This is a genomic window from Streptomyces anthophorae, assembly GCF_049310305.1.
Taxonomy (GTDB): domain Bacteria; phylum Actinomycetota; class Actinomycetes; order Streptomycetales; family Streptomycetaceae; genus Streptomyces.
In genome coordinates this window covers 9,117,456-9,172,361 of record NZ_JBLWQQ010000001.1, presented here as the reverse complement: position 1 = coordinate 9,172,361, position 54,906 = coordinate 9,117,456, and the positions used below count along the sequence as shown (strand labels likewise).

The following is a 54,906-nucleotide window of genomic DNA, read 5'->3' as shown; positions in this document are numbered from 1 at the left end:
CTCGAGGGCTATGCCCGTACGTTCCTGGCGGCCGGCTTCCGGGTCGCGGGCGCGCAGGGCAAGGACCCGCACGGCTGGCTCGACCGGTACGCGGACGGCCTCGCCGCGGGCACCCGCACGCCGGGGCGCGACGACGCCGAGTCCTGGCCGCTGATCCTCGACCATCACGTACAGGGCCAGCCGATGGTGGAGTCCGCCTCGGTGGCGCTCGGCCTGTCGCTGACCCGGCCGTGGCTGTGGGACCGGCTCGACGGCGACGTGCAGGACCGGGCGGAGCAGTGGCTGCGCGGCGCGATCACGCACACACCGGCGCCCAACAACTGGTACCTGTTCCCCTTCATGGTGGCCTCGTTCCTGGAGTTCGTCGGCCGCTCCGACGCGGCGACAACGCGCGCCGTTCAGCGGGCCCTTGAGCTGATGGAGACGTGGTACGAGGGCGACGGCTGGTACCGCGACGGCGACGGGCGGGCCTTTGACCACTACAACGGGTGGGCGCTGCACCTGTACCCGATGCTGCACGCCCATCTTCAGGGCGACTCCGCGCTGTCCGATCGGATGGGGCCGCGCCTTCGCGAGCACCTGGAGGGCTTCTCGCTGCTCTTCGGCGGCGACGGGGCGCCGATCCACTTCGGGCGTTCACTCACCTACCGGTTCGCGGCCTCGGCGGCCGTCGGCATCGGCGCGGTCACCGGGCACACGCCGCTGTCCCCGGGCACGTCACGCCGTCTGATCAGCGGAAACCTGCGCTACTTCCTGGACCGTGGCGGGGTCACGGACGAGGGTCTGCTCAGCCTCGGCTGGCACGGCCCGCACGACGCGACGCTCCAGAACTACTCGGGCCCGGCGTCCCCGTACTGGGCGTCGAAGGGCTTCGTCGCGCTCCTTGCGGGCGAGGACGATCCGCTGTGGACGGCGCCCGAGGAGGCGGCCCCGAGCGAGGGCCCCGACCGGGTGCTCGCGCTGCCCGCGCCCGGTCTGCTGGTGCAGTCGACGCGGGCGGACGGGATCGTGCGGCTGCACAACCACGGCAGCGACCACGTCCGCCCGTTCGAGGGCGAGGACGCGGCCGCCGTCGACGTGCTCTACAGCCGCCAGGCCTACTCCACCCGCACCGGACCCACGTCCCCGGCCAACGCGGCGGACAACCAGCTGTCGGTGGAGTGCGACGGCATAGGGAGTGTGCGGCGCCGCATCCACCCGTTGGGGGCGGGCCAGGGCGAGGGCTGGGGCTGGGCGGCTTCCTGGCACCGGCCGGTGTTCACGTCGGGTCCCCCCATGGTGCCGGGGCTGCGTGTGGAGAGCGTGACCGTGGCGCGTGGCGCGTACGAGCTGCGGGTGCACCGGGTGATCGGCGCCCCGCACGGGGCGCGCGTGACGCTCACCGGCTGGGCCACGGACGCGTTGCACTCGGAGCTGGTCGGCCTGCGCGGCTGGGAGGGGCGGGACGAGGTGCGCGCGCCCCAGGGCACGGCGTACGAGCCGTGGGTACGGGTGCCGCGCCTGGCGGCGGACGTGGAGGGGACGGCGGTGTTCGTGGCGCTGGCCTCGCTCGGCGCGCGGCAGCCGGGAGCGCCGCTCGCGGACGCGGTGTCCGACGTCGACGCCCTGGACGGGGAGTTGCGGGTCCGCTGGGCCGACGGGGCGCGCACCACCGTCGCGTTCGAACCGCTGCGCGTTCAGCAGGACTGACCGGTCGGCGCCAGTTGCGCCTCCACGGCGGGGGCGTAGCGGTCGACGAGCGTCTCGATGTCCGCGGCCCGCACGTGCGGGCCGCGGGCGATGCCGTACATGACGCCGAGGCCGAGGAGCAGGGACACGGCGAGTTCGGCGCGCAGCGGCGCGTCGTCGCCGGGCAGGCGCTCCGCGAGCCGTTCGCAGACCTGTGTGCGGAAGTTGGCGCGCAGGATGTCGCCCTGCTCGCCGTGGAGCGGGGCGAAGACGATGCGCAGGATCGGGTCGCTGCCCCGCTCGGCCTGGCCGGTCAGGACGTGGCGGACCATGTGGCGGCCCAGGTCCGCCGGCGCGGCGTCCAGGAAGGACTCCACGTCGGCCTCGAAGTTCATGACGCGCGAGAACAGGGCGTCCTTGCTGCCGAAGTACTTGAGGACGAGCGGCGGGCTGACCCCGGCCCGGTCGGCGACGGCCTTGAGGGTGATGTCGCCGTGTGCGTGCCGGGCGAGCAGATGCCGGGCCGCCCTGGCGATGGCGGCCTTGGTCTCCTCCGCGTCGCGCCGTCCGGTGCCGGGCCGCCGCTCGTCGGCGTGGGCCGCGGTCATGTCCTCACGCTCCCTTCGTGGTGGGCACCGGGGCCGGTGCGCCCGTGACGGCCCGGCCGGTCGCGCCGTCGGAGGGGACGGCCAGGGCGACCGCGGCGGCCACGAGGGCGACCGTACCCGCCATGGCGAAGGCCAGCTGATAGCCGTGCAGGGACGGGACGTGGGCGCCTGCGACCGGGGTCGTGTGGTGGACGAGCACGGCGGCGACGGCGGCGCTGGAGACGGCCTGGCCGATGGTGCGCATCAGGACGTTGACGCCGTTCGCGGAGGCCGTCGCCCCGGCCGGGACGGCGCGCAGGATCAGGGTGGGCAGCGCCGAGTAGGCGAGGGTGGTGCCGGTCGAGACGACGGCGGCGCCGACGAGGATCACCCACAGGTCGGTGCTGTCGACGATGCGGACCGCGTAGCCGAGGGCGAGGACGACACCGCCGATGGCGAGCGTGACGCGGGGGCCGCGCGCGGCGGAGATCCGGGCCGAGACCGGCGAGAACAGCAGCATGATGACGCCGCTGGGCAGCATGCACAGGCCGGTGGCGACGATGGACAGGCCGAGCCCGTAGCCGGTGGCGACGGGGGCCTGCACGAGTTGCGCGGTGACGAGGGAGTTGGCGTAGAAGGCGAAGCCGGTGAGCAGCGCCGCGAGGTGGGGCAGACCGACGCGGCGGCCGACGGCGAGGCGCAGGTCGACCAGGGGCCGCTCGGTGCGCAGTTGCTGCCGTGCCCACAGGCCGAGGATCACGACGGCGCCCGCGAACAGACCGAGCACGACGGGGCTCCCCCAGCCCCACTGGCCGCCCTGTGAGACGCCGAGCAGCAGGCAGACGAGGCCCGCGGCGAGGCCCAGGGTGCCGAGCGCGTCGAAGCGGCCCGGCGAGCGGACCGGTGACTCGCGCACGGCCCACCAGGCGAGGCCGAGACCGAGCGCGCCGAGGGCGCTGGTCGCCCAGAACATGACGTGCCAGTTGGCGTACTGGACGATGAGCGCGGCCAGTGGCAGGCCGAGGCCCGCGCCGATGCCGACCGTCGAGCTCATCAGGGCGACGGCGGATCCGGTGCGGTGCGGCGGAAGTTCGTCGCGCAGGATGCTGATGGACAGCGGCACGACGGCGGCCGCGGCGCCCTGAAGCGCGCGGGCGGCGATCAGGAGGCGGATGTCGGACGTCAGCGCGCACAGCACCGATCCCGCCGTCATCAGGGCGAGCGCGCCCAGCAGTACGCGCCGCTTGCCGTACATGTCGCCCGCCCGGCCGAGGACCGGGGTGAGGACGGCGCCCGCGAGCAGGGTCGCGGTGACCATCCAGGACACGGCTGCGGGCGAGGCGCCGGTCAGCCGCGGCAGGTCCGGCAGGAGTGGGACGACGACGGTCTGCATGACCGCCATGAGGATGCCGCCGAAGGCGAGCACGGGCACGGCGAGCCGCTCGCGCGGGCGCGTCGCCGGTATCGGGGCAGGTTTCATGGTTCTCCGGTCGCGGCGGGACGGTGGCGTCGGACTTCGGGCTTGCGGCTTGGGGCTTGGGGGCTTCGGGGCTTCGGGGCTTCGGGGCTTCGGGGCTTCGGGGCTTCGGGGCTTCGGGGCTTCGGGGTGAATAGGGGTTCACCAGTTCGGTGAATCAGTATTCACCGAACCGCACGTCCTGTCTGCACCGCTCGGCGGAGCCCTCTGTGCATGAGGCGCCCGACCGACAGATACTGCCGGTCATGACCTCTTCCACTCCGCCCACCGCCCCCGGCCCCGCACGTTTCGGCCTCGTCGGCACCGGCTCCTGGGCCCAGCGGACGTACGCCCCCACGCTCGAGGCCCACAAGTCCGTCGACCTCGTCGGGATCTGGGGGCGCAGGCCGCAGGCGGCGGCCGAACTCGCGGACGCGCACGGCACGACGGCGTACGCCGATGTGGACGCCCTGTTCACGGCGAGCGACGTCGTAGCGTTCGCGGTGCCGCCGGACGTGCAGGCCCCGCTCGCCGCGCGGGCCGCCGCGGCGGGCTGTCATCTGCTCCTCGACAAGCCGCTGGCGACCCGTCCCGACGCGGCCCGTGCGGTCGTCGAGGCAGCCGACGCGGCGGGGGTCGCGTCCACCGTCTTCTGTACGCTGCGGCACGCGCCGCTCACCGCGGCCTGGATCGCCGAACAGGCCGGGACGGACGGCTGGTTCACGGGCCGCGGCGACTGGTTCGGCGCGCTCTACACCCCCGGCGACGACGCACAGGTGCGGGCCACGACGCCTTGGCGGGCCGAGAAGGGTGCCCTGTGGGACGTGGGTCCGCACGCCCTTTCCGTGCTGCTGCCGATCCTGGGCGCGGTACGGACGGTGGCGGCGCACGGCGGCCCCGGCGACACGGTGCATCTCGTGCTCCGGCACGCGGGCGGCGCCTCCAGCACGGCGACGCTCAGCCTGACCACGCCCCCGGCGGCGGGCGGCGTCGCGGTCGAACTCCGCGGCACGGAAGGGGTGTCGGCGATGCCGACGGGCACGGGAGTGGCCCAGGAAGCGCTGGCCGCCGCCATCGACGCACTGCTGGAGGCGGTGCGCGGCGGGCCCGCGCACCCCTGCGACGCCCGCTTCGGCCTGCGGCTCACGCAGACCCTCGCGGCGGCCGAACGCTCCCTGGCCTCGGGCCGCGCCGAACCGGTCCCCGAACACTAGGCCGAGGCGGCGTCGGGCCCCCTCTACCCTGGTCGTCATGCCGCTCGAGATCAGCGCCACCAACCCCGAGCACCCGGTGCTCCTGCTCGCCCTGCCCTGGCACATCCCGCTGGAGGAGTGGCCCGAGGAGTACCTGGTGCCGCTTCCGCGCGGCATCTCGCGGCACGTGGTGCGCTACGCGCGCGCCGGGGACGAGGTCGTCGCCGTGAAGGAGCTGGCGCAGCGCCCGGCGCTGCGCGAGTACGAACTGCTGCGCACGCTCGACCGGTTGGGAATCCCGGCGGTAGACCCGCTCGCGGTGGTCACGGGCCGGGAGGACCCCGCGGGCAACCCGCTCGAACCGGTGCTGATCACCCGGCACCTGGGCGGTTCGCAGCCGTACCGTTCGATGTTCGAGACGACACTGCGGCCGACGACCGTGCACCGGCTGATGGACGCGCTCGCCGTGCTCCTGGTGCGGCTGCATCTCGCCGGCTTCGCGTGGGGCGACTGCTCGCTGTCCAACACCCTCTTCCGTCGGGACGCGGGCGCGTACGCCGCGTATCTGGTGGACGCCGAGACCGGCGAGCTGCATCCGCGGTTGAGCGACGGGCAGCGGGAGTACGACATCGATCTGGCGCGGGTGAACATCGCGGGCGAGATGCTCGACCTGGAGGCGTCGGGCGCGCTGCATCCGTCGATCGATCCGATCGAGTTCGGCACGGAGATCGTGCAGCGGTACACGAACCTGTGGACCGAGCTGACCCGTACGTCGGTGTATCCGGCCGGAAAGCACCACTACATGGACCGCCGCATCCGCCGCCTCAACGATCTGGGTTTCGACGTGGCCGAGATGCAGATCTCGCGCTCCCCGCTCGGCGACACGGTGACGTTCGTGCCGAAGGTCGTCGACGCGGGCCACCATCAGCGGCAGTTGCTGCGCCTGACCGGTATGGACGCCGAGGAGAACCAGGCGCGGCGGCTCCTCGCCGACCTGGAGAGCTGGATGGCGACGCAGGAGGACGCGGCCGACGCCCGCCCCGAGGTCCTCGCCCACCGCTGGGTCCGTGACGTGTTCCGTCCCACGGTCCGCGCGGTCCGTGACCGGGTCTCGACGCCGATGGACCCGGCGGAGCTGTATCACCAACTCCTCGAGCACCGTTGGTACCTGTCCGAGCGCGCCCAGCACGACATCGGTCTCGACGCGGCGGCCGACGACTACGTGCGGAATATGCACAAGACCGGACAGTGACACGGCCCGGGACCGGGCGCGGCCGGTGCCGTGGCCGCTACATGATGGCGAGTGACGGCACCGACCGCAGCCAGTGACCTCCACCGGCCGCCCGGACGAGCGTGGGCGTTTGCGTCTCACAACGCATTTTCCGGCCACATCGAACGCAATTGGTGGCCCGGCCCCACTCGCACCTGCATGAACGGTCGCAGAGGCTTGTGGGTTACCCGCAGCGGGAAATTTCAGCCATTTTCGAGTGACCCGGCACGAGTGCCGCAACGCCGCGCCCACATGTGCACGAACGAGGAAACCCGCAGGTGGGCAACCCAACTCCACCCATCATGACGCACCGTCTGATCGTTTTCTTCGGGCAATGTTTATTACCAAAGACCTTGGGACTATTTAGACTGCTCACGCTCAACTCGGCGTGAACAACGAGGGATTACCCACCATGAACAAGACGGCGCTTCGAGCCCTGCTCCGTGAACGGCGCGCCCTCATAGCCCCCGAATCCCACGGCTTCACCAGACCGACGGGACAAGGGCGCCGCGCCCCCGGGCTCTCCCAGCACCAGGTCGACCAGCTCCTGCACCGCACGCTCGGCACGTACCACCGTCTGGAGTCGGGCACGTACCCGAACGCCCCCGCGGAACTGCTGCGCGATGTGGCGCGGCTGTTCGGGCTGAACGAGCAGGAGTGGGTGCTGCTGTGCCGCTACGCGCTGCTTCAGGACCCGCCGGGGCCGCTGTATCCGACGTCGGGCAAGGAGATCCCCGGCGTGTGGCAGGAGGCGGTCGACGGCATCGATCACATCGCGTACGTCTCGGACTCGTCCTGGGACCTGCTGGCGTGCAACCGGGCGTTCACGGAGCTGTTCCCCGACCACCGGCCCCCCTCGAACACCATGCGCTGGATGCTGCTCGACCCGCACGCCCGGAACATGCTGGTGGACTGGCAGAGCGCGTGGGCTCCGCTGCTGCTCCCCCAACTGCGCGCCGCTCTCGCCGCGCGCCCCGACGACGACACGCTCGCCCAGATCGAGAAGGAAGTACTGGCCGACCCCGAGGCCGCCCCGATCTACCGGTCGGGCGGCTCGGCCATGCACCCGGACGGCGACGAACGTCCGCTGCTGCACGCGCGCCTGGGCCCCGGCTGGGCGACGATGTGCGCCGCGCAGCCGCTCACCACGCCGGGCGCGCGCCTGATGATCCTGGTCTTCCACCCGGGCGTGCAGCGTGCGCACCCCAGGAAGCCGGCCCTGCGCGCAGGCTGATTTGCGCCCCTCTCGTCACACCTCCCGTGGCAGACACGTCGCGGCAACGTAGGTTGAGCGGGCCCCCCACAGCCACCTCAGCCCCGTGGGAGACACTCATGCCCGCCTACGTCTCGATGCCGCACACCGTTCTCGGCGCCCACAAGGTGTCCACCGACGAGATCGCGGACGACATACGCGCACGCCACCCGGGACACCCCCGGATCGCCGCCGCGGTACGCGCCGTGCAGGGGTGCGGCGTGCACACCCGCTACTTCGCCCGGCCGCTCGACTCCCCCACCGTCGCGGGTGAGGCGGGCATCGCCGAGCGGGCCAGGACCGCCTTCGCGGACGCGCTCGAACTCGCCGAGCGGGCGGCCGCGTCGACCATCGCGGCGGCCGGCCTGAGAGCGAAGGACCTGGACGGCATCGTCACCACGCACTCCACCGGCTGGGCCGCGCCCAACCTGGACGTGCACCTCATGACACGGCTCGGCCTGCGCCCCACCGCCCGCTCCCTCGCCCATACGACGCTGGCCTGCACGGGCGGCACCAAGTCGCTGATCCGGGCGGCGGACATGGTGGCGGCCCGCCCCGGCGGCAAGGTGCTCGTGGTCGCCGCCGAGGTGATCTCCGCCGTCTACCACCACAGCGACACCGGCATCGACGCGATGATCTACAAGGCGCTGTTCGGCGACTCGGCCGGAGCGGCCGTGGTCAGCGACGAACCGCTCGGCCCCGGATTCGCGTACGAGGACGGCTTCGAGCACGTGCTGCCGGGCACCGCGGGACAACTGGGCGGCCGGATCACCGCCGACGGCCTGCACTTCGACGCCACGAAGCAGGGCCGCGCGGCCTTCACCGAGACCCTGCCGAGCGTCACCGGCTGGCTCGGCGCACGCCGCACCGACTTCGCCGTGATCCATCCGGGCAGCCCCCGGATCATCGCGGACACGGCCACGGCCCTGGGCCTGTCCGAGCACGACACCCGCCACTCCACGGCCACACTCACCGAGGAGGGGAACCTGGGCGGCGTGAGCGTCCTTCGCGTCCTCGAACGCACCCACCAGGACCCGCCCCCCGCCGGCAGCCGCGGAACGATGGTCGCGTACGGACCCGGTTTCACGACCGCGGCGCTGCACGGGCACTGGCACGCCTGACGGCCCAGGCCGGGACGTCGCTCGAAAATGTCTCATCGGGACATGTGTCCCAATGGGACATTCGGGTGTACCGTCGAAGACATGAAGGCGAACGAGGCCACCAGCCCCCGACCCGCCGGCGACCGCCGGCAGGCCAAGGCCCTCCGGACGCGCGAGGCGCTCACGGAGGCCGCCGTCGAGCTGGTGCTCGAGCGCGGGCTCGGGGACGTGACCGTGGAGGCCATCGCCGACCGCGCGGACGTCACCCGCCGCACCTTCAGCCGGCACTTCGCCGGCAAGGAGGACGCGGCCCTGGACTTCACGCGCGCCGACGGCGCGGGGATCAACGCGGCGCTGCGCGCCCGCCCCGCCGCCGAGCCCCCGCTGCTCGCCTACCGGCGCACGGTCGCGGACTACCTCGCCGACCGGGAGACCCCGGGCTGGCACCACCGACCGCGACTGCGCGAGCTGTACGCGGTCGTGGACGCGGAGCCCGCCCTGTTCGCCGCGTACGAACGGATCCGGGTGGACGCCCAGGACGAGTCCGTACGCATCATCGCCGACCGGCTCGGCACCGACCCGGCCCGGGACCCCCGTCCCGAGGTCGTCGTCGGCGCCGCCGCCGGAGTGCTGACCGCCGCGCTGCGCACCTGGGCGCGCGGCGCGGGCACGGACGCCGAAGACCTCGCCGAACTGGTGGCGCGGGCCTACGACGCCCTCATCGAGGAGGCCGCCCGCGCGGCGGCCCCCGACGTCGCTACCAGAAAGTGAATCGCACCATGAGCACCACCCCCACCACCGGCACCGTGACCGACTACGCCGCCGAGTTCGCCGGGAAGACCGCCCTCGTCACCGGCTCCGCCTCCGGCATCGGCCTGGCCACCGCCCGCCGCCTCGGCCGCGGCGGCGCGAACGTCGTCATCGCGGACTACAACGAGAAGGGCGCCCAGGAGGCCGCCGAGACGCTGAAGGCGGAGGGCCTGAAGGCCGCCGCGGTCGCCGTCGACGTGACCGACCCGGCCTCGGTCGAGGCGGCCGTCCGCTTCTCCGTCGACACCTTCGGCGGTCTCGACCTGGCCGTGAACAATGCCGGCATCGGCGGCGCGAGCGCGCCCACCGGCGAGTACGACATCGATGTCTACAACCGCGTGGTGCGCACGAATCTCGACGGCGTCTTCTACTCGATGCGCTACGAGATCCCCGCCATCGAGGCCGCGGGCAACGGCGGCGCCATCGTGAACGTCGCCTCGATCCTCGGCTCGGTCGGCTTCGCCGGCTCCCCCGCGTACGTCGCGGCGAAGCACGGCGTGGTCGGTCTGACGAAGACGGCCGCCGCCGAGTACGCCGCGAAGGGCATCCGCGTCAACGCGGTCGGCCCGGGCTTCATCGAGACCCCGCTCCTCAAGGAGATGGACAAGGCCGCCCACGACGGTCTCGTCGCGCTGCACCCCGCGGGCCGCCTGGGAACCTCCGAGGAGGTCGCCGAGCTGATCGTCTTCCTGCTCTCGGAGCGCGCCTCGTTCATCGCGGGCAGCTACCACCTCGTGGATGGCGCGTACACGGCGGTCTGACCCGCCACGCCGCATACGCCACTTGTGTCACACCTCCACTCATGGAACGGTCTGCGACGGGTACCGGGCAGGAGACCCGGACCGTCCCGACGTGGAGGGCGCGGCGAACGCAATGGCAGGGCAGGCACGCGAGTCGTACTTCGACAACGTCAAATTCCTGACGATCGTCCTCGTGGCCTGCGGGCACGCGTGGGAGCCGCTGACCTACGGCTCCCGCGCGGTGACGGCGGTGTATCTCACCGTCTACGCCTTCCACATGCCGGCGTTCGCCCTGGTGTCGGGGTACTTCTCGCGCAGCTTCGACATGGCGCCGCACCGTCTGCGGCGCCTGGTGACCGGCGTCGCCGTGCCCTACCTCGTCTTCGAGGTGGCGTACACGCTGTTCTACCGGTGGGCGCAGGACGACCCGGGGTATCCGATCAGCCTGCTGGACCCCTGGTATCTGATGTGGTTCCTGGTGGCCCTGTTCATCTGGCGGCTCTCGACGCCGCTGTGGTTGCAGTTGCGTCACCCGGTGCCGGTGTCGCTGGCCGTGGGCACGGCCGTGTCGATGTGGCCGGGCGCGGGCGGCGACCTGGCGCTCCAACGGGTCCTGCAATTCCTGCCGTTCTTCGTGGTGGGCCTGGTGCTGCGGCCCGAGCACTTCGCGCGCGTGCGCACATGGCGCGTGCGGTGGGTGGCGCTGGGCGTCACGGGCGCGGCCCTGCTCGCCGCGTACTGGGTGGCGCCTTGGTTCGACGCGGGCTGGTTCTTCCACCGGGGCAGCGTGCAGGGGCGGGGCGTGCCGGGGTGGGCGGGACTGTTCGCGACGCCCGCCCTGTTCGCTCTCGCGCTCGTGCTGACCGCGTGCTTCCTGGCGTGGGTGCCGGGCCGCACATTGCGGTTCACGGCCCTGGGCACCGGGACGATCTACGCGTATCTGCTGCACGGGTTCGTCATCAAGTCCTCCCGGTTCTGGGACTGGTACGACCACCCGTGGCTGCACGGCCCGCTCGGCGAGCTGACCGTGACGGCGGCGGCGGTCGGGCTCGTCACGGCGCTGTGCACGCAACCGGTGCGGCGGATCTTCCGCTACGTCGTCGAGCCCCGCATGGACTGGGCCTTCCGGAGGCCGACAGGGCAACGGTCCCTGCCCGCGCAGACGGCACCCCGGGAGAAGGTCACCTCCGGCGGCGGCTGACCGTCTGCGCCGAGGCGAGCAGGTGCTGCATCCGCTCGGTGAGCGACCCCAGGTCGTCGGCGGGCCGGTGGAAGGCGAGCCGCACGTCGGCCTGGCCCCGCATCCGCTCCAGACGCAGCGTCAGCCCGTGCCGGTCCACGGCGAGCGGCTGGACGCGGACGACGCCGAGCAGGCTGTCGGGGGCGATGAGCCGGGTGAGCTGCTCGACGGCCTCGGGATGGGCGTCGGCGAGATGGGTGAGCAGGCGCGGCTCGGCGAGCGCGAGCGAATCGGGCGCGGCGGCGGCGAGTTCGTCGAGCTCGATGCCGGTACGCCCCGACCGGGTCTGAAGGACCGCACGTTCGGGCCGCAGCACCAGCTCCTCACCGTCCGGGACCAGCTCGCCCGACAGCCACACCCGCGCGCGTACCCGGTCGCGTACGGGGACGGGCGCCGCGTCGGCGAACTCCAGGAGCGTGGTGGGCCGTCCGTGCGGTGAGCAGAGCACGGCCGCGGCGAGCACGCTGTCGGGCGGCGGCGCGATGCGGACCGTGCCGTCGTCGTCGACGCGGTGCGCCCCGACGAGGTCGTCCTGCCCCACATCGGTGGTGACGCCGCAGGTCCATGCGGCGGCGAGCACGGAGCGTGCGTGGGCCGCCGTGCTGGGCACGGCGGCAGCGATCTGTCGGACACCCATCCCGAACCTCCATTAGGTAAGCCTTGCCTAACTTATCGGAGGTGATCGGCGACGGTCCACCCCACCCTCGCTCCGACTTCCTGTGTCGCCCCCTGACGGGAGCCGCACGGTGCGATTGACTCGACGGGTGCGCAGATTCGTCGTGTTCCTCGCCGCCGTCGCCGGAGCGCTCGCCGCCCTGGCCCTGTCCCTGCTGCTCTCCCCGTGGTGGTGGTTCGCCGCCGCCCCGCTCCTCGCGCTCGCGGCGCTCGGCGTGTGGGATCTGGCCCAGTCGCGCCACTCCGTGCTGCGCAACTATCCGGTCCTCGGGCATCTGCGCTTCCTGATGGAGTCCCTGCGCCCCGAGATGCAGCAGTACTTCGTCGAGCGCAACTACGACGGCCGGCCCTACGACCGCGACGTGCGCAGCATCGTCTACGAGCGGGCGAAGCAGGACGAGGCCGAGGAGCCGTTCGGCACCGAGCGCGACGTGTACGCCTCCGGCCACGAGTTCCTGGTGCCGTCGATGCGCCCGGTCGACCCGCCAGAGCGGCCGACCACCGTCCGCATCGGCGGCCCCGACTGCACCAGGCCGTACGACATGGCGCTGCTCAACGTGTCGGCGATGAGCTTCGGCGCCCTGTCCAGCCACGCGATCCGCGCGCTCAACAAGGGCGCGGCGCTCGGGGGTTTCGCGCACGACACAGGAGAGGGCGGCCTGTCCGACCACCATCTGGCGCACGGCGGAGACCTGGTGTGGGAGATCGGCACCGGTTACTTCGGCTGCCGCACGGGCGAGGGCCGCTTCGACCGCGCCGAGTTCGCCGACAAGGCGGCGCACGAGCACGTCAAGTGCGTCTCCCTGAAGCTGTCGCAGGGCGCGAAGCCGGGCATCGGCGGCGTCCTGCCCGGCGGCAAGGTCAACGCGGAGATCGCGCGCGTACGGGACGTGCCCGAAGGGCGGACGGTGGTGTCGCCGCCGTACCACCGGGAGTTCGAGACACCGCGCCAGATGGTGCTGTTCCTGGCGGAGTTGAGACAGCTCGCCGGCGGCAAGCCGGTCGGGTTCAAGCTGTGCGTGGGCTCGCGCTCGCAGTTTCTCGCCGTGTGCAAGGCGATGGTCGCGGAGGGCGTGACGCCGGACTTCGTGATCGTGGACGGATCGGAGGGCGGCACGGGCGCCGCACCGCTGGAGTTCGCCGACCACCTCGGCACACCGCTGACCGAGGGGCTGATCACGGTCCACAACGCGCTCGTCGGCACGGGGCTGCGCGAGCACGTCCGCGTCGGGGCCAGCGGCAAGGTCGCCACCGGCGCCGACATCGTCAAACGCCTCGTCCAGGGCGCCGACTTCACGAACGCGGCACGCGCCATGATGTTCGCGGTCGGCTGCATCCAGGCCCAGCGCTGCCACACCAACACCTGCCCGGTGGGCGTCACGACACAGGATCCGCGCCGCGTGCGCGCCCTGGACGTCGCCGACAAGTCCGAACGCGTACGCCACTACCAGGAAGCGACCGTGCGCAGTGCGGCGCAGATCATGGCGGCGATGGGCGTGCGCGATCCGCGCGAGCTGCGCCCGTCGCAGCTCATGCGGCGCACCACGGCGGACATGCCGGTCTCCTACGCGCACCTCCACGACTGGCTGGAGCCCGGCCAGTTGACCAAGCAGCCGCCCCCGACCTGGGCCGCGGACTGGGCGGCGGCCGACCCCGACCACTTCTGAGTGCCCTCCAGCCCCGTCGGCGCCATCGAACAACGCCAACTCCACGCGAACGAGGGGTGAATATGCCAACCGCCCGCGCGGCGCGACGCAGCGCGGCATCATGCCGACATGGACGGTAGTACTGCGCTCCTGCGGGAGCTCTTCACGCCGGATGAGTACGCCGCGGTACGCAGCCATGCGGACCATCTGGGCGTGACACTGGACGAGTACGTACGCTCCTCAGCCGCCGAACGGGCCCTGGAGCGGCTCCATCTGACACGGGCTCTGGAAGCCCGTGCACCGCATCTGGGCACCTTGCCGATACCACAGGTGGAGCGCTCCCACTGTGCCGACGGAGCCTCCTCCCCTGCCCTCGACCGGTTCCTCGACACGCTGGCGCACCCGCACCCCACCGAGGGCGGCTGACACCGCGTGAACCGGCCGCTGCGGGGCACTCGATGCCACGGGGCAGGCGTGACATCGCGGCAGCGCGGGAAGGGGGAACGTCACCGGGGCAACGGCCCCCGCACCATCCATCAGGACCATCAGGAGAGGAAGTGGTCGTCATGCGTGCGTCGAGGGGCGCCGACCGGCGTGCCGCGCGCGTGGAATACCTGATGCCGCAGGGGACGGGCGCGGCCCGCTGGGCCCGGCGGCTGACCCGAAGGTTTCTCGCCGGACGTACGGGCGAGGGAGCGACGGACGCCGAGCTGGTGGTGTCGGAGCTGGTCGCCAACGCCACCGAGGCACGGAGCGGCAGCTGCCGGATGAGCCTGTGCCTGCAGTCGGGTGAGCTGACCGTGGCCGTGCACGACGACGCGCCCGGGCTCCCCCGCCTCGCGCCACAGTCGCGGACGGCCGAGTCGGGGCGGGGCATCGCGCTGGTGCAGGCCCTCGCCCGCCGCTGGAGCGTGCGGGCCGACCCGAGGGGCGGGAAGACGGTCCTTGCGGTGCTGACGCCCTGCTGAACCACGCCCCGGCCGAGGCGACCGCGCGTCGCCGCCCCGGCCGGGACCGGTGATCAGTGCCCGCGCGCGATCCACTCGTCGAGGCTCGGGGCCTCCGCGCCGATCGTCGTGCTGTCACCGTGTCCGGTGCGCACGACGGTCTCGCCCGGCAGCGTGAGCAGCCGGTCCTTGATCGACTCCACGATGGTCGGGAAGTCGCTGAAGGTCCGCCCGGTCGCACCGGGACCGCCCTGGAAGAGGGTGTCCCCGGTGAACACGGTGCCGAGCGCGGGTGCGTACAGGCTGACCGCGCCGTGGCAGTGCCCCGGCGTGTGCAGCACCGTCAGCTCGACGCCCGCGACGCCGATCTTCTGCCCGTCGGCCAGTTCCCCGTCCGGGGCGCGGTCGGGGTGCGTGCGCTTCCACAGCTCGGTGTCGGCCGGGTGCAGCAGGATCGGCGCCCCGGTGCGCGCGGCGAGCGCGGGCGCGGCGTCGATGTGGTCGTCGTGCGCGTGCGTGCACACGATCGCGACGAGCCGCCGCTCACCGAGGGCCTCGGCGATGGCATCGGCGTCGTGCGCGGCGTCGATGACGATCGCCTCGTGGTCGTCGCCGACGATCCACACGTTGTTGTCGACGTCCCACGTGCCCCCGTCGAGGGAGAACGTGCCGGAGGTGACGAGATGGTCCACGCGTGCCGTGTTGTCGCTCATCAGAACACCACCACCGAACGCAGCACGTCGCCGTGGTGCATCCGCTCGAACGCCTTCTCCACGTCGTCCAGGGCGATCGTCTCGGTCACGAACGCGTCCAGGTCGAGACGCCCCTGCAAATACAGGTCGATCAGCATCGGGAAGTCCCGCGAGGGCAGACAGTCGCCGTACCAGGACGACTTGAGCGCGCCGCCGCGCCCGAACACGTCCAGCAGCGGCAGTTCGAGCTTCATCTCGGGCGTCGGGACGCCGACGAGAACGACCGTGCCCGCCAGGTCGCGCGCGTAGAAGGCCTGCTCGTACGTCTCCGGGCGTCCCACCGCCTCGATGACGACGTCCGCACCGAAGCCGCCGGTCAGCTGGCGCACGGCCTCGATCGGGTCGGTGGAGCGGGAGTTGACGGTGTGGGTGGCGCCCAGCTCGCGCGCGGTGGCGAGCTTCTTGTCGTCGATGTCAACGGCAATGATCTTCGCGGCGCCGGCAAGACGGGCTCCGACGACGGAGGCATTGCCCACGCCGCCGCAGCCGATCACGGCGACGGAGTCGCCACGGCCCACGTTGCCCGTATTGATCGCGGCGCCGAGCCCGGCCATCACGCCGCAGCCCAGCAGGCCCGCGGCGGCCGGGGAGGCGGCCGGGTCCACCTTGGTGCACTGCCCGGCGGCGACCAGGGTCTTCTCGGCGAAGGCCCCGATGCCCAGCGCCGGCGACAGCTCGGTGCCGTCGGCCAGGGTCATCTTCTGCTTCGCGTTGTGGGTGTCGAAACAGTACTGGGGACGTCCGCGCCTACAGGCACGACACTGCCCGCACACCGCACGCCAGTTGAGAATCACGAAGTCACCGGGGGCGACCTCGCTCACCCCGTCACCCACCGATTCGACGACACCCGCCGCCTCGTGACCGAGCAGGAACGGGAACTCGTCGTTGATCCCGCCCTCCCGGTAGTGCAGATCGGTGTGGCAGACCCCGCACGCCTGGATCTTCACGACGGCCTCGCCCGGACCCGGGTCCGGCACCGTGATCGTCGCGATCTCCACGGGGGCACCCTTGGCCCGCGCGATCACGCCCTGCACCTGCTGTGCCATGACGGTCAGCCCTCTTCCTCAATCGCGGCAACTTCACGCTTTGTTACCCGCCCATCCTCGCTCACCGGTCAAGCGGAGAACAGCACCGGTGCCCAGGTCGGGGCGCTCTACTGTGTTCCCGTGCGCGTTCGAATCCAGGCGGCGGCCGGCCTCCTTCCCGTCAATGGAACCCTCGCGGCGGTGCTCCTCGTTCTCCTCGTGATCGCGGCAGCGGTGGCGGCCGTGTACCGCCTGTCCCCGGACGGTTCGCGCCGCCGGGCCCGCGACATCGCGGTGGCCGGCATCCGGGCGGCGGTGCAACTGGCCGTGGTGTCGCTCCTGATCGGCTGGGTGGTGCGGCACGGAGCGGCGCTGCTGGCCTTCCTGCTGCTCATGCTGGCGGTGGCCGCACGCACGGCGGGCCGCCGCCTCACCCCGAACCGGACCTGGTTCTGGGCCGCCCTGCCGATCGCGGCGCCGGTGACCCCGCTCGTCGCGGCGCTGATCGCCTGCGGCCTGCTTCCGCTCCGGGGCATCGCCGTGATCCCGGTGACCGGCATCCTCATCGGCGGCGCGCTCACGGGGACTGTGCTCGCCGGGCGTCGCGCCCTCGACGAGCTGACCGCGCGCAAGGGCGAGGTCGAGGCGTGCCTGGCCCTCGGTCTGCTCCCCCACGAGGCACGCCTGGAGATCGCCCGCCCCACCGCCTCCGACGCCCTCCTGCCCGGCCTCGACCAGACGCGGACGGTGGGCCTGGTCACGCTCCCGGGCGCGTTCGTCGGCATGCTTCTGGGCGGGGCGTCGCCGGTGACCGCCGGGGCGGTGCAACTCTTCGTCCTGGTGGCGCTGCTGGCCGTACAGGCGCTCGCGGTGGCGACGACGGTGGAGCTGGTGGCGCGGGGGCGGCTGCACCGCGAGCCGTCGGAGGTCCGGGGGCGGGGGCGGGGCGCGACCTAGTCAGGAGGTTCTGGTCAAGGGCGTTCCAGCGGTCAGCCGTCCATGACGCCCTAGTCGTCCATGACGGCCAGGAGGCTGGACAGGACGCGCAGGCAGGTGTCGATGTCGTCCTTGGTGAGATCCCCGTCGGCCCCGCGCAGGGCTTCCCGCTCACGGTCGAGCACGGCTCCGATGACGGTGCGCCCCTCCTCGGTCAGCCGGATCAGGGAAGACCGCTTGTGGGCGGGGTTGGGCACGGCCTCGACGAGCCCGCGCGCGGCGGCGTCGTTCACCATCCGCTGCACGAACTGCCGGCTCAGCGCCTGGAACCGACCCATCTGCGGGACCGTCATGGGGCCACGCCCGTGCAGCATGCTCAGCACGGCGCGCACGCCCACCGACAGCCCTTCGGCGGCGACGTCCCGCTCGACTCTCACGTACGCGCGCCGGTACAGCGGCCCCACGAGGTCGAACACCTCGGCGAGCCGGTCCGCCACGTCCGCGGGCAACGGATCACGGCCTGTCGTCTCACTCACGCCGCCATCATGACATGACACCTGAGTTGTCATTCGGTCTTGTGGGCGTATGGCGCACATGACACCCTGCTTGTCATGTCCGACCTCTTCTGGATCGACGAAGGCACGGGTCCCGGCCGCCCCTTGGTTCTGCTGCACGGCGGCTTCCTCGACCACCACATGTGGGACGACCAGATCCCGCACCTGGCATCGGACCACCGCGTCATCGCGCCCGACGCCCGGGGTCACGGCGGGTCCCCCAACGCCACGGGACCGTTCCGGCACACGGACGATCTGGCCGCGCTGCTGCGCCACTTGGACCTCGGCCCGGCGATCCTGGTGGGCGTCTCGATGGGCGCAAGCATCGCCATCGACACGGCGCTGGAGCATCCGAAGCTGGTCGCCGGCGTGGTCACCAGCGGCGCCGGCACCAGCGAGCCGTACTTCACGGATCCCTGGACGACCGGGATCTGGTCCACCTGGCAGTCGGCGATGGCCGCGGGCGACGTGGCCGCCGCGATCGAGGCGTTCACCGCGTTCGCCTCGGGCCCGCACCGTACGCTCGACGACCTCGACCCCCGGGTGGTCGAGCGGCTGCGCGCGATGACGTGGAGCACGATGTCGAAACACACCGCGGAGGAACCCGACTGGAGCGTCCCGGTCGAGGACACCTGGGCCCGCGCCGCCGAGCTCACGATCCCGGTCCGCGCCATCAACGGCGCCCTGGACTCCCCCGACCACATCGGCATGTCGGAGCGCCTGACCGGCAGCCTCGCCGACGGCCACGCAGTGTCGGTCCCCCAAACCGCGCACTACCCCAACATGGAGGACCCGGAGGCCTTCAACGCGGCGCTCGCGGAGGCCTTGCACTCCATGTGACGCCCGCACGCCACCGCCTCCCGTCGACACCTTCGCCGTGCCGCGAGCCACTGCACGCCCGCGGCCAGGGCCGCCACGCACCCGGAGATGGCAAGACCCAGCAGCGCCCCGGAGAGCGGCCCACCGGCGGCGAGCCCGCCCAGCACGCCGACACCTGTCGAGTACGAGGCCCAGACGACCTCGGCGACCCCCGACGCCACAAGAAACCGACTCAACCGGAAGTCGACGAGCCCGGCCGCGACGGCGCCGACGAATCGCCCGGTGGGCAGAAACCGGATACCCACGACGAACGGGATCCCATGCCGCCGCACCCGCACGGAAGCCCAGTCGAGCAACGCCGCACGCCGCCGTCTGCGTCGCAGCCGCCGCAGCACCGGCCCGCCGAAACGACGCGTGGACCGGTACACCAGCAGGTCACCGATGACGGCGGCGCCCGACACCACCAACAGCACCACGGCGAGCTGGAGACGGCCGTCGGCCGCCATGGCCCCGGCGCCGACGAGCAGCCACGAGTTCGGCACCAGCGGGGGCATGACGCACAGGACGAGAAGGCCGTACATCAAATAGTCGGGCATACCTACAGATAACGGGAGGAAAGTTAACAAAACCAGAGGAGTTGGCGTATCTCGGGGAAACCTCTGGGACCTCCCCCTAAGGGTCTCAGGAGCGTGTTTCCGCAGCCTGAACCGCCAACAGGGCGAGGTCACCACGATGCCAGCAATTGACGCCCCGCACCCTGGGGCAGCCCTCCGTATCCGGGCTGGGGTTATCCCCCGTCGCCCTCGATCTCGACCTCGTACTCGTGCGCCCGTCCGCCGCGCCACTGGATGATCGACGCGTCTCCGGACACCAGTTGATCGGCATCGTCGAGCCCGGCCCGACGCAGGAATTCGATCAGGTCGTGGTCGTCACGGGCAAGTCCGAAGTCCACGCCGCCGACGGTGACCCGCCGCCCTCCGTTCGACGCCGACGGCCGGTGCACGACTATCAGGCGCGGTGTCACGCCTGCCCCCGCGCCCGCCGGCGCAGCTCCGCCTTCTGTGTCGGGGTGAGCTTCTCGCCCGCCAGTACCCGGGAAAGATGCAGCAGACGCCGCCGCAGAGCGGTACGGCCGGGCCGATCGGCGAGCTGCCGGTAGGTCGCGTCCCACTCCCGCTGTGTCTGCACCAGGTCCTCAGTGATCGTGTTCCGCATGAGACCGATTAGAGCGCGTGTTCGATTTTCTGCGCAAGCTGACACACGGAGCACGGGTTGCGCGTGTCGTCCCGTGAGCCTCAGGGCGTGCCGGTGAGCGGCCAGGGGTTCGGTGCGTTGCGCCGGACCGCCGCGCGTATGTGGACCATGGCCAGGATCGCGCTCATATGGGTCTTGCCCACGGTGTGCCGGACGTGGTCCTTGCAGAACCACAGGGCGTTCTCGGGGTGACCCTCGTGACCGAGAGGCGGCGCGATCGCCCGGAAGTACACGAGCGTGAAGGTGTCGTGGCCCTGGTCCCTGGGGGACGTGCGGCAGACCTCACAGCGCGGGGGCATCACGGCCGGTCGACTCCACTCCGTCGTTCCAGTCCCGAACACGATCCTCTGTCCGCGCCGCACCCCAGCGGGCGTGCCGCGGACAGGAGTTGACATCCTCTCAGGTCACTCCCGTGGGTGCGTGACCAACGCGGTCGCCCGACGTTGTCTCGATCATGAACCTTCGTCGCATCACCACCGCGCTCGGTACCACCGCAGCGGCAGCCCTCGTCGCCCTCTCCGTTCCCACCTCCGCTTTCGCCGCCGAAGGCATCCTCGAGGTCAACGGCGTGGCGCATGAGAACCCGAGCGGCTGCTACCCCATGGACTGGTTCCCGTCCTCGATCACCAACAACACCGACGCCATCGCGGAGGTGCACTCGGGCCCCGACTGCACCGGCCAGGTCGAGTGGCTGGTCTACCCCGGCGAGACGTACCGCACCGAGACCGCGCAGAGCGTCTTCGTCCTCTGAGCCACGGTCACGGCCGACACCGGAGCCGGGGCGCGGTCACCTCGCTGTCGGAGTCCCGGCGTACGCTCCGCAGCATGACCATTTACGACGCAGTGCAGATCGACAACCTTCAGGGCGGCGCCGCCGACCTCCCCCAGTACCAGGGCAAGGCCGTCCTGATCGTCAACGTTGCCTCCAAGTGCGGGCTCACGCCGCAGTACACCGCCCTGGAGGAGCTTCAGAAGCAGTACGCGGCGCGCGGGTTCACGGTTCTCGGCGTGCCCTGCAACCAGTTCATGGGGCAGGAGCCCGGTACCGCCGACGAGATCTCCGAGTTCTGCTCGGCGACGTACGGCGTGACGTTCCCGATGACGGAGAAGGTCGACGTCAACGGCGAGGCGCGGCACCCGCTGTACGCGAACCTCGTGGACACGGCGGACGCCGAGGGCCACACCGGCGACATCCGCTGGAACTTCGAGAAGTTCCTCGTGGGTCGCTCCGGTGAGGTCGTCGCCCGCTTCTCGCCGCAGACGACGCCGGACGCCCCGGAGGTCGTGGCGGCCATCGAGCGGGAGCTGTCGAAGGAGAGCTGAGGGCCTGTCGACATACGGCCGGCTCATCCCGCCACGGGCAGGCACTCGGCGAGCAGGGCGACGACGTCCCGCCACGCTCGCCGCGCGTGCTGCGGGTGGTAGCCGACCCCGGGACGGACGGTGTGGTCGACCGTTGGGTGATGGAAGGCGTGCAGGGCGCCGCCGTAGACCGCGAGGCGCCAGTCGACGCCCGCGGCCTGCATCTCGGCGGTGAACGCGTCCCGTTGCGCGGGCGGCATGATCGGGTCTTCCGACCCGACCCCGGCCCACACCGGGCAGTGAATGCGCGCCGCCTCGCCCGGTCGGCCCGTGGTCAGTGCGTTGACCGTCGCGATCGCGCACAGGTCGGCGCCGTCGCGCCCGAGTTCCAGCGCGATCGCGCCTCCGGTTCCGTAGCCGACGGCGGCGATCCGGTCGGGGTCGGTCCGCGGTTCGGCGCGGAGCACGTCGAGCGCCGCGTGGCCGATGCCTCGCATCCGGTCGGGGTCGGCGAGCAGTGGCATGCAACGGGCCAGCATCTCCTCGGGGTCGCCCAAGTACCGCCCGCCGTGGAGGTCGAAGGCCAGCGCCACGTACCCCAGCTCGGCGAGTGCATCGGCCCGGTGGCGCTCGACGTCGCTGAGCCCCACTCCCTCGGGCCCGACCAGGATCGCGGGCCGGCGGTCGGCACCGGCCGGGAGCGCGAGGTGCCCGATCATCGTCAGGCCGTCGGCCGGGTACTCGATCGTGCGCGTTGTCACCGTGCGTGGTGTCACCGTGGTCATGAGCCTGGACTGTAGTGATCGTCGAGCCCGGGAGGGCCGGGGTTCTGCCGTGGGCAGAGGGCCGGTCTCCGGCGCGTTACGGAACCAATCCGTCAGCGGTGCGGGTGAGGGACGGTGAACAAACGGCCGTCGACCGCCGGTACCGGGGCGCGTGATCGCCTCGCCCGGGGGCCGCCCCGCTGCGCCCCCACTCCCCCCGTAGCACCATGGCTACATGCTGTTCGCCCGGCTCGCTCAGGTGTCCCAGGATGTCGCAGCCGCCTCCGCGCGGTCGCGGAAGATCACGCTGCTCGCCGAGCTCTTCCGCGACGCCGATCCGGACGACGTGCCGATCGTCATCCCGTATCTCGCGGGACGGCTGCCCCAGGGGCGGCTCGGCGTCGGCTGGCGGGTACTGAGCGAGCGGGTGGAGGCGGCCCCGGAGCCTCGGCTGACCGTGCAGGACGTCGACGCGCTGATGACCGAGCTCGGGGACGTGTCCGGCGCCGGGTCGCAGGCCGAACGGAAGCGGCTCGTCGGGGAGCTGATGGGCGCCGCCACCGAGGACGAGCAGCGGTTCCTGTTCGGGCTCGTGACCGGTGAGGTGCGGCAGGGTGCCCTGGACGCCGTCGCGACCGAGGGCCTGGCACAGGCGACGGGCGCCGCCCCCGCCGACGTACGGCGCGCGGTGATGCTGGCCGGCGGGTTGCAGGACGTCGCGCAGGCGCTCCTCGCCCGGGGACCCGAGGCACTCGAGGACTTTCGGCTCACCGTCGGCCGGCCCGTGCTGCCGATGCTCGCGCACAGCGCCGCCGGAGTCGGCGAGGCGATCGACAAGTTGGGCACCTGCGCGGTGGAGGAGAAGCTCGACGGCATTCGCGTACAGGTGCACCGGGACGGCGACGTCGTGCGCGTGTACACCCGGACGCTCGATGACATCACCGCCCGGCTGCCCGAAGTGACCGACGCCGTCAGGGAGTTCCCCGGCGAGCGGTTCATCCTCGACGGGGAAGTCATCGCGCTCGGTGAGGACGGGCGGCCGCGGGCGTTCCAGGACGTCGCGGGGCGGGTCGGGTCACGTGTCGATGTCGCGCGGGCGGCGGAGGCGCTGCCGGTCTCCCCCGTGTTCTTCGATGTGCTGTACGCCGAGGGGCAGGATCTGCTGGACCTGCCCTTCGCCAGGCGGCACGAGCAGTTGGCCAGGCTCGTGCCGGAGCCGATGCGGGTCCGGCGCCTCGTGGTCGAGGACGAGGGCCCGGAACAGCGGGACGCCGCCGAGGCGTTCTTCGCCGACACCCTCGCGCGCGGCCACGAAGGGGTCGTGCTCAAGGGGCTCGAGGCCCCGTACAGCGCGGGCCGCCGGGGCGCGTCCTGGTTGAAGGTCAAGCCGGTGCACACGCTGGACCTCGTCGTGCTCGCCGCCGAGTGGGGGCACGGGCGGCGCACCGGAAAGCTGTCCAACCTGCACCTGGGTGCCCGGGCCGCCGACGGTACGTACGCGATGCTCGGCAAGACGTTCAAGGGGCTCACGGACGCGCTGCTCACTTGGCAGACGGAGCGGCTGCTCGAGCTCGCCGTCAGCGACGACGGTCATGTCGTGACCGTACGGCCCGAGTTGGTCGTGGAGATCGCCTACGACGGACTCCAGCGCTCGACGCGCTACCCGGCGGGCGTGACGCTCCGCTTCGCGCGCGTAGTGCGGTACCGGGAGGACAAAACGGTCGGCGAGGCGGACACGGTGGAAGCGGTGCTCGCCGCGCATCCGCCTCTCGACGCCTGACCGTTTCTTTGCCAAAGCTTGGCGCGTATAGGGTGACGGACATCCATCTAAAGTTGCATCTGCCACCTATTGGCCGCCGGGACAGCGGCCACGCACGGACAAGGGGAGAGACGTGCCCGCTTCACGCCTGAGCAGGACACCATTGCCGGGAATCGGCTACCGCTACGACCTCACGACCCGCGAGCAGCGCCAGCTGTCGGTCGTCGCCCATCGGGACGGGGGTCGCACCCTCAGCGCCTACCGGGCGGACGACCCGGACGCCTGCGACCTGTCGCTGAAGCTGACGTCGGGGGAAGCGGCGTATCTCATCGACGCGTTGGCGCCCTCGCACCACAGCCCGAACCTGTTGCACACCACCGATCTGGGCCTGGTCGCCGAGCGCATCGAGGTGCCGGGGACCTCAATCTGGAACGGGCGGCTGCTCGGCGAGACGAAGATGCGGACCGATACCGGCGCGTCGATCGTGGCCGTGCTGCGCCGCGCCGACGCGATCCCGTCGCCGACGCCGGACTTCCGGCTCGCGGGTGGCGACACGGTCATCGTCATCGGTACGCGGGAGGGCGTCGACGCGGCGGCCACGATTCTGGGTCGGGAGTGACCGCATGCACAGTGCTGTCTTTCTGATCGAATTCGGTGCCATCACGTTGGCGCTCGGGCTGCTCGGGCGGCTCGCGGGGCGGCTGCGGTTCTCACCGATCCCGCTGTATCTCCTGGCAGGGCTCGCGTTCGGCGAGGGCGGTCTGCTGCCGCTCGGCGCCAGCGAGGAGTTCGTCGCCATCGGCTCCGAAATAGGCGTGATCCTGCTGCTGTTGATGCTCGGTCTCGAGTACACGGCCAGCGATCTCGTCAGCAATTTGAAGACCCAGTACCCGGCCGGCCTCGTCGACATGACGTTCAACGCGCTGCCCGGCGCCATCGCCGCCCTGCTCATGGGCTGGGGTCCGGTGGCGGCCGTGGTGCTCGCGGGCGTCACCTGGATCTCGTCCTCGGGCGTGATCGCCAAGGTGCTCGGTGACCTGGGCCGGCTCGGCAACCGCGAGACGCCGGTGATCCTCAGCATCCTGGTGCTCGAGGACCTGGCGATGGCCGTGTACCTGCCCATCATCACCGCGCTGCTCGCCGGTGTCGGCTGGGCGGCCGGCGGGCTCACCCTCGCCATCGCGCTCGGCGCCGCGGGTCTGGTGCTGTTCATCGCGGTGCGCTTCGGGCGGCACATCTCGAAGTTCGTGTCGAGCGACGACCCGGAGAAGCTGCTCCTCGTGGTGCTCGGCCTGACCATCCTGGTCGCGGGCCTCGCGCAGCAACTCCAGGTGTCCGCCGCCGTGGGCGCGTTCCTCGTGGGCATCGCGCTGTCCGGTGAGGTCGCCGAGAACACGCATACGCTGCTGTCCCCGCTGCGCGACCTGTTCGCGGCCGTCTTCTTCGTCTTCTTCGGCCTGCACACCGACCCGGCGAGCATTCCGCCGGTGCTGCTGCCCGCACTGCTGCTCGCCGTGGTCACGGCCTGCACGAAGATCGCATCGGGGTACTGGGCGGCGCGGCGCGCCGGGATCTCCGTCAAGGGACGCTGGCGGGCCGGTGGCGCCCTGGTCGCGCGCGGCGAGTTCTCCATCGTCATCGCGGGCCTCGCCGTCACCTCGGGCATCGAGCCGCGGCTCGGCCCGCTGGCCACCGCGTACGTGCTGATCCTGGTGATCGTGGGCCCGCTGACCGCGCGGTTCGTCCAGCCCCTCGCGCAGCGGCTGTTCCCGCAGCGCGAGGCGGTGGCCGCGGGCGCGGGCACGGTTCCCGAGCCGCGCGCGGCCGAGCAGTCCGCGCCGGAGGAGAAGCCGGACGACGAGCCGGCCGCGGTCGACGGGCACAGCCGCTGACGAGCCGCCACTGACACCCGGCGTACACGGCCGGCACTCGGCACCCGACGGGGCCGTTCTCCAGGTACGGGGAACGGCCCCGTTCTCTCTCCAGTCGCCCGCCATGAGCAGGGCGCTTAGCGTGGTGGGCGAAGTCGATCGGGGGGTCCGGTGGTTTGGAGGCCACGATGGATCGCGCACCCGACACGTCCCCGGCAGGCGCCGAACCCGGTATACAGAGCGCCCCTCCCGACGACGGATCCACTCCGTACGCGGGCGGGGGCAGGCATGAGCACCGGTGGCTGATCCTGGCCGTGATCGGCCTGGCACAGCTGATGGTCGTCCTTGACGCCACCATCGTGAACATCGCGCTGCCGTCGGCGCAGAAGGACCTCGGGTTCTCCGACGGCAACCGGCAGTGGATCGTGACCGCGTACTCCCTGGCGTTCGGAAGCCTGCTGCTGCTCGGCGGGCGGATCGCCGACCTGATCGGCCGCAAGGCCGTCTTCCTCACGGGCCTGGTCGGATTCGCGGTGGCGTCCGCGCTCGGTGGCGCCGCGAGCAGCTTCGAAATGCTCGTCGCGGCGCGCGCCCTGCAAGGCGCGTTCGGCGCGCTGCTCGCGCCGGCCGCGCTCTCCCTGCTGACGACGACGTTCACCGACCCCAAGGAACGGGCCAAGGCCTTCGGCATCTACGGCGCCATCGCCGGTGCGGGCGGCGCGGTCGGGCTGCTGCTGGGCGGTGTGCTGACCGAGTACCTGGACTGGCGCTGGTGCCTGTTCGTGAACCTGGCCTTCGCCGCCTTCGCCTTCCTGGGCGGCCTGCGCCTGCTGCACGGCGGGCGCCCCGTGGACCGGCCGAAGCTGGACGTGCCCGGCACGATCCTGGTGTCGGCGGGCTTGTTCTGCATCGTCTACGGGTTCTCGAACGCGGAGACGCACGACTGGGGCGACTTCCTGACGTGGGGCTTCCTGGTGATCGGCGTGATCCTGCTGGCCGCGTTCGCCCGGGTCGAGATGCGGGCCGCCCATCCGCTGCTGCCGCTGCGCGTGCCCCTGGACCGGGACCGTGGCGCGTCGTACCTGGCGATGTTCATCGCCGGTGCCGGCATGTTCGGCGTGTTCCTCTTCCTGACGTACTACCTGCAACAGATCCTGGAGTTCTCGCCGGTGCAGACCGGTGTGGCGTTCCTGCCGATGGTCGCCTGCATGATCTTCTCCTCGATGGTCACGCAGAACTCCCTCGCGCCGAAGTACGGGCCGAAGCCGATCGTTCCGCTGGGCATGGCCCTGGCGGTGGGGGCGATGATCTGGCTGACCTTCCTCGACATCGACAGCACGTACGCCGGCCATGTGCTGCTGCCGACGATGGTGATGGGCCTCGGCATGGGCATGATCTTCGCGACGGCCATGAACCTCGCCACCTCCGGTGTCGCGACGCACGACGCGGGGGTCGCCTCCGCGATGGTCAACACCAGTCAGCAGGTGGGCGGCTCGATCGGTACGGCGCTGCTGAACACGCTGGCCACGACCGCCGCGACCAGCTACCTGGTCGGCAAGCGGCCGACGCCCCTGGTGCGCGCGCAGGCCGCGATCGAGAGCTATTCGACCGCCTACTGGTGGTCGGCGGCGTTCTTCGGCCTCGGCTTCGTCGTGACGCTGCTCCTGTACCGGCCGGGGCCTCCGAAGGTGATGTCCGGCGAGGGCGCCGTGCACATGTGAGCGTGCCGCTTCGGTTCGCGCGGCCCAGTCACCGGGCATACCCCCTGAGCACAGTCCGCCCCGCGGGCAGGCGGCGGGGCGGACGGCTGCGCCGTGCGGGGCGGACGAGACAGGGGCGAGGGGGCCGTCATGCGTGGCGTGCCGTATGAGGCGTACCAGGTGGACAGCGAGCGGCTGGCGACGGCGTTCGTGGAAGTGGCCGACGCCGCCGTACGAGGTGGTTCCCACGCGCTCGGCGCGCTCGTCGGCAGCTGCGTGTCGCTGCTCGGGGTGGCATCGGCAGTGGCGGTGCTTGAGCCGCCCGCGACGCGGGTCGAGGTCGCGGCGTCCGACCCACGCGGCCTGCGCCTGGAGCGGGCCGCTCTGATGTGGGGCGAGGGCCCCGGCCTGGACTGCCGCAGCTCGGCCACGGCCATCAAAGGGGTGCCGCTCGCTCATCCGTACGCGCGCGCCAACTGGCCGTCGTACACGGCGATGGCCCGCAGTCTCGGTTTCGCGTGTGTGGTGGCGGTGCCGCTGCGCGCCTCGGGCCGGGCGATGGGGTCGCTGAGCCTGCTGTCGGAGCGGTCGGGGCCGCTCGGGCCGGTGCAGCTGCGCCTGGGGCAGCATCTCGCGGACGCGACGGCGTTGGGGGTCGTGCCGCGGGGGCGGGGCTGAGCGGAAGGCTGCCGAGCGGCGCCCCGGTACTTCTCCCCCACGGGTGTGGTCTGGGGGATTTCCCCCAGTCAGGTCGGAGGACAACCTCGTTCCGGCGGATCGTCCCGGTTCCTAGCGTGGATGTCACACGAAGGACGCGACGGCAGAGGGAGTCGTGATGATCGAGGCCAGGGGTCTCACCAAGCGGTACGGGGAGACGGTCGCCGTGGAGGACCTGAGCTTTCGGGTACGCCCCGGATGCGTCACGGGCTTCCTCGGGCCGAACGGGTCGGGGAAGTCCACGACCATGCGCATGATCATGGGCCTTGACCGGCCGGACGCCGGGCACGTCACGATCGACGGCCGCCCGTACGCGGAGCTGGACTGGCCGCTGCGCCGGGTCGGCGCGCTCCTCGAGGCCCGCACGTTCCATCCGGGGCGCAGCGCGCGCAGCCATCTCTCGGCGCTCGCCGCGGGCGGCGGCATCGATCCGGCGCGGGTGGACGCGGTCCTCGAGACCGTCGGCCTGGCCTCGGTCGCGCACCAGCGGGCGGGGGCGTTCTCGCTCGGCATGGCACAGCGCCTGGGGATCGCGTCGGCGCTCCTGGGCGACCCGGCGGTGCTGCTGTTCGACGAGCCGGTGAACGGTCTGGACCCCGAAGGCGTCCGCTGGATACGGGAGTTGTTGCGCTCGCTGGCCGCCGAAGGACGTACGGTCCTGCTGTCGAGCCATCTGATCAGCGAGATGACCCTGACGGCCGATCAGCTGCTGGTGATCGGCCAGGGCCGGCTGCTCGCGGACACCTCGGTGGCCGAACTCACGGCGGGCGGAAGGTCGTTGGAGGAGTCGTTCTTCGCGCTCACCGGAGGCGCGGCCGTGTACCAGGCAGGAGGAGCCCGATGAGCGCCATCACGTACATGCCCGCGCTTGCGGGGCACTACGGCTTCCGGCAGGCCGTCCGGATGGAGTGGATCAAGCTGCGCAGCCTGCGGTCGACGATGTACGCGCTGCTCCTCACGGTGGTCGGCATGATCGCCATGGGGGTCGTGACGATGGCCAACACCAAGGCGCCGCAAGGCGCTTCGAAGGTGGCGGCCTTCGACCCGACGAACAACGTCCTGGCGGGTGTGGCCCTCGGCCAGCTCATCATCGGGGTGCTGGGCGTCCTCGTGATATCCGGCGAGTACGCGTCGGGGACGATCCGCTCGACACTGGCGGCGGTGCCGGACCGGCGGCTCGCGCTGGCTGCGAAGGCGGCGGTGTTCGGCGGGCTCGCGCTGCTGATCGGCGAGGTGGTCACGTTCGTGACGTTCCTCGCGGGGACCGCGGCGCTCTCCCCCGGCGTGCCGGGGCCCTCGCTCGGTGACCCCGCCGTGCTGCGGGCGGTGCTGATGTCGGGTGCGTATCTGGCGATGGTCGGCCTGATGGGCCTCGGGATCGGTGCGATCACCCGGCACACGGCGAGCGCGATAGGTGTCCTGGTCGGCATCACGTATGTGCTGCCCGCGCTTTTGGCCGGGACCACGGGGACGGCGGTCGCGAAGTTCTTCCCGACGATGATCGCGGGGAACTCGCTGGCGGTGACGGTGCCGGTCGACGGGATGCTGTCGCCGTGGGCCGGGTTCGGGGTGCTGTGCCTGTACACAGTGGCGCTCCTCGCCGTGGCCGACCGGCTCCTGGCGCGCCGCGATGCCTGACTTCCCCGTCCTCGGCCTGCCGACGCTCCGCGCCGCGCTGACGGCCTGTGTGACGCGGCGGGCGTGGGCCGAGGCGGCGTACTGCCTCCTGTCCTACGTCCCCGCACTCGCGGGATTCCTCCTCGTGGTGGTCGGGCTGGCCCTGGGGTCGGCGCTGACGCTGACGGTGGTCGGGGCGGTGCTCGGCGCGGTGTTCTTGCTGGCCGGGCTCGGCCTGGCCCGCGGCCTCGGCGCGCTGCACCGGCGCCTCGCGGGCACCCTGCTCGGCGAGCGGGTGGCGGCGCCGGGCCCACCGTCGGCCGAGGGAGGGACGTTCGCCCGTGTGGAGGCGCGGCTGCGGGACGGGGCGGCGTGGCGTGCGGTCGCGTACGTGCTGGTGAAGCTGCCGTTGGCGACGGTGGGCCTGTACGGGGTGATGTGGTGGGTGATCGGAGCGGTGAACATGGCGGCGCCGGTGCGGTGGGTGTTCACGCCCGAGGACCTGACGCTGGTGACGCCGCTGCCGTGGGGCGGGGAGCCGCAGGTGCACTCGCTGGCCGGGGCATTCGGTGTCGCGTTGCGGGGAGTGCTGATCGTGGTGGTCGCCCCGTGGCTGACGCGGGTCGCCGTCATGGCGGATCGCACGCTGATGCCGGCGCTGCTCGGGCCCGGTGAGCTGGCGGACCGGGTGCGCGATCTGGAGGAGAAGCGGGCGCTGGCGGTGGAGGAGGCCAATGAGCGGCTGCGCCGGATCGAGCGGGATCTGCACGACGGGGCGCAGGTCCGCCTGGTGGCGCTCGCGATGAGCCTGGACATGGTGCGCGAGCAGTTGGACGACCGGGACCGGCCGGAGCTGCACCGCATGGTGGAGACGGCGCGGGACAACGCGACGGAGGCCCTCACGGAGCTGCGCGACCTCTCGCGGGGCCTGCATCCGCCCGCGCTCGACGGCGGACTCGGCGATGCGCTGGGCACGCTCGCGGCGCGCAGCACGCTGCCGGTGGACGTCAGCGTGGATCTGCCGGAGCGGCCGGCGCCCGCGATGGAGAGCCTGGCCTACTTCTGCGTGGCGGAGCTGCTGGCCAACGCGATAAAACACAGCGGGGCGCGGCGCTTGGGGGTGGAGGTGGCCGCGGGGGACGGCATCTTGCGGCTCCGGGTGACCGACGACGGGAAGGGGGGCGCACGCAGGGAGCCGGGCGGCGGGCTCGCGGGGCTGGTGCAGCGGGCCCGGACGGTGGACGGGTCGCTCGAGGTGACGAGTCCCGAGGGCGGGCCGACCGTGGTGACGGTGTCGCTGCCGTTGCACACGTAGGTTCGCAGGTTCGGGCGGGTGCGGAGACCATGAACGAGGGAGCGGGATGAACGCGGGGAGTCAGCAGGAGACGGTCCCGGCCATGCGCGTGGTCATCGCCGAGGACGCCGCCGTGCTGCGGGAGTTGCTGGCGCAGATGCTGTCCATGCGGGGGCACGAGGTCGTGGCGGCGGTGAGTGACGCGAATGCGCTGCGCGCGGCCGTGGCGGAGCACCGGCCGGACGTGACGGTGGTCGACATCCGGATGCCGCCGACACACACCGACGACGGGCTGCGGGCGGCGATCGACATCCGGCGCGAGCATCCGGGGACGGGTGTGCTGCTGTTCTCGCAGTACGTGGAGACGAAGTACGCGACGCGGCTGCTCGCCGAGGGCTCGGCGGGCGTGGGGTATCTGCTCAAGGAACGGGTGGCGAACGTCGCGGAGTTCACGGACGCGCTCACCCGGGTCGCGGCGGGCGGCACCGCCCTCGACCCGGAGGTGGTGACCCAGCTTGCCGGGGCGGGCCGGGCGAGCAAGGAGCTGAGCTCGCTCACGGAGCGGGAGCGGGAGGTGTGGGAGCTGATGGCGGAGGGCCGGTCCAACGCGGCGATCGCCGAGTCGCTGCACGTGTCGGCGGGCACGGTCGAGAAGCACGTCGCGGCGGTCTTCGGGAAGCTGGGGCTGCCGGTTTCGGAGGATCACAATCGCCGTGTGCTCGCGGTCATCCGGTTCCTGCACCGAGACTTGACGCATGGCTGACGGGACGAGGCGAACGAAGCGCAGCGCGGGCCTGCTTCTCTTCCGGCGCGCGTCGGAGGGGGTCGAGGTGCTGCTCGGGCACATGGGCGGCCCGTTCTGGGCGCGCAAGGACGCGGGCGCATGGGGCGTGCCGAAGGGCGAGTACGAGGGGGGCGAGACGCCGTGGGAGGCGGCGCGGCGCGAGTTCCAGGAGGAGCTGGGGCTGCCGCCGCCCGAGGGGGTCGCGCTGCCGCTGGGCGAGACGGTGCAGTCCGGTGGCAAGCACGTGACGGTGTGGGCGGTGGAGGCGGACCTGGATCCGGCGGAGATGGTGCCGGGGACGTTCACGATGGAGTGGCCGCGTGGTTCCGGCCGTACGGAGGAGTTTCCCGAGTTGGACCGGGTGGCCTGGTTCGCCCTGGACGCGGCGCGGTCCCGGATCGTGAAGGCGCAGGCGGTGTTCCTGGACCGGTTGGCGGCAGAGGTCTCCTGAGCCCGGTTCGGAGGTCTTGCCCGCGCCGCCAACCGGATCGGTGGGTCGGCTCCTCGGGCCTCCGCCGCCGTCCCCGCCGCCGTACTCGTCCCCCTCGTGAGTTCCTCGATCAGCGCGCGGACGCGGTGCTCGATCTCGTCGCGGATGGGGCGGACGGCGTCGACGCACTGGCCTGCCGGGTCCGGGAGTTGCCAGTCCAGGTACCGCGTGCCCGGGAAGACCGGGCAGGCGTCACCGCACCCCCAGCGCGATCGACAGGGACACGCCGTTGACGGTGACCGATGCTCACGAGGCGGCACCGGCCGTCTCGCCGCGGTCGGGCAGCCGGGTGCCGGCGGGGCGGGTCAGGATGCCGGCCAGACGGTCGGTCATCTCCGGGAGCAGCCAGTAGTAGACCCAGGTGCCGCGCCGCTCGCAGTCGATCAGTCCCGCCTGCCGCAGCAGCTTGAGGTGGTGCGAGATGGTCGGCTGCGACAGGTCGAAAGCCGGAGTCAGGTCGCACACGCAGACCTCGCCGCCCGCCCGTGAAGCGATCATCGACAGCAGCCGCAGACGCACCGGATCACCGAGCGCCTTGAAGACCTTGGCCAGCTCAACGGACTGTTCCTCGTCCAGCGGGGCGGTCAGCAACCCGGGGCAGCACGCGTCGGCGTCACCGGTCTGCCCCAGCACCACCGACCCTTGATTCGACATGCCTCTATATTGACAGCCGCCGATCCAGGGCGCAATGTTGCATCGATAGACATCAATACAACGTCAGCGCAAAACGTCAGCGCGCAAGCAGATGGGAGAACCGCCATGTCCCGTGCACAGCTCGCCCTTCGGGTCAGCGACCTGGAGGCGTCGATCACCTTCTACTCGAAGCTGTTCGGCACCGAACCCGCCAAGCGCCGCGAGGGCTACGCCAACTTCGCCATCGCCGAGCCCCCGCTGAAGCTCGTCCTGATCGAGGGCGAGCCCGGGCAGGAGACCCGCCTCGACCACCTCGGCGTCGAGGTCGAGTCGACGGACCAGGTCACCGCGGCCACGGACCGTCTCAAGGGCGCCGGCCTCGCGACGTTCGAGGAGAACGACACCTCCTGCTGCTACGCCCTCCAGGACAAGGTGTGGGTCCACGGCCCCGGCCGGGAGCCCTGGGAGGTGTACGTGGTCAAGGCCGACGCCGAAACCCTCGGCAAGAGCAAGGACACGGGTGAGAGCGCGCAGGCGGAGTGCGCCTGCGGGCAGTGACCCGGCAAGCCGACGTCTGACGGGCCCGCCCGCGGGTACCCGCCGATTCCCCCGCGCCCGCGTTGCGCACGCACGTGGCGCGCGGGAAGGTCGAAGGAACCGCGCAGAGGAGGTCGGCAGCATGCCCATCGCGACGGTCAACCCGGCGAACGGCGAGACCCTCAAGACGTACGAGGCCCTGTCCCCGCAGGACATCGAGCGCAGGCTCGCCGTGGCGGCGAGCGCCTTCGACTCGTACCGGACGACGACGTTCTTCGACCGGGCGAGGCTGCTTCAGCGGGCCGCCGACCTGCTGGAGGCGGACGCGCCGGACATCGCCAAGGTGATGACGACGGAGATGGGCAAGCCGGTCGCGGCGGCCCGTGCCGAGGCGTTGAAGTGCGTGAAGACGATGCGCTGGTACGCGGAGCACGCGGCGGAGCTGCTCGCGGACGAGCATCCGGCTGAGTCGGACGTGAAGGACTCGGGCGCGGCGCGGGCGCACGTGCGCTACCGGCCGCTCGGCCCGGTGCTCGCGGTGATGCCGTGGAACTTCCCGCTGTGGCAGGTCGTACGGTTCGCGGCGCCCGCCCTGATGGCCGGAAACGTGGGCCTGCTCAAGCACGCGTCGAACGTGCCGCAGACCGCCCTCTACCTGGAGGATCTCTTCCGCCGGGCCGGATTCCCGGAGGGCTGTTTCCAGACGCTGCTCATCGGCTCGGGTGCGGTCGAGGGCATCCTGCGCGACGAGCGGGTGGTCGCGGCGACGCTGACCGGCAGTGAACCGGCCGGCCGTTCCGTGGCGTCGATCGCGGGCGACGAGGTGAAGAAGACGGTTCTGGAGCTGGGCGGCAGTGACCCGTATGTGGTGCTGCCGTCGGCGGATGTGGCGAAGGCGGCCAAGACGGCCGTCACGGCGCGCGTGCAGAACAACGGCCAGTCGTGCATCGCGGCCAAGCGGTTCATCGTGCACGAGTCGGTGTTCGAGGAGTTCCGCGAGGCGTTCGTGTCGGGCATGCGGGCGCTGCGGGTGGGCGATCCGCTCGACGAGGACACCGACGTCGGCCCGCTCTCCAGCGAGCAGGGGCGCAGCGATCTGGAGGAGCTGGTCGACGACGCCGTGGAGAGCGGCGCGACCGTGCTGTGCGGCGGGCAGCGGCCCAAGGACTTCGCCGACCGCGGCTGGTTCTACGAGCCGACGGTCATCGCCGATGTGACCCCCGAGATGCGTATCCACCAGGAGGAGACGTTCGGCCCGGTGGCGACCTTGTACCGGGTCGCGGACCTGGACGAGGCGATCGCCGTCGCCAACGACACGCCCTTCGGGCTGAGTTCGAACCTGTGGACCCGCGACGAGGACGACATCGAGCGCTTCGTCCGCGACAGTCAGGCGGGCGGCGTCTTCGTCAACGGCATGACGGCCTCGCACCCGGCCCTCCCCTTCGGCGGGGCGAAGCGCTCCGGCTACGGGCGTGAGCTGTCGGACCACGGCATCAAGGAGTTCTGCAACATCACCACGGTATGGATCGGGGCCTGAGGGAGGCGACGCCCGGGGGACGCGCCGGGATGATCCTGGCCCCCGCGCACAGGCCGTGCAGCAGATCGCTGCCGGACGTGTGACCGACGGCGAGCACATCGGCGACCGGAGCGAGGAGGTCCGCGCCGGTCGCCGCCGCGTGCAGCACGGCCGCCACCTGGGGAACGCAGTGGCCGTCGGCGGCGTGCCGCAGGAGTGCGGCGGAGACGGGGGTGGTCCGGGTTCCGCGCTGCCCGGCGGTGCCGGCGAGTACGGGCAGCCAGGCGGGCGGACACGGTGCGAGGCGGGCCGCGAGCAGGAGGCCGCACAGGAAGTCGTCGCCGGACGGGGTGGCTCCGGGGCCCAGGCCCACCAGGGCGTCGACGGCACGGCGTTGGGCATGCGGTGGTCCGCTCACGAGGGCGCGGACGAGTGCGGTCGCGGCAGGGCGGACGGCAGGTGCCAGCGGCCGGGGCGGGCGGAGAGCCGCGAGTCGTTCGAGGGCCGGGCCGGGCGGGGTGTCCTGGGCGCGGGGCGGTGCCCAGAACTCACCGGCGGTCAGGCGCAGGCCGCCGACCGCGAGGCCGCCGCCACCGATCCGTCCGGTGTCCCCCGCCGTCCGGCCGTCGAACGGCCGCTCCCCCGCCGCCCGCGGCAGGACGACCGCCGTCGGCACGCGCACGGCCCCCGGCGCGAGCACGGCGAGCGGGGTGTCACCGCCGTACGGCAGCAAGTACAGCGCCTGCCGGGCGACGGCGAGGACCCTGGCCGGGCGGGGCGGCCCGGCCAGGACGTCTCGGGCGAGGGTGCTCACGGTGCAGGAGAGGCGGGCGGGGCTCATGACCTCGACGCGGCGGGCCCCGGCACCGCGAACGCCTCCAGTGCCTTGCGGAAGCACTCCAGCGGGGCGTGCGCCAGGCCCGCGCCGATCTGGCCGATGCCCGGTTCGCGGTGCGCGATGCCCGTGGTGACGACCGGTTCGATGCCGGTGTCGAGGACGGCGCGCACGTCGATACCGACGGGTGAGCCGATGCCGCCGAGGGCCGGCAGGCGATAGGCCTCGTGGCGGGCCAGGGTGATGCGCGCCATGTCACGGCTGGTGCGCAGCGCCTCCTGCACGGTGCCGCCGACGAAGCCGGTGATGGCGGGGGCCGCGGCGAGGGCGAAGCCGCCGAGGCCGTTGGTCTCGGTGATGGCGCTGTCGCCGATGTCGGGGTTGGCGTCCTCGGGCCCGTATCCGGCGAAGTACAGGCCCCGCACCTCGGCGGCGGGCGCCGTGAACCAGGCGTCGCCGAGGCCGCTGACGCGGATGCCGACCTCGACGCCGTTGCGGGCGAACGCCGTGACGAGCGTGGAGTGGGCGACGCCGTGGGCGGCGGAGGTGGCGAGTTTGGCGGCGGCCATCGAGAAGTTGAGGAACCAGTAGTGGTTGTCGGCGAGGAAGTCGAGGGCCTCGGGGCCGTTCGGCACGCGGGCGAGCGGCGCGGCGATGTCCCGCAGCAGCAGCGCGGAGGCCGCGGTGTTGCGGCTGTGGCACTCGTCGCCCATCTGGAGCGCCTGGGCGACGACGGAACGCAGGTCCACGCCGTCGGGCCGGTGGGCGAGGGCGGCGCGCAGGGCGGGGGCGAGCACATCGGCCATCCAGCGCAGCCGGTCCATCACGTCGTCGCCGAGCGCCCCGTAGCGCAGGCAGCGTCCCGCGCCCTCGTTCAGGTTGGCGTAGGCGCGCCGTCCGGTGGCCGGGTCCTCGACGACGAGCACGGGCATCGACGGGGAGGTGATGCCGCCCATGGGCCCGACGGCCTCGTGGTGGTGGCAGGGCTCGAAGCGCAACGCGCCCGCGTCCGCGAGGAGTTCGGCCTGTTCCGGTGTGTCGGCCCACCCTTCGAGGAGCGCGGCGCCGATGACACCGGCGCGCATCGGGCCGCACATGTCGTCCCAGTCGACGGGCGGTCCGGCATGCAGCAGGACGCGTTCGCCGGTGGCGCGGTCGTCGAGGACCGGCAGGACGTCGCGGGCGGTGCGCACGTCGCGCCACACGGGTCGCACGGCGAGCAGTCGGTCGACGGCGGTGCGGTTGGCGGCCTCGACGACTTCGTGGCCGGTGAGTTCTGCGAGCTTCCAGGCGAGGTCGGGGTCGCCGCCCGCGGGCGGCCGCCAGTCGAGGCCGGTCACGTGCGCCCCGGCGGTACGTGGCACGTCGGCGAAGTCGGCGACGCCGACGGCGGCGATGCGGGGCGGCGCGTCACCGGCGCGCAGCAGGTCGGGTGCGAGGTGCGGGGTCATGTGCGGCCTCCTGGGCGGGGGTTGGGGCGGCGCTGCGGGGCGGTGCGTGGTGGCGCGGCGGTGCGCCACGGATACGGCGGCACGGTCACCGCCCCGCCCCGCCCGTCGGCATCAACTCACCGGCCTCCCGGCGCGGTTCACCGTTCCCGGTCACCAGCGACACCGCCCACTCGGCCGCGTCCGTGCTGGTCGGGGCCAACAGCGTCCCCGCCTTCTCCAGCTTCGCCCGCACCGCGTCCGCGTCCTGCGGGTCGCCGTCCGTACCCACGACGAAGGCGATGACCGGGGGACGCCCCCGCTCCCCCGCCCGCTCCAGCTCGGCCGCGAGCGCCCCGGCCGGATCGGCGCCCGCGCCGTGCCCGAGCACGACATCGAGGAGGACCACCGCGGTGTCCGGGGCGGACAGCGCGGCGCGCAGATGGGCGGCGCGCACCGTCGGGTCGATCATCGGGTGCGGTCGGCCCGCGGTGTAGGCGTCGTCGCCGAGGTCGAGCACGAGGTGCCGCTGCGGCAGGTCGATCGCGCGGCCGGGCACGTACGGGTCGGCCTCCGTGGCGGCGTCGGTCAGCAACTGCCGTGCCTCGTAGGCGAAGGTGCCACCCGCGTACAGGGCGCGCAGGTACCGGCCCGGGCCGGGTGTCACCGTCGGAGGCGTCCACGTTGGCACCGGCGCCCCACCGAGCGTTCGTACCGCCTCCCGGGCCGCGTCGCGCAGCGTACCCACCACGGTGACGGGCCGTGCGGCACCCGCGCGCTCCCCGAGCGCGGGGGGCCTCTCGCTGCCGAGGAACGCGGCGACGACCGGCTTGCCCGCACGCCCTGCGCGGGCGATCACGCGCTGGGCGACCTCGGGCGCGGGCGGCTTCGACACCAGAACGATCACCTCGCAGCCGGGATCGGAGGCCAGCAGGTCGAGCGCGTCGAGCGTGGTGCGCGCGCCGACCTGCGCGCTGAGGTCGCGGCCGCCGGTCCCGATCATCTGCCGGACCCCTTCGCCGGCGGCGTCCAGCAGGCACGACACCTGCTGAAGTCCGGTCCCCGAGGCGCCGATCAGGCCGATGCGGCCGGGGCGCAGGACGTTGGCGAAGCCGAGCGGGACGCCGTCCAGGACGCCGGTGCCGCAGTCGGGTCCCATGGCGAGCAGTCCGCGCCGGTGGGCCTCCTCCTTGATGCGGATCTCCTGTTCGACGGGGACGTTGTCGCTGAAGACGAAGGCGTGCATGCCGCTGCGCAGCGCCTTGAGCGCTTCGGCCGCCGCGTACGGTCCTGGCGTGGAGATGAGCGCGAGGGCGGTCGCCGGCTCCGCCTCGCCGAGGGCGCGCGGCACCCAGGTGTCGGGCTCGGAGCTCTCGGATGCGGCGGGTTGTTCGAGCAGCGCGGGCACCTCGCCCAGCGCGCGCTCGATGGCGTCGGCGGTGCCGCGCAGCGCGACGATCAGGTCGGCCGGGCGCGCGGAACGCCCTTCTTCGGTGAGGAGTTGGGCGTCGGCGAGCAGCCGCAGGTTGGGTTCGGTCGCCATGACGAGGCTGGCGGCCGTGATGCCGGGCAGCCCGGTGAGGTGCTGCGCCGCGCGCATCAGGGCGACGGAGTCGGCGTAGGCGTCGCACCGCACGGAGTTCGACGCGAGGGTGTCCGGGGCGGGGTGGCCGTCGGTGGCGGGCGGGGTGGGCTCCATGGCATCGACGCTACGGCCGCCGCCCGGTCGCGGTCTTCGGCGAGCGGTGCCAGCGCGCGGGCGTGGATCACCGGCAGCGGCTGACAGTGACCAGGCCGCCGGCCGCGCACCAGCATGGTCGGGGACACCCGCAGCCGTGCCCCGTCGGACCGCTCACCGAGATCGCCGCCGACGGGCCCGCACACCGATGTATCCGAAGCAGGCAACCGAAAGGTGTCCCTCATGCCCGTCCCCCCGCCGCCTCCTCCGGACCCCGGCGCCCGTGCCCGGCGGGCCGCCGCTGCCACCGAGGACTTCGCCGACGAGCGGCTGCCGCCGGGCAGTGCGCGCCCCACCCTGTCGATCATGCTGGTGCGGATGGGGTTCACGGTCTCGGCGACCGATCTCCTCTACGGAATGTCACTCGGCCTGTTCTTCCCCTTCTGGACCGCGCTGTTGATCGCCCTGGGCTCCTCGCTGGTGGTGAGCGCGGTGTCGATCCTGTGCGGCCTCATCGGCCGGCGGGAGCGGATCACCACGGCGCTCGGGCTTCGGGCCGCGTTCGGGCGCGGCGGCAGCCGGATCCCGTCGTTCGTGATCGCACTGCTGTCCGCCGGGTTCGTCGGCTACAGCACGGGGATCACGGCCGGGGTGCTGCCCGGCGGGCGCGACCCGTGGCTGGGCCTCGTGTACTGCGTGGTGCTCAGCGCCGCGTACACGGCGGTGTCGATCCTCGGGTTCAGCAAGGGGCTGACCTGGGTGGGCCGGATCAGTGTGCCGCTGATGCTGGCGACGGTGCTGGTCGCGGTCGTGGCGACGGTGAAGCACGCGGGCGGGCTCGGCGCCGTCGTCGGCGGTGAGCCGGTGCGGGCCGGGGAGGCGACCGCGCTCGGCCTGTTCGCCCTCGGGATCAACAAGTGGATGACGGGGGCGACCGTCACCCCGGACATCACCCGCTTCGCGCGCAGCGACACCGCCGTGTGGACGACGACCATCGCCGAGTTCATCGTCGGCAACCTCGGCTTCAACCTGCTCGGGATCCTGCTTGGCCTCGGCGTCGGCGAGTCCGACATGGGCGCGGCGTTCGGCGTCGTCGGGGTGGGGGCGCTCGCGACGGTCGCCATCTTCGTGCAGGGCTTTCCGCACGAGGTCAACAACATGTACGCGGCGTCGCTCGCGGGACGGTCGGCGTTCGACGTGCCGCGCATCGCGGTGAACGTCGTCGCGGGCATCCTCGCGTGCGGGCTCGCGTACTACGGCCTGAGCGCCGGGATCCTCGACGCCTTCCTCACGTACCTCGGCCATCTCGGCTATGCCATGCCGCTGATCCCGGGGATTCTGCTCGCCGACTACTTCCTGGTGCGGCGCGGCAGCTACGACCTGTCCGAGGCGGCGGTGGCGGCCGTCAACTGGCGTGCGGTGGCGGCGTTCGCCGCGGGGCTCGGCGTCAATCTCGTCCTCGGCTTCGTACTGGAGGACGAGCTGTGGCATGTGCTGCCGCTGACGGGGGCGCTGCTGTATCTGCTGTTCTCGATTCCCCGGCTGCGCCGCCGTGGGACGCCTGTGGCGAGCCCCGGTACCCGACCCGTCGGCGTCAGTGAGAGCGCGCGCTGAGCAATCGGTGGGCGTGGACGGCCAGTTCCGTCTGGAGCCGGCGCATCGGATCCTTGTCCGGTGCGCCGGTGAGCCGTTCGATCTGCTTGAGGCGGTAGCGCAGGGTGTTGTAGTGCACGTGGAGCTCCTCGGCGGCCTCGACGCCGTTGCGGTCGTGGCGCAGATACACGGTGAGGCTGTGCACGAGGCTGCCGTCGTGCCCGGCGTCGTAGTGGAGCAGCGGTCCGAGGGCGTCGTCGACCAGTGCCTGGAGTTCGCCCGCGGGCAGTTGGTCGAGCAGCCGGTAGACCCCGCTCTCCTCGTGGAGCCGGACGAACGACCGTACCGGCCCCTCCAGTTCACGCCCCAGGGAGAGCGCGCTGAGCGCCTCACTGTGGCTGAGGTGCAGTTCGGCGAAGTCGGCGCGGACCGTGCCCGCGGCGACGCCGACGGCCCGCCCCGGACAGGCGGCGGCGACGGCGCGGCGCAACGCCTCGCAACGGCGGCGCAGTTCGCCGCCGTCCAGGGCAACCAGCGCGGTGAGGCCACCCGGGGTGCCCCAGGCCGGAGTGTGGGCGCCGAGGGCGGTGCGGGCCGCGGCGAGCAGGCGTTCCTCGGTGAGGCGAACGTCGCCGCTGTCGGGCGTCGCCGCGGCCTCGACGACCACGGCGGCGCGCGGCCGCTCCAGGTCCCAGCCGAGGGCCGAGGCCCGGCGTGCCGACTCGGCGCGGTCGCGCGGCGGGTGGGAGACGAGTTCGGTCAACAGCAGGGTGCGGTACCGGCGTTCACGTTCGGCCAGCACGCGCTCCTGTACGGCGAGCATCCCGGCCAGGCTCGCCACATGGTCGGCGGCGGTGCCCCACTCCGCGTCGGGTGCGCAGCCGGGCCCGGCCCACAGGGCGACCTCGCCGCCGCTGCGGTGCCCGACGGCGATCGGTCGGGTCACGGACGCGGGCACCCCCTCGGGCACGTCCCCCGCCGCCGCGAGGAGCGCGCCGTCCGGTCCGCGGATCGCCGCGGCGCAGCCGGTCTCCGCCGCCAGCAGGACGACGAGTTCGCCGTAGGATCCGCCCCCGAGGACGGCCTGCGAGAGCCGGTCGCGCACCGCCTGTGAGCGCTCCAGGCTGAGCGCCTGCCGGTTGAGTACGGTGCCGATGACCTCGGAGAGGATGTCGTTGAGCATGACGTCGCCGGGCAACTCGACGATGGGGAAGCCCAGTTCGTCGGCGCGGCGCAGCATCGGGGCGGGCAGCCTCGGCAGGTAGGGGCCGACCTTCACGCCGAGGGCCGCGAGGCCGCGGGCGGCGAGCTCGGGCACCAGGCCGGTGAGCGCCTGCTCGTCGTCGCGCACGGCGTAGGCGGTGGTGAGCAGGAATTCGCCGCCGCGCATCCAGCGGATGATGTCCGGCACTTCCATGATGTTGGCGACCCTGATGCCGCGTCGCGCGCCCGCTCCCCCGGCCGCCAGACGGGCGCCCGCGAGCGCGGGCAGCTCCAGCGCCTGGGCCACGGTCAGGGCCGCGGTGCCGGCGGGGCGAGGTGCCGTCACGGTGCGCGGAACAGGGGTCACGCAGCTCACTATGGGCGCCGCCGCGGGGGCTGTAAACGCTCGTGACACAAGGTTGTATACGATTCCTGGATACGGCCAAGGTGCCACGGACGTCCCCACGGACCACCCCCACCCGGCCGCCCCTGAGGCACTGTCAGCGAGCGTCAACACCCTCGCGCACACGCTGGCACCGACTGCCCATGACCCCCGAGGCCGCGGTTCCTATCGTCCTGACATGCCTCCAGGAACCGCGCCCCCACCAGCCGCTTCGCCTGTACGGCCGTCGACGGTGACCCGTCCGGCCGCTCCTGTCACGGTCCTCGCCATCGGCGGCAACGCGCTCCTCAACGGCGGCCCGCGCGCCACCATCGCGGAACAGTTCGCCGCCGCCCGGCAGTTGGCGCGTCCGGTGGCCGAGCTCGTCCGTGCGGGGCACCGTGTGGTCGTCACGCACGGCAACGGGCCGCAGGTCGGCTTCATCAAGCGGCGCGCCGACCTCGCGGCCGAGCTGGCCCCCGAACTCCCACTGCTCGACCTCGACATGTGCGTCGCCGACTCGCAGGGCAGCATCGGCTACATCCTCGTGCGCGGCCTGTCCGACGCCCTGCCGCCCGGCTCCCGGCCGGTGGCGCTGCTCACGCACACCGTCGTCGACCCGGACGACCCGGCGTTCGCCCGGCCCACCAAACCCATCGGCTCCCACTACGTGCGCGCGGAGGCGGAGCGGCTCGCCGAGCGACACGGGTGGACCGTCGTCAACGACGCGGGGCGCGGCTGGCGGCGCGTCGTCCCCTCACCCGCGCCGCAGGCGGTCGTCGAACTGGACGCCGTCGCAGCCCTGTTGGCCGCGGGGCACGTCGTGGTGGCGGGCGGGGGCGGCGGCATCCCCGTCACGCGGGGCCCGGACGGGGCGCTGTGCGGAGTGGAGGCGGTCGTCGACAAGGACGCGACGTCCGCGCTGCTCGCCTCGGCTCTCGGCGCGGAGGAGCTGATCGTGACGACCGGCGTCGAACGGATCGCCCTCGACTGGGGCACCCCGCACCATCGCGACCTCGACCGGATGGACACGGCGCAGGCCCGCGAGCATCTGGCGGCGGGCCAGTTCCCCGAGGGCAGCATGGGCCCGAAGGTGCGCTCGGCCCTGGACTTCCTCGCGGCCGGCGGCCACCGTGTGCTGATCACGTCGCCGGGCGCGCTGAGCGAGGCACTGCGCGGCACGACGGGCACGCGCATCGTCCCGCGGGACCGCACTCGACCGCACTGACCGGTCGGTCAACGGCGATCGCAACACGACGGCTTCGGAGCCGTAACACGCCGTCGGCAGCACCATCCCCGCCGCGGGCTTCCCCTTCCTCTTCTCGCCCTTCCTCTTCTCGCCCTTCCTCTTCTCGCCCTTCCTCTTCTCGCCCCTCACTCTTCTCCCTCACGGCCGAAGGACCTCATATGACGCTGACCTCCGCCGCCCCCTCCCCCGACGCCATGCCCGTCGACGGCCGCCACCACCTGACCACCACGCCCGACACCGCCCGCTGGGGTGTGCTCCCCCGCGCGGACAGCGCCCCGGTGCTGAAGGTCGACGACGGCGACACGGTCACGTTCGACCTCGTCTCCCACGAGGGGATCCTGCCGGACCAGGGACGCGACCCGGTGGAGTTCTTCGGCGGCTACGGAGTGCCGGCCCACCAAGTGCCGCGCGACGCACAGGAGATAGCGGCCTCCGACCTCGGCCGCGAACCGGAGGGCCTCATCGGCCCGCACATCGTCACCGGCCCCGTCGCGGTGCGCGGCGCACGCCCCGGTGACCTGCTGTGCGTGCGCACCCTGAGCCTGCACCGGCGCACCCACTACGGCATCGTCTCCAACCGGCACACCCGAGGCTCCCTGCCCGACGAACTCCCGGACCCGGACATCGAGTTCACCGGCCCCGACACCAGGCGCGCCCGGGAGGGCACGGTCTCCTCGTTCTGCACGGTCGAGCGCGACGGCGACGGCACCGAGTTCGGTGTGCTGCGCTGCACACCGACGCTGAGCGCGCGCTTCCCGCTCGGCCCGTTCGTCGGGATCATGGGCGTGACGGACGACAGCCCGGACACACTCAGTTCGGTGCCGCCGGGCCCCTTCGGCGGCAACCTCGACATCAAGCACCTGACCTGCGGATCGAGCCTGTATCTGCCCGTAAGGACCGAGGGTGCGGGCTTCTACGCGGGCGACCCGCACTTCGCGCAGGGCAACGGGGAGGTGGCGCTCACCGCCCTGGAGGCGCCGCTGCGGGCCACCGTCCAGCTGTCCGTGGTGCGCGGCGAGGCGGCGCGGCGGGTGACCGGGCTGCTCGCGGAGCCGTTCGCCGAGACCCGTACGCACTGGATCCCGTTCGGGCTCGACGCCGACCTCGACGAGGCGATGCGCAGGTGCGTGCGCAACGCGCTCGCCTTCCTCACCGCGCGCACCGGCATGGACCGGGCCACCGCGTACGCGTATCTCAGCGCGGCGGCGGACTTCGAGGTCTCGCAGGTCGTCGACCAGATCAAGGGCGTCCACTGCCTGATCCGCAAGGCGGACTTCCCCGCCGGGACGTAACCCCCCCGATTCACCCCCAGGTCGCGCCCGCACGCACCGCACTCGCACCCGCACCCGCCCGTCACGCATCTCTCGACCGAAGGAGAACCACCGTGACCGCTCTGCTGCTGCGCCACGCGCGTGTGGAGGACTCGCCCGACCCGACCGACGTCCGCGTCCGCGGCGGACGGATCGAGGCCATCGGCCCCGGTCTCGCTCCGCCGGACGAGGCCGGCGCCGAGATCCTCGACTGCGCGGGCCGTGTCGTCGTGCCCGGCCTGATCGAGGCACATCTGCACCCGGACAAGGCACTGCTCGACGGATCGACCCCGGAGGGCACCGGGTCCCTCGCGGACGCCATCAGGATCACCGCGCGGCTCAAGGCCGGATTCACCTACGCCGAGGTACGCGCGCGTGCCGAGCAGGTGCTGCGCATGTGCGTCCTGAACGGCACCACCACGATCCGCGCCCACCCCGACGTCGACCCGGTGGCGGGTCTGACCGGGCTCAATGTCCTGCTGGAGCTGCGCGAGACGTGGGCGGCCCTGGTCACCCTCCAGGTCGTCGCGTTCCCCCAGGAGGGCATCCTCAAGTCGCCCGGCACGGAGAAACTGCTCCGTGAGGCGCTCGACGCGGGAGCCGACGTCGTCGGGGGCTGCACCTACAACGAGGCGTCCCTCGCCGACTGCCACCGACACGTCGAACTGGTCCTCGACCTCGCGGCGGAGTACGGCGTCCCGGCCGACATGCACGCGGACTTCGGCGACGACCACGGCGACAGCCGCTTCGCGCTCGCCGAGTTCATCGCCGCCCGCACCGCCGAGCGCGGCCTTCAGGGGCGGGTGACCCTCGGCCACGCCACCTCGCTGGCCGGGCGCCCGCCCGCCGAGCGGAGCGCCGCCCTCGCCGCGCTCGCGGCGGCCGGGGTCGCGATCGTGCCGCTGCCCGCCACGGACCTGTTCCTCGGTGGTCGCGGCGACGACACGGCGCCGCGCCGCGGCCTGGCCCCCGTGCGCGAACTCTGGGACGCGGACGTGCTCACCGCCTGTGCCACCAACAACATCCGCAACGCCTTCACCCCGTACGGCACCGGGGACGTCCTGGAGACGGCGCTGCTGCTCGCCCGCGTCGCGCAACTGTCGGGCCCGGCCGATCTGCGCCGGGTGCTGCGCATGGTGACGTACGACGCCGCGCGCGTGATCGGCGTTCCGGAGGCGGACTACGGGGTGCGCGAGGGTGCGGTGGCGGATCTCGTCGTCCTGGACACCCATGACTACGCCACGCTGCTCCTGGACCGGCCCGCCCGCACCGCCGTCATCAAGTCGGGTCGCGTGGTGGCCCGCTCGACGGTCACCGCGGAACTCGACGGTTCCCTCGTCGCGAGCGAGGTGGCCTGACATGGCCGAGGCGACGACAGGCACGAGCACGACCGCCGCGGCGACACCCGTGGTCCGGGAGCGGATTCCGCACGAGATCGTGGCATCGGTGCTCGCCGCGACGACCGCGTTCGTGGGCGGCACCGCACTGCATCTGCCACCTTGGGCGATCTTCATTTCGTGGGCGGGCATGTTCCTGATGGGCGGCCCGAGCCTCGCCGGCGCACGCAAGATGTGGTGCGCGATGCCGGTAGGTTCCACATACGCGCTGCTCATCGTGCTTCTGGAGACCAACGCGGGCACGGCCTTCGGGGAGAGCCAACTGGCCAGGAACGCGTTCGGGGCGCTGTGCATCCTCGTCCTGAACAGCGCGCTCATGTACACGGGCCGGGTGCGGTACTTCTCGCTGATCCCCGGCATGTTCTTCGGGTTCGCGAGCTACTTCGCGACGTTCTTCGGCGGGTTCGGCTTCGACGCCGGCAACCCGTGGGCGGCCTGGGTGTGCGTGGTCGCCATGAACGCGCTCGGCCCGGTGTACGCGTGGCTGTCGAACGCTCTGACCTTCCCGGTGGAGATCAAGTCGCCTTCCTGAGCCGCCCTGTTCACCCTGATGTCACCCCGCGTTCGGCGCGGGGGCCGAACGTGTGCGCTGTACACCTTCACAGCGCCGCAGGAGGCCCCATGTCCCCGCTCGTCCCCGGTAAGCGTCGCATCCTCGGACGTTCCGTCGCGGCGGGGGTCCCGCTCGCCGCGCTCGTGGCGATCGGGATGGCCCCGACCGCGACCGGCGCGCCCACCGGATCCGGCGCGGCCGAGGTCACCGGCAGCGCGACGCTCGGGGACATCCCGCTGGGCGGGTTCAGCAACGCGCTGCTGCCGGGAACGGTCGGCGACGACCGGGGCCTGGACCTCGGCGGCATCGGCTCGGACCTCTACCCGGCGGGCCGCAAGGGCGAGTTCTGGACGGTGACCGACCGCGGCCCGAACGGGCAGATCAAGGTGGACGGCACGAAGCGCCGCACGTTCCCGGTGCCCGGTTTCGACCCGGCCATCGTGAAGATCCGCGTCACCGGCGATCAGGTGCGGGTCCTCGACGCGATCCCGCTCACGACGAAGTCCGGCAAGGCCGTGACCGGCCTGTCGAACCAGGAGGCCCGCGACGAGAAGCCGTACTCGTACGACGCCAAGAGCCCGCTCTCGTACAACCCGAACGGTCTCGACACCGAGGGCATCGTGCGCGCCGCGGACGGCAGCTTCTGGCTCGTCGACGAGTACGGCCCCTCGCTCGTGCACGTGTCCGCGGACGGCCGGGTCCTCGCCCGGCACGTGCCCAAGGGTCTTGACCTCCAGGGGGCCGACTACCCGGTCGTCGAGTCGCTGCCGTCCGTACTGCTGCACCGCAAGGGCAACCGGGGCTTCGAGGGGCTCGCCCAGCTGCCGGGCGGGGACCTGGTCCTCGCGGTGCAGAGCCCGCTGTCGCTGCCGGACGAGGACGCGGGCGAGGCCTCGCGGACGACGCGCCTGCTGCGGTTCTCGCCCAAGAGCCGGGCGGTCACAGCGGAGTACGCGTATCGCTTCGACCCGGTGGACGTGGTGGACCCGGGCGAGGACGACCCCTCCGAGCTGAAGATCTCCTCCGTCGTCGCGGTCGGCGGCGACCGGCTGCTCGTGGAGGAGCGCACCGACAAGGCGGCCCGCCTTCAGGAGGTGCGGCTCACGCGCGGCGCCGACATCCTGGGCGGCCGCTGGGACGACGACGCGACGTCCCCGTCCCTCGAGCAGCTGACCGACCCGGCGGCGCAGGGCGTCCCGGTCCTCGACAAGCGCCTCGTGGTGGACCTGAACAAGGTCGACGGCATCCCGGACAAGATCGAGGGCATCGCCCTCTCGGGCCGCGACACCCTCGCCCTGATCAACGACAACGACTTCGGGATGACCGACGGTGCCGGGGCGTTCGACGCGGACGGGCGGCTCGTGGACAGCGGCGTCGAGACGAAGGTGACGCACGTGAAGCTGCCGAAGGGCGCTCTGTAGGCGCACGTCGCGCTGGGTGGGTCAGCCACCCAGCGCGCTGGGCAACTCGCTCGGGAGTCCGCTGGGCAGCTCCGAGGGCAGTTCGCTCGGCAGTCCGCTGGGGAGCTCGCTCGGCAGCTCACTGGGCAGCGAGGACGGCAGCTTGCTCGGGATGCGGGGCGAGCGTGAGGGCGTGGCCTGTTCACTGCTCTTGTCCGGCGACTTCTCGTCGCCGGAGGAGCCGTCGCGGGTCGCCACCAGGACGACGGCGCCCACGATCACCACGAGAGCGACGAGCGTCGCGATCACCAGGAACATGCGCCGGTCGGTGCGGCGCGGCCCCTCGGGCGGCGGCGCACCGAAGCCGCCGGGCGGTGGCGCGTCGCTCGGCGGCGGGGGCGGCTGCGGCGGCATCGGCGGTAAGGACACCCCTCCAGAATTGCCGCATCGCCCCCACCGCGCGAGCCCCTGGGGCAAGTTGACCGACCGCACGCCGAGCGTCCGGTCGGTCGGCCCTCTCCTACGGGACGGGGATCAGGCGCGCACGCCCAGCAGGTGGTCCATCGCCAGCTGGTCGAGGCACTCGAAGGCCATGCCGCGCTCGGCGGCGGCCTCCACGTCGAACTCCTCGAAGGCGCTCTTGTCGGCGAGCAGCGCGGACAGGCCGTCCGCGGCGGTCGGCTTGGCGAGCTCGTCCAGGCGGGAGGCGGCCAGGGCGGCCTGGACCTCGGCGTCGTCACGGAAGGCGGCGGCCCGGTCCTTGAGGATCAGATAGTTGCGCATGCAGCCCGCGGCCGAGGCCCACACGCCCTCGAAGTCCTCGGTCCGCGGCGGCTTGAAGTCGAAGTGCCGCGGGCCCTCGTAACCGGCCTGCTCCAGGAGGTCGACGAGCCAGAACGCGGCGCGCAGGTCGCCGGCGCCGAAGCGCAGGTCCTGGTCGTACTTGATGCCGGACTGGCCGTTGAGGTCGATGTGGAAGAGCTTGCCCGCCCACAGGGCCTGGGCGATGCCGTGCGGGAAATTGAGGCCCGCCATCTGCTCGTGGCCGACCTCGGGGTTCACGCCGTACATCTCGGGCCGCTCCAGGCGCTCGATGAACGCGAGGGCGTGGCCGACGGTGGGCAGCAGGATGTCGCCGCGCGGCTCGTTCGGCTTGGGCTCGATGGCGAACTTGATGTCGTAGCCCTGCTCGATGACGTACTCGCCGAGGAGGTCGAAGGCCTCCTTCATGCGGTCGAGGGCGTCGCGGACGTCCTTGGCGCCACCGGACTCGGCGCCCTCGCGGCCGCCCCAGGCGACGTAGGTCTGGGCGCCGAGCTCGGCGGCGAGATCGATGTTGCGGATGACCTTGCGCAGGGCGTAGCGGCGCACGTCGCGGTCGTTGGCGGTGAAGCCGCCGTCCTTGAAGACCGGGTGCGTGAACAGGTTCGTGGTGGCCATCGGGACGACCATGCCGGTGGCGTCGAGGGCCTCACGGAACCGCTTGATGTGCGATTCGCGCTCGGACTCGGAGGCCCCGAAGGGGATCAGGTCGTCGTCGTGGAAGGTCACGCCGTGGGCGCCGAGCTCCGACAGGCGCTGCACGGACTCCACCGGATCGAGCGCCGGCCGGGTGGCGTCGCCGAACGGGTCGCGACCCTGCCAGCCGACGGTCCACAGACCGAAGGTGAACTTGTCGTCAGGGGTGGGCTGGTACGTCATCTTGCGGCTCCCTCGCCGACTATTTCGTCATGGCGCTTTACAAATTAGTATGCGGGAAGCCCGCTGGGAAGAGCCGGCCGCATCACAGCCACAGATTTCGTTGCCGACACAGATTTCGTTTCGCGAGATTTCGGGAGAGCCGCATGTCCGCTGGTGAAGGACCCCTCGTCGTAGGGGTCGACAGTTCCACGCAGTCCACGAAGGTCCTGGTCGTCGATGTCGCGACGGGCGCGACCGTGGCGAGCGGTCAGGCACCGCACACCGTGACCTCGGGCGCGGGCCGCGAGAGCGACCCCGAGGAGTGGTACCGGGCGCTGCGCGAGGCGCTGGCCCAGTGCGGCGACGCGGCCCGGCGCGCCTCCGCGGTCGCGGTCGGCGGGCAGCAGCACGGCCTGGTCACGCTGGACACGCAAGGGCGCCCCGTGCGGCCCGCGCTCCTGTGGAACGACGTGCGCTCCGCGCCGCAGGCGGCACGCCTGGTCGACGAACTGGGCGGGGCGAAGGCGTGGGCGGAACGCTTTGGCAGCGTGCCGGGCGCGTCGTTCACGATCTCGAAGTGGGCGTGGCTCGCGGAGCACGAGCCGGAGGCGGCACGCGCCACGGCGGCGGTGCGCCTCCCCCACGACTACCTGACCGGCCGACTGACCGGTGACGGCACGACGGACCGGGGCGACGCCTCCGGTACGGGGTGGTGGGCATCGGCGACCGAGGCGTACGACGAGGACGTGCTCGGGCGCGTGGGACTCGACCCGGCGCTGCTGCCGCGGGTGGTGGCACCGGGCGAGGCCGCGGGCACGGTGCGAGCGAGCCACGGCGACCTGCCCTTCGCCGAGGGCACGTTGGTGGCGGCGGGCACCGGTGACAACGCCGCCGCCGCGCTCGGCCTCGGCCTGCTGCCGGGCACCCCCGTACTGAGCCTGGGCACGTCGGGCACCGTGTACGCGGTGTCGCGCAACCGGCCGAACGACCCCTCTGGCACCGTCGCCGGATTCGCCGACGCGCGCGGCGACTGGCTGCCGCTCGCCTGCACGCTGAACTGCACGCTCGCGGTGGACCGGATCGCGGCGCTGCTCGGCCTGGACCGCGAGGCCGTCGAGGCGGGCGGCACGGCGACGATCCTCCCGTACCTGGACGGCGAGCGGACCCCCAACCTCCCTGACGCCTCCGGCCTGTTGACGGGGCTGCGGCACGACACGACCGGCGGCCAGCTGTTGCAGGCGGCGTACGACGGCGCGGTGCACGCGCTGCTCGGGGCCCTCGACCGGGTGCTGGACGCGGACGCCGACCCCGCGGCGCCGCTGCTGCTCATCGGCGGCGGGGCACGCGGGACGGCCTGGCAGGAGACGGTGCGGCGGCTTTCGGGGCGGGCCGTGCAGGTGCCCGAGGCCGGCGAGCTGGTGGCGCTCGGCGCGGCGGCGCAGGCCGCGGGCGTACTGACCGGCGAGGACCCGGGGGCGGTGGCCCGGCGCTGGGACACGGCGCGCGGCCCGCTCCTCGAGCCGGTGGAGCGGCGGGACGAGGCGACGATGGAGCGGATCTCGGGGGTGCTCGCGGGAGCGGGAGCGCTGCTCGGGAACGCCACCGGAGACGCTTTCGGGAACGAGTGAGGTCCGGGCCACACCTACCCCCACCTCCGGCAGACCCCGCCTCACCGCCCTGGGAGCATGTCCGCATGACCGCACCACTGCACCGGCCGCGACCGGGCACGTCCGACACCCAGCAGGCCATGCGCCGCCGCAACCTGTCCCGCGTCATGCACGCGGTCGCCGCCGAGGGGCCGCTCTCGCGGGCCGCGGTGGCGCAGCACATCGGCCTGACCCGGGCGGCCGTGTCCACGCTGGTCGACGAGTTGATCCGGGCGGGACTCCTGGAGGAGCTGGGGCCGCAGCGTCCCGGCGGCGTGGGTCGGCCCGGCTCGGCGCTCGCGGTGAGCGGCCGGGGCCCTGTCGGCCTCGGCGCCGAGGTGGGCGTCGACCATCTCGCCGTGTGCGCGGTCGACCTGCGGGGCGAGGTGCGGGCGCGGGCCCGGCGCCGGGCCGGCAACCGGGGGCGTGCCCCGAAGCCCGTACTGGACGAACTCGCGGAACTGGTACGGGAGGTGTCCGCCGAGGCGGAGGCGGCCGGGCTGAAGCCGGCCGGGCTCGCGATCGCCGTGCCGGGCCTGGTCGCGCGCGACACCACGACCGTCGTGCGCGCCCCCAACCTCGACTGGCACGACACGGACGTCTCGTCACTGCTCCCCCACGACGTGCCGGTCACGGTCGAGAACGAGGCGAACTTCGGCGCCCTCGCCGAACTGTGGCTCGCCGAGGACTCCTCCGCCGACTTCCTCCACGTGTCGGCGGAGATCGGCATCGGCGCGGCGCTCGTCGTGGACGGGCAACTGCTGCGCGGGACACGGGGGTTCGCGGGGGAACTGGGACATGTTCCGGTACGCCCGGAGGGGCCCGCGTGCCCGTGCGGCGGGCGCGGCTGCCTCGAGCAGTACGCGGGCGAGGAGGCGGTGCTGCGCGCCGCGGGCATCGAGCCGGGGCCCGACCGGGTGTCCTTGCTGGCCGAGCGCGCCGCCGAGGGTGACGCGGCGACGCGCCGGGCGCTGCGCTCGGCAGGCACCGCGCTCGGCATCGCGCTGACCGGCGCGGTCAACCTGGTGGACCCGCGCGCGGTGGTTCTCGGCGGCGCGCTGTCCCGTCTATCGCCCTGGCTTCTCCCCTCCCTGGAGCGGGAGTTGACCCGCCGTACGGCGTCCCCGGAGGACGGCGTCATCGCCTCCGGACTCGGCTCGGACGGGCCGCTATTGGGCGCGGCGCACTCTGTGGTGCGGTCGGTGCTGGACGATCCGGTGGGGGCGGTCGCCGCCTGAGGGCGGGGGCCGTTGCCACCGGTGTTCCTGCTCCGGACGCCACTGGTCGGGACCTCTGACGTGCGGTTGTTCACATTGCGCCGGTTGTCCACAGATCTTTCGTGCCCTCTTCCGCCCCAACCAGCGGGCGCCGTACCGTGATTCACGCGAGGCGCCGCACTTCCGTCCGTCCGACGGGTGGCGGCGTGCGCACGGGAAGGGGGGGATTCCTGTGTCGGAGGATGACATGGCGAGCATCGGGGCACCGTCGAGGCCGGTCCAGGTCTACGCGTGTTCCCCGGCGGGCATATCCCTGGTGCCCGGCGCCGTCCACCGCATACGAAACGCCCCGCGGGCCGCACACGCGACCGCGTGAGGGCGCGGCACCCCTGCCGCACCCCCACTCCCCAACCGTCCCGCCCACCCCCACCGCACCGACCCCGCCCCACTGAGCTCCGCCCCACCGGTGACCGAGAGGCAGGATTGACATGGACCGAGCAAATGGATCATTCCCGAGCCGCCGCCGACTGCTCCAACTCGGAGCGCTCGCCGCGGCGCCCACCGCGCTGCTGGCCACGGGCCGGGCCGACGCCCTGCCGCTGGCGTCGGTGGACTACCCGAAGGCCGAGTCCGTTCCGGCGAGCAAGTCCAACTACACGGTGGCCAACCGCCCGCTGACGTACCCGGTCGAGTTCGTGATCGTGCACGTCACGCAGGAGGACTACGCGACCACGCTCAACATCTTCAAGAACCCGGCCAAGCAGGTCTCCGCGCACTACGTCGTGCGCTCCTCCGACGGGCACATCGCGCAGATGGTGCGGGAGAAGAACGTCGCCTGGCACGCGGGGAACTGGGACTACAACACGCGCAGCGTCGGCATCGAGCACGAGGGGTGGGTCGACAAACCGGAGTACTTCACCGACGCGATGTACCGGGAGTCGGCGGCACTGACCGCATCGATCTGCACGCGCCACGGCATTCCGAGAACCCGCGAGCGGATCATCGGTCACGTGGAGGTGCCCGGCGCGGACCACACGGATCCGGGTCCCTACTGGGACTGGGACCGGTACATGCGGCTGGTCGCCGCTGCCTGATCCCGGCGGGCGCGGCCGTCTCCACACCCGTGAGTGGCATGTGCCGAATCGCCCGATCCGTGTTCCGCTCCTTGTCGGCCCGCGCCCCCGGGGTGACGATGGTCGCGCCACCGCACCGTCGCGAAGGATCCCGCCTGGAGGCCGCGTTGACCGATCAGTGGGTCGCCCTGGAGCCGGGCACGGACCCGTCCGAACAGGTCCGGGCGCTGCGCCGCGCGCACGAGCGGTTCACCGTGGCGGGCACCGTCGCCCGTCCGGTGCGCCCGGTCGTCGCCGCGTCCTGGCGCCGCTCGGCGGGCGCGCACGTCAGCCCGGACGCCTCCGCATCGGTGGAGATGCCCGAGGGCGATCTCGGCAGTTACCGGGCGGAGCACCCGCTGGCCCGCGTGATGCCGCTGTTCCGCGAGCTGATGGGCACGTTCGCGGCGGACGGCGAGCACCTGCTCGCGGTGTGCGACGCGCACGGTCGGCTGCTGTGGGTGGAGGGACACACCGGCACACGGCGGGAGGCGGGCCGGATGAACTTCGTGCCGGGCGCCCGCTGGTCGGAGTCGGCGATGGGCACGAACGCGCCGGGCACGGCCGTCGCGGTCGACCGCCCGGTGCAGGTCTTCGCCGCCGAGCACTTCATCCGCAAGGTCCAGCCGTGGACCTGCGCGGCGGCCCCCGTACACGACCCGCACACCGGCCGCCTGCTCGGCGCCGTCGACATCACGGGCGGCGACCGTCTCGCGCACCCGCACAGTCTGGCGTTCGTCCAGGCGGTGGCGCGCGCGGCGGAGTCCCAGCTCGCCCTCCTCGCCCCGCCACCGGCCGCCGAACCGGCCCTGCGCCTGTCCGCCCTCGGCCGTGACGAGGCCCTCCTCATCACCCCGGACGGCCACAAGCTCCGCCTCGGCCGCCGCCACAGCGAGCTTCTGGTCCTCCTCGCCCAGCACCCGGAGGGCCTGACCGGCGACGAACTGATGTGCTTCCTGTACGAGGACGAGTCCGTGACGCCGGTGACGCTGCGGGCCGAACTGGCCAGGCTGCGCCGGGTCCTCGGACCCGACGTGCTGCGCTCCCGCCCCTACCGTCTGTCGAGGCCGGTCGACTCGGACCTCACCACGGTCGAGCGCCGCCTGGCCTCGGGAGCGGTCACCGCGGCGGCCGCCGCGTACAGCGGACCGCTCCTGCCCACGTCGCAGGCGCCCGCCGTGGCCCGCATCCGGCACCGCCTCGCCGACGAACTCCGGGCCGCGCTCATCGCCCGCGGCGATCCCGACCTGCTCGCCGACTGGGTGCACGCCCCCTGGGGCGAGGACGACCTGGACGTCTGGCGCGCGCTGGCGGCG

General features: G+C 72.5%; 55 protein-coding genes and 1 pseudogene (2 of these 56 running past the window's edge). 37 read left to right on the top strand and 19 right to left on the bottom strand.

Annotated elements, in window-relative coordinates:
* Positions 1-1,689: the 3' portion of a DUF2264 domain-containing protein gene (locus ACNYS0_RS41810; RefSeq protein ID WP_422482913.1), read on the top strand. It extends 189 nt beyond the left edge of the window; 1,689 of the gene's 1,878 nt are visible here — the last part of the coding sequence; its start codon lies off the left edge, out of view; it ends in the stop codon at positions 1,687-1,689.
* Here ACNYS0_RS41810 and ACNYS0_RS41805 read toward each other — a convergent pair.
* Both ACNYS0_RS41805 and ACNYS0_RS41800 read right to left on the bottom strand, forming a co-directional pair.
* Positions 1,677-2,276, bottom strand: coding sequence for a TetR/AcrR family transcriptional regulator (locus tag ACNYS0_RS41805; RefSeq protein WP_422482002.1), 600 nt, complete (start codon positions 2,274-2,276; stop codon positions 1,677-1,679). The genes ACNYS0_RS41810 and ACNYS0_RS41805 overlap by 13 nt on opposite strands.
* Positions 2,277-2,280: 4 nt before the next feature.
* Positions 2,281-3,735: an MFS transporter gene (locus ACNYS0_RS41800; RefSeq protein WP_422482000.1), complete on the bottom strand. Its 1,455-nt coding sequence runs from the start codon at positions 3,733-3,735 to the stop codon at positions 2,281-2,283.
* 242 nt (positions 3,736-3,977) lie between these two features.
* Here ACNYS0_RS41800 and ACNYS0_RS41795 point away from each other — a divergent pair, with 242 nt between their 5' ends.
* From ACNYS0_RS41795 to ACNYS0_RS41765, 7 genes are all read left to right on the top strand, one after another.
* Positions 3,978-4,925 (top strand): Gfo/Idh/MocA family protein, encoded by a 948-nt coding sequence (locus ACNYS0_RS41795; RefSeq protein ID WP_422481998.1) that lies wholly within the window; start codon positions 3,978-3,980, stop codon positions 4,923-4,925.
* 37 nt (positions 4,926-4,962) lie between these two features.
* Entirely contained in the window at positions 4,963-6,156 is a 1,194-nt protein-coding gene (locus ACNYS0_RS41790) for a DUF4032 domain-containing protein (RefSeq protein ID WP_422481996.1), read from the top strand.
* 430 nt (positions 6,157-6,586) lie between these two features.
* On the top strand, positions 6,587-7,408 hold the full coding sequence (locus ACNYS0_RS41785; protein WP_422481994.1) for a helix-turn-helix transcriptional regulator: 822 nt from the start codon (positions 6,587-6,589) through the stop codon (positions 7,406-7,408).
* Positions 7,409-7,506: 98 nt separating this feature from the next.
* Positions 7,507-8,547 (top strand): beta-ketoacyl-[acyl-carrier-protein] synthase family protein, encoded by a 1,041-nt coding sequence (locus ACNYS0_RS41780; RefSeq protein WP_422481992.1) that lies wholly within the window; start codon positions 7,507-7,509, stop codon positions 8,545-8,547.
* An 81-nt stretch (positions 8,548-8,628) separates the two neighbouring features.
* Positions 8,629-9,297, top strand: a complete 669-nt coding sequence (locus ACNYS0_RS41775; RefSeq protein ID WP_422481990.1) for a TetR/AcrR family transcriptional regulator — start codon at positions 8,629-8,631, stop codon at positions 9,295-9,297.
* A gap of 8 nt (positions 9,298-9,305) precedes the next feature.
* Positions 9,306-10,097 (top strand): SDR family NAD(P)-dependent oxidoreductase, encoded by a 792-nt coding sequence (locus tag ACNYS0_RS41770; protein WP_422481988.1) that lies wholly within the window; start codon positions 9,306-9,308, stop codon positions 10,095-10,097.
* Positions 10,098-10,209: 112 nt separating this feature from the next.
* Positions 10,210-11,277, top strand: coding sequence for an acyltransferase family protein (locus ACNYS0_RS41765; RefSeq protein ID WP_422481986.1), 1,068 nt, complete (start codon positions 10,210-10,212; stop codon positions 11,275-11,277).
* On the opposite strand, the gene ACNYS0_RS41760 is transcribed toward ACNYS0_RS41765, so the two are convergent.
* Positions 11,258-11,953, bottom strand: a complete 696-nt coding sequence (locus tag ACNYS0_RS41760) for a DUF2470 domain-containing protein (protein ID WP_422481984.1) — start codon at positions 11,951-11,953, stop codon at positions 11,258-11,260. The genes ACNYS0_RS41765 and ACNYS0_RS41760 overlap by 20 nt on opposite strands.
* 142 nt (positions 11,954-12,095) lie before the next feature.
* On the opposite strand from ACNYS0_RS41760, the gene ACNYS0_RS41755 reads away from it, so the two are divergent.
* The 3 genes from ACNYS0_RS41755 (at position 12,096) to ACNYS0_RS41745 (ending at position 14,605) form a co-directional block, all read left to right on the top strand.
* Positions 12,096-13,658, top strand: coding sequence for an FMN-binding glutamate synthase family protein (locus ACNYS0_RS41755; RefSeq protein ID WP_422482912.1), 1,563 nt, complete (start codon positions 12,096-12,098; stop codon positions 13,656-13,658).
* 108 nt (positions 13,659-13,766) lie between these two features.
* Complete coding sequence (locus ACNYS0_RS41750; RefSeq protein ID WP_422481982.1) at positions 13,767-14,063, top strand: hypothetical protein; 297 nt, start codon at positions 13,767-13,769, stop codon at positions 14,061-14,063.
* Positions 14,064-14,203: 140 nt separating this feature from the next.
* On the top strand, positions 14,204-14,605 hold the full coding sequence (locus tag ACNYS0_RS41745; RefSeq protein ID WP_422481980.1) for an ATP-binding protein: 402 nt from the start codon (positions 14,204-14,206) through the stop codon (positions 14,603-14,605).
* Positions 14,606-14,658: 53 nt separating this feature from the next.
* Here the strand turns inward: ACNYS0_RS41745 and ACNYS0_RS41740 are convergent, their stop codons facing one another.
* On the bottom strand, positions 14,659-15,297 hold the full coding sequence (locus tag ACNYS0_RS41740; protein ID WP_422481978.1) for an MBL fold metallo-hydrolase: 639 nt from the start codon (positions 15,295-15,297) through the stop codon (positions 14,659-14,661).
* Positions 15,297-16,382 (bottom strand): S-(hydroxymethyl)mycothiol dehydrogenase, encoded by a 1,086-nt coding sequence (locus tag ACNYS0_RS41735; RefSeq protein WP_422481976.1) that lies wholly within the window; start codon positions 16,380-16,382, stop codon positions 15,297-15,299. The genes ACNYS0_RS41740 and ACNYS0_RS41735 overlap by 1 nt, the downstream gene beginning before the upstream one ends.
* Positions 16,383-16,502: 120 nt before the next feature.
* Between ACNYS0_RS41735 and ACNYS0_RS41730 the strand changes: the two genes are divergently transcribed.
* A complete protein-coding gene (locus ACNYS0_RS41730; RefSeq protein ID WP_422481974.1) occupies positions 16,503-17,318 on the top strand; it encodes an ABC transporter permease in 816 nt (271 codons plus the stop codon).
* Positions 17,319-17,368: 50 nt separating this feature from the next.
* On the opposite strand, the gene ACNYS0_RS41725 is transcribed toward ACNYS0_RS41730, so the two are convergent.
* Positions 17,369-17,833, bottom strand: a complete 465-nt coding sequence (locus ACNYS0_RS41725; RefSeq protein ID WP_422481972.1) for a MarR family winged helix-turn-helix transcriptional regulator — start codon at positions 17,831-17,833, stop codon at positions 17,369-17,371.
* Positions 17,834-17,908: 75 nt separating this feature from the next.
* Between ACNYS0_RS41725 and ACNYS0_RS41720 the strand changes: the two genes are divergently transcribed.
* A complete protein-coding gene (locus tag ACNYS0_RS41720; protein ID WP_422481970.1) occupies positions 17,909-18,691 on the top strand; it encodes an alpha/beta fold hydrolase in 783 nt (260 codons plus the stop codon).
* Here ACNYS0_RS41720 and ACNYS0_RS41715 read toward each other — a convergent pair.
* From ACNYS0_RS41715 to ACNYS0_RS41700, 4 genes are all read right to left on the bottom strand, one after another.
* Positions 18,625-19,266 carry a DedA family protein gene (locus tag ACNYS0_RS41715; RefSeq protein ID WP_422481968.1) on the bottom strand — a complete coding sequence of 214 codons (642 nt, stop codon included), beginning with the start codon at positions 19,264-19,266 and terminating at the stop codon, positions 18,625-18,627. The two genes, ACNYS0_RS41720 and ACNYS0_RS41715, sit on opposite strands and share 67 nt — an antisense overlap.
* Positions 19,267-19,457: 191 nt before the next feature.
* Positions 19,458-19,622 carry a hypothetical protein gene (locus ACNYS0_RS41710; RefSeq protein ID WP_422481966.1) on the bottom strand — a complete coding sequence of 55 codons (165 nt, stop codon included), beginning with the start codon at positions 19,620-19,622 and terminating at the stop codon, positions 19,458-19,460.
* 68 nt (positions 19,623-19,690) lie between these two features.
* Positions 19,691-19,885, bottom strand: a complete 195-nt coding sequence (locus ACNYS0_RS41705) for a hypothetical protein (protein WP_422481964.1) — start codon at positions 19,883-19,885, stop codon at positions 19,691-19,693.
* A gap of 80 nt (positions 19,886-19,965) precedes the next feature.
* Complete coding sequence (locus ACNYS0_RS41700) at positions 19,966-20,223, bottom strand: hypothetical protein (protein ID WP_422481962.1); 258 nt, start codon at positions 20,221-20,223, stop codon at positions 19,966-19,968.
* 155 nt (positions 20,224-20,378) lie between these two features.
* Between ACNYS0_RS41700 and ACNYS0_RS41695 the strand changes: the two genes are divergently transcribed.
* Both ACNYS0_RS41695 and ACNYS0_RS41690 read left to right on the top strand, forming a co-directional pair.
* Entirely contained in the window at positions 20,379-20,675 is a 297-nt protein-coding gene (locus ACNYS0_RS41695) for a hypothetical protein (protein WP_422481960.1), read from the top strand.
* A gap of 74 nt (positions 20,676-20,749) precedes the next feature.
* Positions 20,750-21,247, top strand: a complete 498-nt coding sequence (locus ACNYS0_RS41690; protein ID WP_422481958.1) for a glutathione peroxidase — start codon at positions 20,750-20,752, stop codon at positions 21,245-21,247.
* Positions 21,248-21,270: 23 nt separating this feature from the next.
* Here the strand turns inward: ACNYS0_RS41690 and ACNYS0_RS41685 are convergent, their stop codons facing one another.
* Positions 21,271-22,011 carry a dienelactone hydrolase family protein gene (locus ACNYS0_RS41685; RefSeq protein WP_422481956.1) on the bottom strand — a complete coding sequence of 247 codons (741 nt, stop codon included), beginning with the start codon at positions 22,009-22,011 and terminating at the stop codon, positions 21,271-21,273.
* A 214-nt stretch (positions 22,012-22,225) separates the two neighbouring features.
* On the opposite strand from ACNYS0_RS41685, the gene ACNYS0_RS41680 reads away from it, so the two are divergent.
* The 10 genes from ACNYS0_RS41680 to ACNYS0_RS41635 all read left to right on the top strand — a co-directional run bounded on the left by ACNYS0_RS41680 (position 22,226) and on the right by ACNYS0_RS41635 (position 32,183).
* Positions 22,226-23,770: an ATP-dependent DNA ligase gene (locus ACNYS0_RS41680; RefSeq protein ID WP_422481954.1), complete on the top strand. Its 1,545-nt coding sequence runs from the start codon at positions 22,226-22,228 to the stop codon at positions 23,768-23,770.
* 112 nt (positions 23,771-23,882) lie between these two features.
* Positions 23,883-24,368 carry a cation:proton antiporter regulatory subunit gene (locus tag ACNYS0_RS41675; RefSeq protein ID WP_422481952.1) on the top strand — a complete coding sequence of 162 codons (486 nt, stop codon included), beginning with the start codon at positions 23,883-23,885 and terminating at the stop codon, positions 24,366-24,368.
* Positions 24,369-24,372: 4 nt separating this feature from the next.
* Complete coding sequence (locus tag ACNYS0_RS41670; protein WP_422481950.1) at positions 24,373-25,641, top strand: cation:proton antiporter; 1,269 nt, start codon at positions 24,373-24,375, stop codon at positions 25,639-25,641.
* A 167-nt stretch (positions 25,642-25,808) separates the two neighbouring features.
* Positions 25,809-27,341, top strand: coding sequence for an MFS transporter (locus ACNYS0_RS41665; protein ID WP_422481948.1), 1,533 nt, complete (start codon positions 25,809-25,811; stop codon positions 27,339-27,341).
* A 129-nt stretch (positions 27,342-27,470) separates the two neighbouring features.
* Entirely contained in the window at positions 27,471-27,998 is a 528-nt protein-coding gene (locus ACNYS0_RS41660; RefSeq protein WP_422481946.1) for a GAF domain-containing protein, read from the top strand.
* A gap of 157 nt (positions 27,999-28,155) precedes the next feature.
* On the top strand, positions 28,156-28,881 hold the full coding sequence (locus tag ACNYS0_RS41655) for an ABC transporter ATP-binding protein (RefSeq protein ID WP_422481944.1): 726 nt from the start codon (positions 28,156-28,158) through the stop codon (positions 28,879-28,881).
* A complete protein-coding gene (locus ACNYS0_RS41650) occupies positions 28,878-29,675 on the top strand; it encodes an ABC transporter permease (protein ID WP_422481942.1) in 798 nt (265 codons plus the stop codon). The genes ACNYS0_RS41655 and ACNYS0_RS41650 overlap by 4 nt, the downstream gene beginning before the upstream one ends.
* Positions 29,668-30,969, top strand: a complete 1,302-nt coding sequence (locus ACNYS0_RS41645) for a sensor histidine kinase (RefSeq protein WP_422481940.1) — start codon at positions 29,668-29,670, stop codon at positions 30,967-30,969. Before ACNYS0_RS41650 ends, ACNYS0_RS41645 begins: the two co-directional genes overlap by 8 nt.
* A gap of 82 nt (positions 30,970-31,051) precedes the next feature.
* Complete coding sequence (locus ACNYS0_RS41640; protein ID WP_422482911.1) at positions 31,052-31,711, top strand: response regulator transcription factor; 660 nt, start codon at positions 31,052-31,054, stop codon at positions 31,709-31,711.
* The gene (locus ACNYS0_RS41635; RefSeq protein WP_422481938.1) at positions 31,704-32,183 is read left to right on the top strand and encodes an NUDIX hydrolase; all 480 of its coding nucleotides are present in this window, start codon (positions 31,704-31,706) and stop codon (positions 32,181-32,183) included. Before ACNYS0_RS41640 ends, ACNYS0_RS41635 begins: the two co-directional genes overlap by 8 nt.
* 98 nt (positions 32,184-32,281) lie before the next feature.
* Here ACNYS0_RS41635 and ACNYS0_RS41630 read toward each other — a convergent pair.
* Positions 32,282-32,425 (bottom strand): annotated as a pseudogene (locus tag ACNYS0_RS41630) (phosphotyrosine protein phosphatase); the annotation flags it as partial.
* Between the two features lie 43 nt (positions 32,426-32,468).
* The gene (locus ACNYS0_RS41625; RefSeq protein WP_422481936.1) at positions 32,469-32,876 is read right to left on the bottom strand and encodes an ArsR/SmtB family transcription factor; all 408 of its coding nucleotides are present in this window, start codon (positions 32,874-32,876) and stop codon (positions 32,469-32,471) included.
* Positions 32,877-32,981: 105 nt separating this feature from the next.
* Between ACNYS0_RS41625 and ACNYS0_RS41620 the strand changes: the two genes are divergently transcribed.
* Together ACNYS0_RS41620 and ACNYS0_RS41615 are read left to right on the top strand one after the other, a co-directional pair.
* A complete protein-coding gene (locus ACNYS0_RS41620) occupies positions 32,982-33,413 on the top strand; it encodes an ArsI/CadI family heavy metal resistance metalloenzyme (RefSeq protein ID WP_422481934.1) in 432 nt (143 codons plus the stop codon).
* A 121-nt stretch (positions 33,414-33,534) separates the two neighbouring features.
* Positions 33,535-34,929, top strand: coding sequence for an NADP-dependent succinic semialdehyde dehydrogenase (locus ACNYS0_RS41615; protein WP_422481932.1), 1,395 nt, complete (start codon positions 33,535-33,537; stop codon positions 34,927-34,929).
* On the opposite strand, the gene ACNYS0_RS41610 is transcribed toward ACNYS0_RS41615, so the two are convergent.
* The 3 genes from ACNYS0_RS41610 to ACNYS0_RS41600 all read right to left on the bottom strand — a co-directional run bounded on the left by ACNYS0_RS41610 (position 34,904) and on the right by ACNYS0_RS41600 (position 38,869).
* On the bottom strand, positions 34,904-35,749 hold the full coding sequence (locus tag ACNYS0_RS41610) for an oxamate carbamoyltransferase subunit AllH family protein (protein ID WP_422481930.1): 846 nt from the start codon (positions 35,747-35,749) through the stop codon (positions 34,904-34,906). The two genes, ACNYS0_RS41615 and ACNYS0_RS41610, sit on opposite strands and share 26 nt — an antisense overlap.
* A complete protein-coding gene (locus ACNYS0_RS41605) occupies positions 35,746-37,194 on the bottom strand; it encodes a YlbE family protein (protein ID WP_422481928.1) in 1,449 nt (482 codons plus the stop codon). Before ACNYS0_RS41605 ends, ACNYS0_RS41610 begins: the two co-directional genes overlap by 4 nt.
* An 85-nt stretch (positions 37,195-37,279) precedes the next feature.
* A complete protein-coding gene (locus tag ACNYS0_RS41600) occupies positions 37,280-38,869 on the bottom strand; it encodes a transcriptional regulator (RefSeq protein WP_422481927.1) in 1,590 nt (529 codons plus the stop codon).
* Positions 38,870-39,091: 222 nt separating this feature from the next.
* Between ACNYS0_RS41600 and ACNYS0_RS41595 the strand changes: the two genes are divergently transcribed.
* The gene (locus ACNYS0_RS41595; protein WP_422481926.1) at positions 39,092-40,462 is read left to right on the top strand and encodes a purine-cytosine permease family protein; all 1,371 of its coding nucleotides are present in this window, start codon (positions 39,092-39,094) and stop codon (positions 40,460-40,462) included.
* Here the strand turns inward: ACNYS0_RS41595 and ACNYS0_RS41590 are convergent.
* Complete coding sequence (locus tag ACNYS0_RS41590; RefSeq protein WP_422481924.1) at positions 40,443-42,011, bottom strand: PucR family transcriptional regulator; 1,569 nt, start codon at positions 42,009-42,011, stop codon at positions 40,443-40,445. The genes ACNYS0_RS41595 and ACNYS0_RS41590 overlap by 20 nt on opposite strands.
* Before the next feature lie 214 nt (positions 42,012-42,225).
* Between ACNYS0_RS41590 and ACNYS0_RS41585 the strand changes: the two genes are divergently transcribed.
* The 5 genes from ACNYS0_RS41585 to ACNYS0_RS41565 all read left to right on the top strand — a co-directional run bounded on the left by ACNYS0_RS41585 (position 42,226) and on the right by ACNYS0_RS41565 (position 47,956).
* Positions 42,226-43,254, top strand: coding sequence for a carbamate kinase (locus ACNYS0_RS41585; RefSeq protein WP_422481922.1), 1,029 nt, complete (start codon positions 42,226-42,228; stop codon positions 43,252-43,254).
* Positions 43,255-43,433: 179 nt separating this feature from the next.
* Entirely contained in the window at positions 43,434-44,567 is a 1,134-nt protein-coding gene (locus tag ACNYS0_RS41580; RefSeq protein WP_422481920.1) for an acetamidase/formamidase family protein, read from the top strand.
* Positions 44,568-44,659: 92 nt separating this feature from the next.
* Positions 44,660-45,943, top strand: coding sequence for an amidohydrolase family protein (locus ACNYS0_RS41575; protein ID WP_422481918.1), 1,284 nt, complete (start codon positions 44,660-44,662; stop codon positions 45,941-45,943).
* 1 nt (position 45,944) lies between these two features.
* On the top strand, positions 45,945-46,514 hold the full coding sequence (locus ACNYS0_RS41570; protein WP_422481916.1) for a DUF1097 domain-containing protein: 570 nt from the start codon (positions 45,945-45,947) through the stop codon (positions 46,512-46,514).
* Between the two features lie 89 nt (positions 46,515-46,603).
* Positions 46,604-47,956: an esterase-like activity of phytase family protein gene (locus tag ACNYS0_RS41565; protein ID WP_422481914.1), complete on the top strand. Its 1,353-nt coding sequence runs from the start codon at positions 46,604-46,606 to the stop codon at positions 47,954-47,956.
* Positions 47,957-47,977: 21 nt separating this feature from the next.
* Here the strand turns inward: ACNYS0_RS41565 and ACNYS0_RS41560 are convergent, their stop codons facing one another.
* Positions 47,978-48,364 (bottom strand): hypothetical protein, encoded by a 387-nt coding sequence (locus ACNYS0_RS41560; RefSeq protein WP_422481912.1) that lies wholly within the window; start codon positions 48,362-48,364, stop codon positions 47,978-47,980.
* Positions 48,365-48,469: 105 nt separating this feature from the next.
* Positions 48,470-49,636, bottom strand: coding sequence for a xylose isomerase (gene xylA, locus ACNYS0_RS41555; RefSeq protein WP_422481910.1), 1,167 nt, complete (start codon positions 49,634-49,636; stop codon positions 48,470-48,472).
* A gap of 143 nt (positions 49,637-49,779) precedes the next feature.
* Between xylA and xylB the strand changes: the two genes are divergently transcribed.
* The 4 genes from xylB to ACNYS0_RS41535 all read left to right on the top strand — a co-directional run.
* Positions 49,780-51,243, top strand: coding sequence for a xylulokinase (gene xylB, locus ACNYS0_RS41550; protein ID WP_422481908.1), 1,464 nt, complete (start codon positions 49,780-49,782; stop codon positions 51,241-51,243).
* A gap of 65 nt (positions 51,244-51,308) precedes the next feature.
* Complete coding sequence (locus tag ACNYS0_RS41545; RefSeq protein ID WP_422481906.1) at positions 51,309-52,499, top strand: ROK family protein; 1,191 nt, start codon at positions 51,309-51,311, stop codon at positions 52,497-52,499.
* 467 nt (positions 52,500-52,966) lie between these two features.
* Complete coding sequence (locus ACNYS0_RS41540; protein ID WP_422481904.1) at positions 52,967-53,572, top strand: N-acetylmuramoyl-L-alanine amidase; 606 nt, start codon at positions 52,967-52,969, stop codon at positions 53,570-53,572.
* A gap of 146 nt (positions 53,573-53,718) precedes the next feature.
* Positions 53,719-54,906, top strand: partial view of a GAF domain-containing protein gene (locus ACNYS0_RS41535; protein ID WP_422481902.1) — the 5' portion only. It continues 81 nt past the right edge of the window; only the first 1,188 of its 1,269 coding nucleotides appear in the window; the start codon lies at positions 53,719-53,721; its stop codon lies beyond the right edge, outside the window.

Bases quoted from the DNA above. Each gene is read 5' to 3' on its own strand.
- ACNYS0_RS41805 (WP_422482002.1), bottom strand. From the start codon at position 2,276: ATGACCGCGGCCCACGCCGACGAGCGGCGGCCCGGCACCGGACGGCGC.
- ACNYS0_RS41800 (WP_422482000.1), bottom strand. From the start codon at position 3,735: ATGAAACCTGCCCCGATACCGGCGACGCGCCCGCGCGAGCGGCTCGCC.
- ACNYS0_RS41795 (WP_422481998.1), top strand. From the start codon at position 3,978: ATGACCTCTTCCACTCCGCCCACCGCCCCCGGCCCCGCACGTTTCGGC.
- ACNYS0_RS41790 (WP_422481996.1), top strand. From the start codon at position 4,963: ATGCCGCTCGAGATCAGCGCCACCAACCCCGAGCACCCGGTGCTCCTG.
- ACNYS0_RS41785 (WP_422481994.1), top strand. From the start codon at position 6,587: ATGAACAAGACGGCGCTTCGAGCCCTGCTCCGTGAACGGCGCGCCCTC.
- ACNYS0_RS41780 (WP_422481992.1), top strand. From the start codon at position 7,507: ATGCCCGCCTACGTCTCGATGCCGCACACCGTTCTCGGCGCCCACAAG.
- ACNYS0_RS41775 (WP_422481990.1), top strand. From the start codon at position 8,629: ATGAAGGCGAACGAGGCCACCAGCCCCCGACCCGCCGGCGACCGCCGG.
- ACNYS0_RS41770 (WP_422481988.1), top strand. From the start codon at position 9,306: ATGAGCACCACCCCCACCACCGGCACCGTGACCGACTACGCCGCCGAG.
- ACNYS0_RS41765 (WP_422481986.1), top strand. From the start codon at position 10,210: ATGGCAGGGCAGGCACGCGAGTCGTACTTCGACAACGTCAAATTCCTG.
- ACNYS0_RS41760 (WP_422481984.1), bottom strand. From the start codon at position 11,953: ATGGGTGTCCGACAGATCGCTGCCGCCGTGCCCAGCACGGCGGCCCAC.
- ACNYS0_RS41750 (WP_422481982.1), top strand. From the start codon at position 13,767: ATGGACGGTAGTACTGCGCTCCTGCGGGAGCTCTTCACGCCGGATGAG.
- ACNYS0_RS41745 (WP_422481980.1), top strand. From the start codon at position 14,204: ATGCGTGCGTCGAGGGGCGCCGACCGGCGTGCCGCGCGCGTGGAATAC.
- ACNYS0_RS41740 (WP_422481978.1), bottom strand. From the start codon at position 15,297: ATGAGCGACAACACGGCACGCGTGGACCATCTCGTCACCTCCGGCACG.
- ACNYS0_RS41735 (WP_422481976.1), bottom strand. From the start codon at position 16,382: ATGGCACAGCAGGTGCAGGGCGTGATCGCGCGGGCCAAGGGTGCCCCC.
- ACNYS0_RS41720 (WP_422481970.1), top strand. From the start codon at position 17,909: ATGTCCGACCTCTTCTGGATCGACGAAGGCACGGGTCCCGGCCGCCCC.
- ACNYS0_RS41715 (WP_422481968.1), bottom strand. From the start codon at position 19,266: ATGCCCGACTATTTGATGTACGGCCTTCTCGTCCTGTGCGTCATGCCC.
- ACNYS0_RS41705 (WP_422481964.1), bottom strand. From the start codon at position 19,885: ATGCGGAACACGATCACTGAGGACCTGGTGCAGACACAGCGGGAGTGG.
- ACNYS0_RS41700 (WP_422481962.1), bottom strand. From the start codon at position 20,223: ATGCCCCCGCGCTGTGAGGTCTGCCGCACGTCCCCCAGGGACCAGGGC.
- ACNYS0_RS41695 (WP_422481960.1), top strand. From the start codon at position 20,379: ATGAACCTTCGTCGCATCACCACCGCGCTCGGTACCACCGCAGCGGCA.
- ACNYS0_RS41690 (WP_422481958.1), top strand. From the start codon at position 20,750: ATGACCATTTACGACGCAGTGCAGATCGACAACCTTCAGGGCGGCGCC.
- ACNYS0_RS41685 (WP_422481956.1), bottom strand. From the start codon at position 22,011: ATGACCACGGTGACACCACGCACGGTGACAACGCGCACGATCGAGTAC.
- ACNYS0_RS41680 (WP_422481954.1), top strand. From the start codon at position 22,226: ATGCTGTTCGCCCGGCTCGCTCAGGTGTCCCAGGATGTCGCAGCCGCC.
- ACNYS0_RS41670 (WP_422481950.1), top strand. From the start codon at position 24,373: ATGCACAGTGCTGTCTTTCTGATCGAATTCGGTGCCATCACGTTGGCG.
- ACNYS0_RS41665 (WP_422481948.1), top strand. From the start codon at position 25,809: ATGGATCGCGCACCCGACACGTCCCCGGCAGGCGCCGAACCCGGTATA.
- ACNYS0_RS41660 (WP_422481946.1), top strand. From the start codon at position 27,471: ATGCGTGGCGTGCCGTATGAGGCGTACCAGGTGGACAGCGAGCGGCTG.
- ACNYS0_RS41655 (WP_422481944.1), top strand. From the start codon at position 28,156: ATGATCGAGGCCAGGGGTCTCACCAAGCGGTACGGGGAGACGGTCGCC.
- ACNYS0_RS41650 (WP_422481942.1), top strand. From the start codon at position 28,878: ATGAGCGCCATCACGTACATGCCCGCGCTTGCGGGGCACTACGGCTTC.
- ACNYS0_RS41645 (WP_422481940.1), top strand. From the start codon at position 29,668: ATGCCTGACTTCCCCGTCCTCGGCCTGCCGACGCTCCGCGCCGCGCTG.
- ACNYS0_RS41640 (WP_422482911.1), top strand. From the start codon at position 31,052: ATGCGCGTGGTCATCGCCGAGGACGCCGCCGTGCTGCGGGAGTTGCTG.
- ACNYS0_RS41635 (WP_422481938.1), top strand. From the start codon at position 31,704: ATGGCTGACGGGACGAGGCGAACGAAGCGCAGCGCGGGCCTGCTTCTC.
- ACNYS0_RS41625 (WP_422481936.1), bottom strand. From the start codon at position 32,876: ATGTCGAATCAAGGGTCGGTGGTGCTGGGGCAGACCGGTGACGCCGAC.
- ACNYS0_RS41620 (WP_422481934.1), top strand. From the start codon at position 32,982: ATGTCCCGTGCACAGCTCGCCCTTCGGGTCAGCGACCTGGAGGCGTCG.
- ACNYS0_RS41615 (WP_422481932.1), top strand. From the start codon at position 33,535: ATGCCCATCGCGACGGTCAACCCGGCGAACGGCGAGACCCTCAAGACG.
- ACNYS0_RS41610 (WP_422481930.1), bottom strand. From the start codon at position 35,749: ATGAGCCCCGCCCGCCTCTCCTGCACCGTGAGCACCCTCGCCCGAGAC.
- ACNYS0_RS41605 (WP_422481928.1), bottom strand. From the start codon at position 37,194: ATGACCCCGCACCTCGCACCCGACCTGCTGCGCGCCGGTGACGCGCCG.
- ACNYS0_RS41600 (WP_422481927.1), bottom strand. From the start codon at position 38,869: ATGGAGCCCACCCCGCCCGCCACCGACGGCCACCCCGCCCCGGACACC.
- ACNYS0_RS41595 (WP_422481926.1), top strand. From the start codon at position 39,092: ATGCCCGTCCCCCCGCCGCCTCCTCCGGACCCCGGCGCCCGTGCCCGG.
- ACNYS0_RS41585 (WP_422481922.1), top strand. From the start codon at position 42,226: ATGCCTCCAGGAACCGCGCCCCCACCAGCCGCTTCGCCTGTACGGCCG.
- ACNYS0_RS41580 (WP_422481920.1), top strand. From the start codon at position 43,434: ATGACGCTGACCTCCGCCGCCCCCTCCCCCGACGCCATGCCCGTCGAC.
- ACNYS0_RS41570 (WP_422481916.1), top strand. From the start codon at position 45,945: ATGGCCGAGGCGACGACAGGCACGAGCACGACCGCCGCGGCGACACCC.
- ACNYS0_RS41565 (WP_422481914.1), top strand. From the start codon at position 46,604: ATGTCCCCGCTCGTCCCCGGTAAGCGTCGCATCCTCGGACGTTCCGTC.
- xylA (WP_422481910.1), bottom strand. From the start codon at position 49,636: ATGACGTACCAGCCCACCCCTGACGACAAGTTCACCTTCGGTCTGTGG.
- xylB (WP_422481908.1), top strand. From the start codon at position 49,780: ATGTCCGCTGGTGAAGGACCCCTCGTCGTAGGGGTCGACAGTTCCACG.
- ACNYS0_RS41545 (WP_422481906.1), top strand. From the start codon at position 51,309: ATGACCGCACCACTGCACCGGCCGCGACCGGGCACGTCCGACACCCAG.
- ACNYS0_RS41540 (WP_422481904.1), top strand. From the start codon at position 52,967: ATGGACCGAGCAAATGGATCATTCCCGAGCCGCCGCCGACTGCTCCAA.